The sequence below is a fragment of the Bacillus sp. LL01 genome (genome assembly GCF_001037965.1).
In genome coordinates this window covers 115,343-173,013 of record NZ_LFEL01000007.1, presented here as the reverse complement: position 1 = coordinate 173,013, position 57,671 = coordinate 115,343, and the positions used below count along the sequence as shown (strand labels likewise).

General features: G+C 41.5%; 47 protein-coding genes and 1 other annotated feature (2 of these 48 running past the window's edge). Of the genes, 33 read left to right on the top strand and 14 right to left on the bottom strand.

The window, feature by feature from the left end; translation table 11 throughout:
* On the bottom strand, window positions 1–118 hold the start of the coding sequence (locus AB685_RS29825; protein ID WP_053073889.1) for a methyl-accepting chemotaxis protein. The gene continues 2,030 nt to the left of window position 1, outside the view; the window shows 118 of its 2,148 coding nt (coding positions 1–118); its start codon is at window positions 116–118; its stop codon lies off the left edge, out of view.
* A 214-nt stretch (window positions 119–332) separates the two neighbouring features.
* Between AB685_RS29825 and AB685_RS18980 the strand changes: the two genes are divergently transcribed.
* A complete protein-coding gene (locus AB685_RS18980; protein WP_047972197.1) occupies window positions 333–1,346 on the top strand; it encodes a PTS sugar transporter subunit IIC in 1,014 nt (337 codons plus the stop codon).
* Window positions 1,347–1,351: 5 nt separating this feature from the next.
* Window positions 1,352–1,669 carry a thioredoxin family protein gene (locus AB685_RS18975; RefSeq protein WP_047972196.1) on the top strand — a complete coding sequence of 106 codons (318 nt, stop codon included), beginning with the start codon at window positions 1,352–1,354 and terminating at the stop codon, window positions 1,667–1,669.
* 483 nt (window positions 1,670–2,152) lie between these two features.
* Here AB685_RS18975 and AB685_RS18970 read toward each other — a convergent pair whose 3' ends face one another.
* On the bottom strand, window positions 2,153–6,556 hold the full coding sequence (locus AB685_RS18970; protein WP_047972177.1) for a S8 family peptidase: 4,404 nt from the start codon (window positions 6,554–6,556) through the stop codon (window positions 2,153–2,155).
* 667 nt (window positions 6,557–7,223) lie between these two features.
* Here AB685_RS18970 and AB685_RS18965 point away from each other — a divergent pair.
* The 4 genes from AB685_RS18965 to murC all read left to right on the top strand — a co-directional run bounded on the left by AB685_RS18965 (window position 7,224) and on the right by murC (window position 13,699).
* Window positions 7,224–8,036, top strand: coding sequence for a DUF1444 domain-containing protein (locus AB685_RS18965; protein ID WP_047972176.1), 813 nt, complete (start codon window positions 7,224–7,226; stop codon window positions 8,034–8,036).
* A 158-nt stretch (window positions 8,037–8,194) separates the two neighbouring features.
* Window positions 8,195–10,675 carry a DNA translocase FtsK gene (locus tag AB685_RS18960; protein WP_053073888.1) on the top strand — a complete coding sequence of 827 codons (2,481 nt, stop codon included), beginning with the start codon at window positions 8,195–8,197 and terminating at the stop codon, window positions 10,673–10,675.
* Between the two features lie 129 nt (window positions 10,676–10,804).
* A complete protein-coding gene (locus AB685_RS18955; protein ID WP_047972175.1) occupies window positions 10,805–11,890 on the top strand; it encodes a nicotinate phosphoribosyltransferase in 1,086 nt (361 codons plus the stop codon).
* Window positions 11,891–12,397: 507 nt separating this feature from the next.
* Entirely contained in the window at window positions 12,398–13,699 is a 1,302-nt protein-coding gene (gene murC, locus AB685_RS18950; RefSeq protein ID WP_047972174.1) for a UDP-N-acetylmuramate--L-alanine ligase, read from the top strand.
* A gap of 398 nt (window positions 13,700–14,097) precedes the next feature.
* Here the strand turns inward: murC and AB685_RS18945 are convergent, their stop codons facing one another.
* Window positions 14,098–15,213: an aminopeptidase gene (locus tag AB685_RS18945; protein WP_047972173.1), complete on the bottom strand. Its 1,116-nt coding sequence runs from the start codon at window positions 15,211–15,213 to the stop codon at window positions 14,098–14,100.
* Window positions 15,214–15,439: 226 nt separating this feature from the next.
* On the opposite strand from AB685_RS18945, the gene AB685_RS18940 reads away from it, so the two are divergent.
* The 3 genes from AB685_RS18940 (at window position 15,440) to ytxJ (ending at window position 16,812) form a co-directional block, all read left to right on the top strand.
* Complete coding sequence (locus tag AB685_RS18940) at window positions 15,440–15,874, top strand: DUF948 domain-containing protein (protein ID WP_047972172.1); 435 nt, start codon at window positions 15,440–15,442, stop codon at window positions 15,872–15,874.
* 13 nt (window positions 15,875–15,887) lie between these two features.
* Window positions 15,888–16,406, top strand: a complete 519-nt coding sequence (locus AB685_RS18935) for a YtxH domain-containing protein (RefSeq protein ID WP_241773344.1) — start codon at window positions 15,888–15,890, stop codon at window positions 16,404–16,406.
* 79 nt (window positions 16,407–16,485) lie between these two features.
* Window positions 16,486–16,812, top strand: a complete 327-nt coding sequence (ytxJ, locus tag AB685_RS18930; RefSeq protein WP_047972171.1) for a bacillithiol system redox-active protein YtxJ — start codon at window positions 16,486–16,488, stop codon at window positions 16,810–16,812.
* 40 nt (window positions 16,813–16,852) lie between these two features.
* Here ytxJ and AB685_RS18925 read toward each other — a convergent pair whose 3' ends face one another.
* Window positions 16,853–19,003, bottom strand: a complete 2,151-nt coding sequence (locus AB685_RS18925) for a cell division protein FtsA (RefSeq protein WP_047972170.1) — start codon at window positions 19,001–19,003, stop codon at window positions 16,853–16,855.
* A gap of 162 nt (window positions 19,004–19,165) precedes the next feature.
* Here AB685_RS18925 and AB685_RS18920 point away from each other — a divergent pair, with 162 nt between their 5' ends.
* The 4 genes from AB685_RS18920 to motS all read left to right on the top strand — a co-directional run bounded on the left by AB685_RS18920 (window position 19,166) and on the right by motS (window position 23,383).
* Window positions 19,166–20,242 carry a bifunctional 3-deoxy-7-phosphoheptulonate synthase/chorismate mutase gene (locus tag AB685_RS18920; protein ID WP_047972169.1) on the top strand — a complete coding sequence of 359 codons (1,077 nt, stop codon included), beginning with the start codon at window positions 19,166–19,168 and terminating at the stop codon, window positions 20,240–20,242.
* Window positions 20,243–20,470: 228 nt separating this feature from the next.
* A complete protein-coding gene (gene ccpA / locus AB685_RS18915; protein WP_047972168.1) occupies window positions 20,471–21,469 on the top strand; it encodes a catabolite control protein A in 999 nt (332 codons plus the stop codon).
* Window positions 21,470–21,785: 316 nt separating this feature from the next.
* Entirely contained in the window at window positions 21,786–22,601 is an 816-nt protein-coding gene (gene motP, locus AB685_RS18905; RefSeq protein WP_047972166.1) for a flagellar motor protein MotP, read from the top strand.
* The gene (motS, locus tag AB685_RS18900; protein ID WP_047972165.1) at window positions 22,598–23,383 is read left to right on the top strand and encodes a flagellar motor protein MotS; all 786 of its coding nucleotides are present in this window, start codon (window positions 22,598–22,600) and stop codon (window positions 23,381–23,383) included. The genes motP and motS overlap by 4 nt, the downstream gene beginning before the upstream one ends.
* 54 nt (window positions 23,384–23,437) lie before the next feature.
* Here the strand turns inward: motS and AB685_RS18895 are convergent, their stop codons facing one another.
* From AB685_RS18895 to AB685_RS18885, 3 genes are read right to left on the bottom strand one after another with little or no spacing between them, the layout of a single operon-like run.
* Entirely contained in the window at window positions 23,438–24,616 is a 1,179-nt protein-coding gene (locus tag AB685_RS18895; RefSeq protein WP_047972193.1) for an acetoin utilization protein AcuC, read from the bottom strand.
* Window positions 24,610–25,254, bottom strand: a complete 645-nt coding sequence (locus AB685_RS18890) for an acetoin utilization AcuB family protein (protein WP_047972164.1) — start codon at window positions 25,252–25,254, stop codon at window positions 24,610–24,612. The genes AB685_RS18895 and AB685_RS18890 overlap by 7 nt, the downstream gene beginning before the upstream one ends.
* Before the next feature lie 44 nt (window positions 25,255–25,298).
* Window positions 25,299–25,931: a GNAT family N-acetyltransferase gene (locus tag AB685_RS18885; protein ID WP_047972163.1), complete on the bottom strand. Its 633-nt coding sequence runs from the start codon at window positions 25,929–25,931 to the stop codon at window positions 25,299–25,301.
* 230 nt (window positions 25,932–26,161) lie between these two features.
* Here AB685_RS18885 and acsA point away from each other — a divergent pair, with 230 nt between their 5' ends.
* Window positions 26,162–27,880 (top strand): acetate--CoA ligase, encoded by a 1,719-nt coding sequence (acsA, locus tag AB685_RS18880; protein WP_047972162.1) that lies wholly within the window; start codon window positions 26,162–26,164, stop codon window positions 27,878–27,880.
* Window positions 27,881–28,013: 133 nt separating this feature from the next.
* Window positions 28,014–29,237, top strand: coding sequence for an MFS transporter (locus AB685_RS18875; protein WP_047972161.1), 1,224 nt, complete (start codon window positions 28,014–28,016; stop codon window positions 29,235–29,237).
* Between the two features lie 60 nt (window positions 29,238–29,297).
* Here AB685_RS18875 and AB685_RS18870 read toward each other — a convergent pair whose 3' ends face one another.
* Window positions 29,298–32,255, bottom strand: coding sequence for a transglycosylase domain-containing protein (locus AB685_RS18870; protein WP_047972160.1), 2,958 nt, complete (start codon window positions 32,253–32,255; stop codon window positions 29,298–29,300).
* A gap of 158 nt (window positions 32,256–32,413) precedes the next feature.
* Window positions 32,414–32,645 (top strand) — a binding site (T-box leader).
* A 229-nt stretch (window positions 32,646–32,874) separates the two neighbouring features.
* On the opposite strand from AB685_RS18870, the gene tyrS reads away from it, so the two are divergent.
* Window positions 32,875–34,134: a tyrosine--tRNA ligase gene (tyrS, locus tag AB685_RS18860; RefSeq protein ID WP_047972158.1), complete on the top strand. Its 1,260-nt coding sequence runs from the start codon at window positions 32,875–32,877 to the stop codon at window positions 34,132–34,134.
* Window positions 34,135–34,253: 119 nt separating this feature from the next.
* Window positions 34,254–34,922, top strand: a complete 669-nt coding sequence (locus tag AB685_RS18855; protein WP_047972157.1) for a GNAT family N-acetyltransferase — start codon at window positions 34,254–34,256, stop codon at window positions 34,920–34,922.
* On the opposite strand, the gene AB685_RS18850 is transcribed toward AB685_RS18855, so the two are convergent.
* Window positions 34,919–35,287: a hypothetical protein gene (locus tag AB685_RS18850; RefSeq protein WP_047972156.1), complete on the bottom strand. Its 369-nt coding sequence runs from the start codon at window positions 35,285–35,287 to the stop codon at window positions 34,919–34,921. The genes AB685_RS18855 and AB685_RS18850 overlap by 4 nt on opposite strands.
* Window positions 35,288–35,554: 267 nt before the next feature.
* Window positions 35,555–36,157 (bottom strand): 30S ribosomal protein S4, encoded by a 603-nt coding sequence (gene rpsD, locus AB685_RS18845; protein ID WP_047972155.1) that lies wholly within the window; start codon window positions 36,155–36,157, stop codon window positions 35,555–35,557.
* A gap of 226 nt (window positions 36,158–36,383) precedes the next feature.
* On the opposite strand from rpsD, the gene AB685_RS18840 reads away from it, so the two are divergent.
* The 3 genes from AB685_RS18840 to megL all read left to right on the top strand — a co-directional run bounded on the left by AB685_RS18840 (window position 36,384) and on the right by megL (window position 40,341).
* Window positions 36,384–37,133, top strand: a complete 750-nt coding sequence (locus tag AB685_RS18840) for a hypothetical protein (RefSeq protein ID WP_047972154.1) — start codon at window positions 36,384–36,386, stop codon at window positions 37,131–37,133.
* A gap of 70 nt (window positions 37,134–37,203) precedes the next feature.
* On the top strand, window positions 37,204–39,006 hold the full coding sequence (locus AB685_RS18835) for a diguanylate cyclase (RefSeq protein ID WP_053073886.1): 1,803 nt from the start codon (window positions 37,204–37,206) through the stop codon (window positions 39,004–39,006).
* 147 nt (window positions 39,007–39,153) lie between these two features.
* Window positions 39,154–40,341 (top strand): methionine gamma-lyase, encoded by a 1,188-nt coding sequence (megL, locus tag AB685_RS18830; RefSeq protein WP_047972153.1) that lies wholly within the window; start codon window positions 39,154–39,156, stop codon window positions 40,339–40,341.
* Window positions 40,342–40,567: 226 nt separating this feature from the next.
* Here megL and AB685_RS18825 read toward each other — a convergent pair whose 3' ends face one another.
* Window positions 40,568–41,056 (bottom strand): GAF domain-containing protein, encoded by a 489-nt coding sequence (locus AB685_RS18825; protein ID WP_047972152.1) that lies wholly within the window; start codon window positions 41,054–41,056, stop codon window positions 40,568–40,570.
* Between the two features lie 153 nt (window positions 41,057–41,209).
* On the opposite strand from AB685_RS18825, the gene refZ reads away from it, so the two are divergent.
* Window positions 41,210–41,836, top strand: coding sequence for a forespore capture DNA-binding protein RefZ (gene refZ / locus AB685_RS18820; protein ID WP_047972151.1), 627 nt, complete (start codon window positions 41,210–41,212; stop codon window positions 41,834–41,836).
* 20 nt (window positions 41,837–41,856) lie between these two features.
* On the opposite strand, the gene hisJ is transcribed toward refZ, so the two are convergent.
* The gene (gene hisJ / locus AB685_RS18815) at window positions 41,857–42,669 is read right to left on the bottom strand and encodes a histidinol-phosphatase HisJ (protein WP_047972150.1); all 813 of its coding nucleotides are present in this window, start codon (window positions 42,667–42,669) and stop codon (window positions 41,857–41,859) included.
* Between the two features lie 244 nt (window positions 42,670–42,913).
* On the opposite strand from hisJ, the gene ezrA reads away from it, so the two are divergent.
* Both ezrA and AB685_RS18805 read left to right on the top strand, forming a co-directional pair.
* Window positions 42,914–44,605, top strand: coding sequence for a septation ring formation regulator EzrA (gene ezrA, locus AB685_RS18810; RefSeq protein ID WP_047972149.1), 1,692 nt, complete (start codon window positions 42,914–42,916; stop codon window positions 44,603–44,605).
* Window positions 44,606–44,609: 4 nt separating this feature from the next.
* Window positions 44,610–44,900, top strand: a complete 291-nt coding sequence (locus tag AB685_RS18805; protein WP_047972148.1) for a hypothetical protein — start codon at window positions 44,610–44,612, stop codon at window positions 44,898–44,900.
* Window positions 44,901–45,044: 144 nt separating this feature from the next.
* Here the strand turns inward: AB685_RS18805 and brnQ are convergent, their stop codons facing one another.
* Window positions 45,045–46,385, bottom strand: a complete 1,341-nt coding sequence (brnQ, locus tag AB685_RS18800) for a branched-chain amino acid transport system II carrier protein (RefSeq protein ID WP_047972147.1) — start codon at window positions 46,383–46,385, stop codon at window positions 45,045–45,047.
* Between the two features lie 402 nt (window positions 46,386–46,787).
* On the opposite strand from brnQ, the gene AB685_RS18795 reads away from it, so the two are divergent.
* The 5 genes from AB685_RS18795 to AB685_RS18775 all read left to right on the top strand — a co-directional run bounded on the left by AB685_RS18795 (window position 46,788) and on the right by AB685_RS18775 (window position 53,104).
* Window positions 46,788–47,924 (top strand): cysteine desulfurase family protein, encoded by a 1,137-nt coding sequence (locus AB685_RS18795; protein ID WP_047972146.1) that lies wholly within the window; start codon window positions 46,788–46,790, stop codon window positions 47,922–47,924.
* Between the two features lie 5 nt (window positions 47,925–47,929).
* Entirely contained in the window at window positions 47,930–49,138 is a 1,209-nt protein-coding gene (thiI, locus tag AB685_RS18790) for a tRNA uracil 4-sulfurtransferase ThiI (RefSeq protein WP_047972145.1), read from the top strand.
* A 91-nt stretch (window positions 49,139–49,229) separates the two neighbouring features.
* Window positions 49,230–49,433, top strand: a complete 204-nt coding sequence (locus AB685_RS18785; RefSeq protein WP_047972144.1) for an alpha/beta-type small acid-soluble spore protein — start codon at window positions 49,230–49,232, stop codon at window positions 49,431–49,433.
* 342 nt (window positions 49,434–49,775) lie between these two features.
* The gene (locus AB685_RS18780; RefSeq protein ID WP_047972143.1) at window positions 49,776–51,359 is read left to right on the top strand and encodes an acyl--CoA ligase; all 1,584 of its coding nucleotides are present in this window, start codon (window positions 49,776–49,778) and stop codon (window positions 51,357–51,359) included.
* 143 nt (window positions 51,360–51,502) lie between these two features.
* The gene (locus tag AB685_RS18775; protein ID WP_047972142.1) at window positions 51,503–53,104 is read left to right on the top strand and encodes an amidohydrolase; all 1,602 of its coding nucleotides are present in this window, start codon (window positions 51,503–51,505) and stop codon (window positions 53,102–53,104) included.
* A gap of 86 nt (window positions 53,105–53,190) precedes the next feature.
* Here the strand turns inward: AB685_RS18775 and AB685_RS18770 are convergent, their stop codons facing one another.
* Window positions 53,191–53,991: an NAD kinase gene (locus AB685_RS18770; RefSeq protein WP_047972141.1), complete on the bottom strand. Its 801-nt coding sequence runs from the start codon at window positions 53,989–53,991 to the stop codon at window positions 53,191–53,193.
* A gap of 192 nt (window positions 53,992–54,183) precedes the next feature.
* Here AB685_RS18770 and sppA point away from each other — a divergent pair, with 192 nt between their 5' ends.
* The 5 genes from sppA to tpx form a co-directional block, all read left to right on the top strand.
* On the top strand, window positions 54,184–55,194 hold the full coding sequence (gene sppA / locus AB685_RS18765) for a signal peptide peptidase SppA (RefSeq protein ID WP_047972140.1): 1,011 nt from the start codon (window positions 54,184–54,186) through the stop codon (window positions 55,192–55,194).
* A gap of 9 nt (window positions 55,195–55,203) precedes the next feature.
* A complete protein-coding gene (locus AB685_RS18760; protein ID WP_241773342.1) occupies window positions 55,204–55,788 on the top strand; it encodes an RDD family protein in 585 nt (194 codons plus the stop codon).
* 87 nt (window positions 55,789–55,875) lie between these two features.
* A complete protein-coding gene (locus AB685_RS18755; protein ID WP_047972139.1) occupies window positions 55,876–56,577 on the top strand; it encodes a DUF2953 domain-containing protein in 702 nt (233 codons plus the stop codon).
* 20 nt (window positions 56,578–56,597) lie between these two features.
* The gene (gene ytfJ / locus AB685_RS18750) at window positions 56,598–57,083 is read left to right on the top strand and encodes a GerW family sporulation protein (RefSeq protein WP_047972138.1); all 486 of its coding nucleotides are present in this window, start codon (window positions 56,598–56,600) and stop codon (window positions 57,081–57,083) included.
* 329 nt (window positions 57,084–57,412) lie between these two features.
* On the top strand, window positions 57,413–57,671 hold the 5' portion of the coding sequence (gene tpx / locus AB685_RS18745) for a thiol peroxidase (protein ID WP_047972137.1). The gene runs 242 nt beyond the window's last position; only the first 259 of its 501 coding nucleotides appear in the window; the start codon lies at window positions 57,413–57,415; the stop codon falls past the right edge of the window.

Genomic DNA, 57,671 nt, shown 5'->3' with positions numbered 1-57,671 from the left:
CTTGCTCTTTTGCAGTGGATTGCGTAAAGTAGAAAAAGAAATTGAATAATAAAACAATGATCAGTCCTGTAATTGCCGCCAATAAAATAAACCTTACTCTACCTCTTATAGTTTTCATGGTACCCCCCTAAAACATAAAAGACTTTCGAATTTTATATGTTTTGTTAAAAATCTGATATTTTAAAGTAATTATAGACATATTTCTACAAAATCCACAATAAACTTTTAACAAAAGATTCTATTTATTAAAATATCTACTAGTATATATCGACAGTTATTCGTTATTATTAATGTAAATCGGATAGGAAAAATAAAAAGGAATGAGTGAGAATATGAAAGATTTTCTACATAAAAAAGGAGTAACACTTTCCCCAAGGGTGTATCTCATTGACGGTTTGAGCTATATGGCTCTCGGACTGTTCTCGTCATTGATCATTGGATTAATCATAAAAACGGTCGGGGATCAACTGGGGTGGACTTTCTTTACGGAGATGGGTGTATTGGCAATGGGCTTGATGGGGCCCGCCATTGGTGCAGCGGTAGCATATGGTCTGAAGGCACCACCATTGGTTTTATTTGCGACAGTGATAGCCGGAGCGGCGGGAGCACAACTAGGGGGACCAGCAGGCAGCTTTGTAGCGGCACTACTGGCAACGGAAGTGGGAAAGCTAGTTTCAAAAGAAACGAAAGTAGATATTCTTGTTACTCCTTTCGTGACCATTCTGACAGGATTTCTTGTTGCGAAATTTATAGGTCCACCAATTAATGCAGGGATGAACTCATTGGGATCATTAATAATGTGGGCTACCGATCAACAGCCTATTATAATGGGAATGCTGGTTGCTGTTCTGATGGGATGGGCCCTTACTGCACCGATTTCCAGTGCAGCAATTGCCATGATGCTTGGACTTGAAGGGATTGCTGCGGGAGCTGCCACAATAGGCTGTGCTGCCCAGATGGTTGGATTTGCTGTAAGCAGCTACCGAGAAAATAAAATGTCGGGGCTTTTGGCTTTGGGTATTGGAACTTCTATGCTCCAGGTGCCAAATGTTATTAAAAATCCGATGATCATTATACCGCCGACGGTTGCAGGTGTTCTTTTTGCCCCGTTAGGAACAACGATTTTTCAAATGACGAACGTGAAAGAAGGAGCCGGTATGGGGACGAGCGGATTGGTCGGTCAGATAATGACCTTTGCCGCAATGGGCTTTTCTGTATCTGTTTTATTAAAAGTCTTGTTGCTTCACATTGTTGGACCCGCTGTGGTAAGTTTAGTTGTATCAGAATGGATGAGAAAGAAAGCCTTCATTAAAGAAGGGGATATGAAAATTAATATTGGAGGGTAATGATGATGGAAAAACTACAATCCTTAGAGCAATTCAATCAATTGAAAAAAGAAACGGATGTCGTATTTATGTTTTCGGCGGATTGGTGCCCAGACTGCCGTGTCATTGAGCCGGTATTGCCAGCAATAATGGAGAAGTTTAGTCAATATACATTCGTTTATGTGGATAGAGACGAATTCATCGATTTATGTGCCGAGCTGAGTGTATTCGGAATTCCAAGCTTCGTTGCTTTCAAGAACGGGGAAGAGGCAGGTCGTTTTGTTAGCAAGGACCGGAAAACACAGGAAGAGATTGAAGCGTTTGTGGGATCTTTGGGTAAGTAAATGGGGAAATAGGAAGGGTGCAAGCGGGGAATTGGCTTGCACCTTTTTTGCGTTAAAATAAGAAAAACCAGGCATAACCCACCCGGTCCTTTTATCTAAAAACTTTAGTCGTTTGGTTAATCGCCGCTGTTCCTTTCCGCAAATGGCTGCGCTTTCCGCGGGGCGACCTTGAGCCTCCTCGGCAAGCCTGCGGGGTCTCAAGATTGTCGCTACTCCCCCGCAGGAGTCTTCGCCATTTGCTCCAATCCACAGCTAGGAATTTCAAGAACTTTTCGTTAATACTTTTTTCAGAAAGCTCAATTTAATGATATTTCTTTAACCTTTAGATGAATGAAGGTCACCTTGTTGATTGGAGTGGAAGGCGCGCAGACCCCCGCAAGCAAGCGAAGCGCCTGGAACGGAAATCAACAGAATTATATACTTACTTATTCTTTTACAAAAAAACCCCTCTCGTCCGAGAGGGGTTCTGTTCATTCTAAGTTATTAGTTGTTCTTTTTCCCAGGTTTCTCTGGCTTTGCAGGTTTCCCGGGCTTCCCAGGTTTTCCAGATCCGCCATCAACCGGCTCGTTGATGTACAGTTTACCGTCTGCAATAGCACGGGTCACATTGCCGAAGTCATCTGAAACTTTGACCTCGATTTCTGCGCCGCTAGCTACTACGCTTGAAGTAGCTGTCCAATAACCAACATAGTAGCCAGGAGATTGCTCCATCAATGGAAGTTCGACTGCGTTGCTTACGTCGTTACCTTCCATCATTGTTGCAGCGTTTGTTAATGGCATACGGATAGAGAATGTTGCACGAAGTCCTGGTTCACTGTTGAATTCAATCTTTACAGATTCCCCAGCTCTTAAGTGCTTGTCTTCCGTTGGCTTCAGGTTGGTAATTTCAGGAGCATCGTAGTTTGCAAAGACAGTAACATCTTGTCTTGTACGATTTCCAGCCAAGTCCTGAGCAACAACACGGATATTGTTTTCGCCATTCTCAAGCATTACTCTGTGAGAGTATGTTCCATCTGTCACAGTAGCTTTCTGCCCGTTCACTTTTACAAAATTCAAGTTCTCGTCCGCCACAGTACCTGTTACAGTTACTGTTTCACGGTTTGTTTTGGAACCATTTTCAGGACTTGTAATAGCAAGTTCAGGAGCTGTCTGATCAAGAATGACTGTTACAGGAGCAGATTCCTCCGTCTCGCCTGTTTCAGTAGATGACTTAGCAGTTAATACATTATCTCCTTCGGTCAAAGTAACATCAACAGCAAACGTTCCATCTTCAGTCGCCGTTGTAGTTGCCACTTCTTCCCCGTTGTTCAATACATGAACAGTTGTTGTAGGGGAAGCATTACCTTCTACTGTTACAGTTTCTTCATTTGTGAAGGAACCACCAGCAGGAGAAGTGATCGTTGGTGCAGTTACTTCAAAGTTAACCAATGCACGGATCATGTAGTTACCTTCTGCCTCAGGAGCAGGAGACCATGCTCCGCCTACATACTGCCAGCTGCGGGCAGCGTTTGGTCCATCTTCATCTGTTCCAAGTCCAGGTGCATTCGGGTTAGGTTGAGACTGGATGTAAACCATGTAGAAGTCTTGTTCTACGATGATTCCATGCTCTGCCAGGTCAACAGTTGTCCACTCACCAGTACGTAGGGCTGTACCGTCAAATGGTCCTGCAAGTTTGGATCCAGGAGCTCCATCTGTACCAGAAGCATCCCAAACCTCTACTTTAAAGTCAGTACCACCAGGTGTTGGCCATGTAGTATCCCAGAATCGGAATAATCCACCAGTTACAAGCGCACTGTTTTGACCTTCAGGTAGGGACATTTTTACTGCCCAACCGTTTCCGGCGTCATAGAATGCGCGGGCATTCTCAGCAGTGCCATCGTCATAGCCAATTTCACCAGGGTATCCGATGAATGGGCGTAATTCTAAATCAAGTTCAGTTGTTTCATCACCAATAATAGATACTTCTACCGTCTCACTATAGTAGGAAGGAGCCATAATACGTAATGTATAGTCGCCTTCTAAAGCGGTGATGGAGAAGTTACCGTTTTCATCTGTTGTTACAGGTGCAACGGCTGCATCTTCAAGAAGCATTAATGTTGCGTTCGTAATAGGTTCACCAGTGACACTGTTTGTTACAGTACCGCTAACTGTTCCACGTGCCATTTCTTCTAATACGAAGTTAGCGACGGCTTCACCGTCTGGAGCGATTTCAACTGTTTGCTGAGCTGGATGATATCCATATGCTTCAGCTTGCACAGTGAATGTGCCTGCTGCATGTAACAACTCGTATTGTCCGTTAGCAGGATTTGTGTTTACAGAACGGTTTGTTTCCAATACAGTAACTTGTGCCTGTAATGGAAGAACTTGAGGATTGATGTCCTCTTTCACAGTTTCTTCTTTTTTAGGAGTAGCAACCGGATGGATTTTATCTGGATTTACTTGCTCCTCTTTAGCTTCTACTTTCTCTTCCTTAGTCACTTCCAGCTGAGTGGAAGCTGATGCTGCATTAGATTCTGCAGCTAATGCTACATCATCAATATACCAACCTGTACGTACTACACTTCCATCAGTTGTTACATTGAAGCCGATGTAAATTCGTTGACCAGCATACTCAGAAAGGTCTACTTCTCTAGCAGTCCAGCTTTCGCTGATACCGTCAAAACGTAGAAGTTGAGTCCAGTTCTCTTGGTCTGTAGAAACAAATACGTGACCAAAATCGTAACGTGTTTCAAGGTTGAACCAGTTCATGAACTGAAGGTATGCACCACTATCTTCAGGCAGGTCGATAGGAGGCATCACAAGTGTCATGTTCGCGCTGTTGCCATAGTTACCGGAAAGGTTAGTACCATACACTTTCTCGCCAGAGTTGGCTGCAGGTGGTCCCGCAGTCGGAACTCCCCACTCCCATGAGTTAACAGCACCGAAAGAGTACCAGCCCACAGGTTCAGATTCGAAATCTGTGGAATAGCCAACCGTGATACCAGGCTGTACACTCACTTCATACGTATCAGATGTTACATCATTGCCGCCAAAGTCGACAATATGCCAACTATATGAAACGGAAGGCTCAGCAATGTCATCCCCAGGGATGGAAGCTGTGTACGTGGCATCGTTATAAGAACCAGAAGCACGCTCAGCAGCTACGCTCACCATTTCGCCTGCAGAATTTTCATATTGTAATGTTACAGAAGAAATACTCACGTTATCCTGAACATGAATGCTTAAAGGCAGGTTCATGCCAGCATATGTCTCAGCAGGAGCAGTATGTTCGAATGTTGGAGATTCGTCATCTTCTCCATCCTTTGCAACTTGCCCTTTCACTTTTCCTAGACCGGAAATGATGGAAGACACTGCATCAAATGCATTGACGATACCATGTCCATATCCGTTGTTTGGAGACTCAGGGAAATTGGAATCTGTTCTTTCAGTTGCAGTAGTCATCAAAATTTCCTCAATGTCAGCAACAGTCAAGTTAGAGTTAACCTGCTTTAGTAACGCAACAACACCAGCTACGTGCGGGCTTGCCATGGAAGTTCCACTAGCAGCGCCGTAGCTGTTACCAGGGAAGGAAGAACGAACTCCAACACCAGGTGCAGATACTTCAGGCTTAATTTCTTGATAAGGTGATGGACCTTGTAAAGAGAAGCTCGCAAGGTTCATGTTCACATCCGTTGCACCAGTGGCAAAAGATTCTGGATAGTTACCAGGAGTTGAAACAGATCCAGGACCACCAGGATTTCCAGCTCTTGTGTTACCTGCAGCGAATGCAGGGAAGATATCAGCTGCTACCCATGCTTGGACCATTGGACGATACCACTCATCTAAACCTGGTCCGCCGCCCCAAGAGTTGTTAACAACGTCCGGAGCCATCGCAGGGTTTGGAGTTCCGCTAGCATCTTTAGGAGCTAGAATCCACTCACCAGCTGCAAGTAACGCAACGTCCGTACCACCGGATGGAGTAAATGCTTTAACGCCGATCCATTTTGCTCCAGGAGCAACACCGACTTGGTTGGATCCGTTCGGCTCAGCACCAACCATTGTACCTGTTACGTGCGTACCGTGACCGTCATCATCGTAAGGAGTGGATTGGTTTGCAGGAGTAGCATCAAACCAGTTATATTCATGATTCGCACTACCACCATTGTAGCCACGATATTTTTCCATTAATGCCGGGTGATCCCACTGGACACCAGTATCAATGCTTGCAACGACAGTGCCTTGACCGTCAACACCCATTTCCCATGCTTGAGGTGCACCGATTTGAGCAACGCCCCACTCGATGTTCTCAAGTCCTGCAGCAGGCTTTTCTTCCACTGCAATTTCAGTTGTGGCAGCTGCTTCTGCTGCCGGGTCCAACTGGCGTACTTCGTTTGGTAGAAGCTTTTCGATTTCTGGGAATCTAGCAAGCTCTTCCATTACTTCTTTCGTAGCAGTAACGGCCATACCGTTTACTACATAGAAGGATTGGATGTCCTTTGCTCTTCCGTCTGCTACCGCTTTTTCAAGATACTCTTTTACATTTGCTTGGGTTTCGATAGATGTTGCTCTTAACTCAGAGACAACAGCATTACGTTTCATCAGTTTTTCTTGACCAGCAGAAGCTTTTTGAAGCTTTGCTGTTTTCATAGCTTTTTCAGCTACAGCCAATGTATCCACCTGTTCCTTAAATTTGATAAGGAACGTAACTTGTTCCCCGTCTTTAGAGAACTGTGTGGACAACCGATCCGGAATCTTGCTTGCCATCACTTCTTTTGATTCCCCTAAAGAAACAGAAGCTTTTTTCCCTTGTGCAGAAGCTGTACCCGGGACAAAGCTTGGGGCGATCAGTAATAAACACATAATAATACTGAATACTCTAGCAAAATTACGTTTTTTCTTCCTGCTCATTCAACATCCCCCTTTAAATTTAAATGCAAAAAACCGATGACTTTCCCCCTTTGCCAAAAGAATTTCCACCAATCATCGCTGTTCGGCAGAATCTTGCATTATGTAGGAATATCTCGGTGACATCTTTAGATTAATAAACTGTGTAGAAGAATAGTGTCGAAAAAGAAGGAAAACTATCAGAATATTCTAAAAATAGTCCGTAAGTTTCAGACAAGTTTTTCAAGCTAGTAAATTGGTAGAGGTTGGATAAAAGTGTTAAATGGAAGAATAAATGTAAAAAAATTCTATCACTACTAGAGTTTTGCATGCTCTTTCCTATAATACTAATGGTGTATAGAGAATAGGGAGAATAGCCTAATTAGAACTACTTGGTTGAAAATATGACAAAAACAAGAAAAACTTACTAGTGTTCGTATTCCTAAAAGAATAAAGGAAACCTGTATAAGCATTAAGTTTCAGGTGTTTCAGTGAATGGGAGGGTATTTTGTAGGAGGAAAAGGATAGGGATTGTAGAAAGAGGGTATTAAGACCACTGTGTATAGGTCAAGCGAACAAACTGTAAAATATTTGAATTACTGCTGTCAAAACAATATTCGACAATTACATTATCCTTCTGTTTTGTTGTACAATAAGGGTTGACCTAAAATGAGAGAAAGGATTGTTCCTTATGGAAAAAATGACAATACTGAAAATCAGACGCCTTTTTGAAGATAAATTGGCCCATCCCAATTGGGTTTTTACATACGATAGAGAAAAAGAATCCTTACGTGTGGAGGATAAGGAAACACAGAAGGGAATAACAATAGCCCTTCAAGGAGTGCTTTCTAAATATGAACAAACGAATGATCTCCAAGCTGTTGAAGAATACGTGTACTATGTAAGAGAAGCACTCACAAGTATGAAAATGCCTGTCCGGTTGAATGGGGCAGAACGCCATATCTATCCTGTCATCCGTTCCACTTCGTTTCCTACATCAAGCAATGACGTGCCTCTGGTGTATGACGACCATACAGCGGAAACAAGGATATACTATGCTGTTGACTTGGGTAAATCCTACAAATTAATAGATGAAAACATCCTTCAAAGAGAAAACCTATCCAAAAACACTATTAAAGAAATGGCTATGTTCAATGTCAGATCATTGCCTACAAGTGTGAAGGAAGATGTGGTAGCAGGGAACACCTTTTATTTTGTACGTTCCAATGATGGTTACGATGCAAGCAGGATCCTTAATGATTCCTTCTTGGATTCATTTAAAAGGAAAGTGACAGGAACTATGACAGTAGCTGTTCCCCATCAGGATGTACTGGTACTGGCGGATATTCAAAATGAGGTGGGATACGATATATTGGCAGAATTGACGATGAGCTTCTTTGCGAATGGGAAAATTCCTATAACCGCCTTATCTTTCTTATATGAAGAAGGGGAACTGGAACCTATATTTATCTTAGGAAAAGATAATAAAAAAAACAACAAGTGATATCGAATTAAAGAATTGAATGGTAGAAAAACACGGTGACGCTGCGAATATTATATATATTGAAACAAATCACAGTGATTTTTGAGCATCTTGTTTACCACTGGATTACTCTAGTGTTTTTTTGCCTACTGAACCTCCTAAGAAAGAGTGTGATATATGTGAACTGGTTTAAAAAGCTGTTTGCTCAGCTAAGTGATGAAGAAGAGGAATCTCTTGAGCAAGATTATGCTAAGAAACCGGAAAATAAACAAAAGCAGTCAACAGCAAAAGTGGCTTATCAATACCCAACCGGTAAATTTCGCTTTCCGCTTATTCCGGATGAAGGTGTAACGGAACAGTCAAGCAAGAGGAAAAAAAGAGAGAAGACAAAGAGTCCTAAGTCAAGTAAACCACCTGAACAAAAGAAATTTGACCACGTAAAAGAAAAGCCAAAAAGCGAGTTGGCAGAAACAACAAAGAAGAGTGAGCCTGAAAAGAGAAAAGCTGTTCACCCACAAAAGAAGTTCGAAAAAGTAACAAATACAAGTAAGAAGCCTTTTCATCCGACAGAGGTTGTATCTCCTATATACGGATATAAATCTCGTCCACCAGTTCAGAAAAATGAGGAATTTATACCGGAAATAGAATTAATGAGTAAAGAGTCTGATTTACAGGATATTGAAGAGCATAACCCGCTTGAAACCTATCCTAATGTTAATGAAAGCTATGCTCCTTTGGTAGAGTTAGAGAATGAGAAGGTACAAGCATTTAGTGACAGTCTGATAGAAGAGAACCATGAACCTCAGGTAGTGGAAGAGACTGTTTCTGTTATGGAAACCCAAGAAGATTTAAACAAACCATTAGATGTAGAACCTGTTATCGAAGTGGTCGACGCTGAAAAGAAATGGGAATTTGTTGAAAAAGAAGAAGTCCAAGAGCTATATTCCGAGGATGAAAGCTTACTTGATGAAATAGAAGAGCAGAAAAAGGTGGAAGAACAACCAGAACCGGTACCTGTTTTTGAGAAGAAAGAAGCAGAAACTGTAACATATGAGGAATCTGCGGCAGCCGTTGAGCATGTGCGACCTATTGAAGCGAAGAAAGAGCGTCAGAATCCAGAAGCCTCAGGACCGAAAGATTCGAATAATAAGCAGCATATTCCTTTCAATGTCATTATGCTTAAACAGGATAAACGATCCCTTGAAAGAAAACAACAAGTGGTGACAAGAGAAGAGAGTACACAGCCTTACTACAGAAAACCTTCTATCACCATGCTTTCAATTCCACCACAGCATTCCCTGGATGATCAGGAATGGGTAGAAGCTCAGAGGCAGTTGCTCGATGAGACGTTGCATCATTTCAGGGTCGGAGCGAAAGTGGTGAAGGCTACCCAAGGACCATCTGTCACACAGTTTGAAGTACAACCGGAGCCTGGGGTAAAGGTGAACAAAATTACCAATCTGAGTGATGATATCAAGCTAAGCCTGTCTGCACGAGATATCCGGATGGAGGCGCCTATTCCGGGGAAAAACACGATTGGAATCGAAGTGCCCAACCGTGTGAGTAAGCCTGTTTTCATAAGGGAGATTATTCGCCATCCATCCTTTATCCAGCATACTTCACCGTTGACAGTTGCATTAGGGTTGGACATCTCGGGTCAGCCGGTAGTATTGGATTTGCAGAAGATGCCCCACGGATTGATAGCGGGTGCAACTGGATCGGGGAAAAGCGTTTGTGTAAACTCTATCATTATGAGTTTGCTATATAAAAGCAGTCCTGATGAAGTAAAGATGCTCTTGATCGATCCTAAAATGGTGGAACTTACACCATATAACCACATTCCTCATTTAGTAAGTCCTGTTATCACCGATGTCAAAGCGGCCACCGCAGCTCTTAAATGGGCAGTAGAAGAGATGGAACGTCGGTATGAGCTGTTTGTTCATGCTGGAGTACGGGATATTGGTAAGTACAATGAAAATGCGAAGAAGCATAAACAAGAGACATTACCATATATGGTGATCATCATTGATGAGTTGGCAGATCTGATGATGGTTGCACCAAGTGACGTGGAGGAAGCAATATGCCGAATTGCACAAAAAGCGAGAGCTTGCGGAATGCATTTGCTCATTGCAACCCAGCGTCCTTCTGTTGACGTCATCACGGGATTGATAAAAGCGAACATCCCGACAAGAATCGCCTTTTCTGTTTCCTCTCAGGTCGATTCCAGAACCATCATTGATATTGGAGGTGCCGAACGTCTACTGGGCAGAGGGGACATGCTGCTATTGGAAAACGGTGCGCCAAAACCGATCAGGGTGCAGGGGAATTTCGTATCTGATGAAGAGATTGAAAAAACGGTGAATCACGTCCGTAAGGAGCAGAAGCCCAGTTATCTTTTTGAACAGAGTGAGCTGTTGAAGGAGAGTGCCAGTAAAGATGAGGACGAGCTGTTCTTGGAAGCATGTCAGTATGTAGTAGATCAGAACGGCGCTTCCACCTCCAGCCTGCAAAGAAGGTTCCGCATCGGCTATAACCGTGCGGCACGCTTGATGGAGCTAATGGAGGATCACGGTGTCATATCAGGACCAAAAGGCAGTAAAGCAAGGGATGTTCTTGTGTCGGATGAGGAACTTGTCAGTATGCAAGATTCTGACTATTAAAGCTCTGTAACAGGAAATGTTGTAAATGGATACAAACTTCTATTATTATAAATAATAGTAGACAATAGGAGTCGGCATATCCGGCAAGACAGTAACCCAAATATAGGGTCGTAAGGAGCTTTTAAGAGGATGAAAGAAATTGAGTTGAAGCTACAAGGTAAAATAAAAAGGCTGACCAATCGCACTTTCAAGTTTGATGAGCGTGTGAAAGAAGGATGGTTCTCAGCCGTATATTTTTTGAAAACCCGTGAAATCGTAAAAGAATTCAAGCCAGATAATATTGTTACCATGCAGTTTTTTCAAAAAGAACATGCAGTATTATGCGGAACAGACGAAGTGATAGCTTTAATCAAAACCTTCGCTGAAGACCCAGAATCGCTTGAAATCTACTCATTAAAAGACGGGGACAAAATCTCTCCGTTTGAAACAGTTCTGACCATTACAGGTCCTTATCAAAATTTCGGCTTTTTAGAAGGTGTGATTGACGGGATCCTGGCCAGAAGAACTTCTGTGTCCACGAATGTCTATAATGTGGTGAAAGCTGCAGGACAAAAGCCCGTCATCTTTATGGGTGACCGTGACGACCATTATACACAACAGGCAGGAGACGGTTATGCTGCACATATTGGTGGATCCACTGCCCAAGCAACTCATGCAATGAACGAATGGTGGGGCAAAAAAGGGATGGGCACCATGCCGCATGCTCTTATACAATTATTTAACGGGGATGTTGTGGAAGCTTCCAAAGCCTACCATGCGAAATTCCCGGAGGATGATCTGCTTGTACTGGTGGATTACAATAACGACGTGATTACAGATGCATTACGCGTAGCCAGAGAATTCGGAGACAAGCTGAAGGGTGTCCGGGTGGATACTTCAAGAACAATGATCGATCAGCATTTCATCCGCCATCAGGATGTATTGGGAACCTTTGATCCGCGAGGGGTAAATGCCCCATTGGTATTTGCTTTGCGTGAAGCGCTAGATGATGAAGGCTTCCACCATGTGAAAATAGTGGTGAGTGGCGGATTCAGCGAGCAACGCATCAAGGAATTTGAAGAACTGAACGTACCGGTCGATATTTATGGTGTCGGTGGTAGTCTGCTGAAGATCCATATCGGTTTTACGGGGGACAATGTTGTATTGAACGGGGAGCCCCAAGCAAAGGCCGGTAGAAAGTACCGCTTTAATGAACGTCTAGAAAAAGTGGACTGACGTATATCGTCCCATGTTTAATGGGAAAACTGGTAGAAAAAAGAGTCTATCAGTTTTTCTTCTGTCTTTTCAGAAGGCTCTTTTCTCAAAGATTGTTGCTATTCACTAGTAAAAAGTCGGCAATTGGACTTTTTACAGGATATCTACTCTAAAACAGGCATGTAGTTTATTCCGCACAGCCGGGAAAAGAGCACGACAGTAAGGAATATAACGGTTGGTTTAACATTTCGAAAAAGCAACAAAGTTTACGAAAACAGCCTTTCAGAAGATCGAACTGAACTAGAGGAATTTTTCAATTAGTGTTATAATAGGTGGCTGGTAGGCAAAGTACTTTTCTACATATGGTTTGAACCCTGCAATATAGGGGAATTAGCAATTTTAGACGCTTATCATATAATGGAATATCCATTCAGAGAAAGCGATGTCTTGAAAAAAAATAAACTATTAATCAGTTCGTTTGCAGAAAAGTAATCGAATTATATATAGATAAATGTTGGAGGTTTTTTCATGACCATTTATCATTTTGTTGGTATAAAAGGTTCAGGAATGAGTGCACTTGCGGGGATTCTCGACGATATGCACTTCAAAGTTCAAGGCTCAGATATTGAAAAAAGGTTCTTTACTCAAAAAGGACTTGAAGAAAAAGGCATCCCGATCCTTCCGTTCGATAAAGACAATATTAAGGAAGATATGACAGTAATTGCCGGTAATGCATTTCCTGACACACATGAGGAAATCGAGGCGGCGAAGCAACTGAATGTACCTGTCATCCGTTACCCACAATTTCTCGGACAGTTTATGGAGAAGTACACAAGTGTAGCTGTTACTGGAGCCCATGGAAAAACATCCACAACAGGATTGCTTTCCCATGTCATTCAAGGGGCAAAGCCGACATCTTATCTAATAGGGGACGGTACTGGCCGAGGTGTAGAAGACAGTGAGTACTTCGTCTTTGAAGCATGTGAATACAAAAGGCACTTCCTATCCTATTTTCCTGACTACACGATCATGACAAACATCGACTTTGATCATCCCGATTATTTCGGCAGTATCGATGATGTGTTTAATGCCTTCCAAGAGATGGCCTTGCAAGTGAAAAAAGGAATCATCGCCTGTGGAGACGACGAGTATCTGCAAAAAATTCAAGCCAAAGTCCCTGTTATCTATTACGGCTTCGGTGAAGAGAATGATTTCCAGGCCCGTCATGTGGAAAAGTCCACAGAAGGGACAACATTCGATGTGTTTGTCCGTAACAACCATTACGCAACCTTTAAAATAAAGGGCTATGGCGACCACAATATCATGAATTCATTAGCAGTAATCGCTCTTTGTCATTACGAAGAGATTCCGGTTGATGTAATCCAAAGCCAGTTGCTTACATTTGAAGGGGTAAAACGCAGATTCTCTGAGAAAGTGGTCGATTCACAAGTGTTGATTGATGACTATGCGCATCATCCAACGGAAATTCGTGCCACCATCGATGCTGCGAATCAAAAATACCCAGACCGAAACGTCATTGCTGTCTTCCAGCCACATACCTTTACTAGAACGCAAACCTTCTTGAACGAGTTTGCCGAAAGCTTAAGCGGAGCGGATCAAGTCTACCTATGTGATATTTTCGGCTCTGCGCGTGAGAACCAAGGGAAACTGACGATCAATGACCTGTTGGAAAAAATAGATCAGGCAGAGATACTGACGGAAGAAGGGACGGAATTATTGGCAAAGCATGAAAATAGCGTAATCATTTTCATGGGTGCCGGAGATGTTACAAAGTTCCAGGAAGCGTATGAAAAGTCGCTACAGCATTAATAGAAATTGATTGAAGAACCGGTTTTCCTTTGCGAGAAGGGAGGCCGGTTTTTTCTTAAAAAGTAAGACAAGTATAAAATCCGGTTGATTTCCGTTTTTCACCGATAGGATAACTAAAAACTATCTTAAAGAGACGACTGGTTTCTAGCTGTGGATTGGAGCAAATGGCGAAGTCTCCTACGGGGGAATAGCGACAATCTTGAGACCCCGCAGGCGAACGCCGAGGAGGCTCAAGGTCGTCCCGTGGAAAGCGCAGCCATTTGCGGAAAGGACCAGCGGTGATCAACCAAACAGCTAAAGATTTTTCGCTTTAAAAGGACCGGGCTTTTTCTGCACGGTTTTTCTTAAAGAAAAAACCATCCACATTTCGAAATGTGGATGGTTCTCAAAAAGTAAACCTATTTCAAGTTCTCCGGATTTAATCCTTCAAGCTCTGAAACAACAAACCTTCCATCTTTTCTGATCAATACATCGTCAAAATAGATTTCTCCCCCACCATATTCAGGGCGCTGAATCATTACCATATCCCAATGGATATCAGAATTGTTGCCGTTCCATGCATCTTCATACGCCTGACCAGGAGTGAAGTGGAAACTGCCATCGATCTTCTCATCAAATAGGATATCCTGCATCGGATGTTGGATATAAGGGTTTACTCCTATTGCAAACTCCCCGACAAAACGGGCACCTTCATCTGTATCGAAAATTTTGTTGATACGTTCGGAATCATTAGCAGTTGCTTCAACGATTTTACCATCGCGGAACGTCAACTTTACATTCTCATAAGTGAATCCTTGATAAGGAGATGGAGTGTTGTACGTAATAGTACCATTAACGGAATCCTTAACTGGTGCTGTGTAAACTTCTCCGTCCGGGATGTTCATTTCACCAGCACATTTAATGGCAGGGATATCTTTAATTGAGAAGGTCAAGTCTGTTCCTTCACCTGTAATACGAACTTTGTCCGTTTCGTTCATCAAATCTACCAATGCATCCATAGCATTGCTCATTTTTCCGTAATCCAAGTTACATACGTCGAAATAGAAGTTTTCGAACCCTTCTGTGCTCATCTTGGCAAGCTGTGCCATGCTGGCATTCGGATAACGAAGGACAACCCATTTTGTTTTAGGCACACGGATGTCACGGTGTACTTTCTTTCCTACTGTACTGCCTTGAATTTTTTGCTTGTCATCAGGCACATCTGATAGTTCTGAGATGTTGTCACCTGAACGAAGTCCGATATAGGCATCCATGTTCTTCATAACATCTGCTTCAAAATCCGCTTTCATGTTAAATTGTTCTTCCTGTGCACCCATTAAAAGCGCACGGTCGACCTGAACATCCTTCAATGATACGAAGGGGTAGCCTCCTGCTTTGTATGCTTCATCTACAAGTGCAACGACAAGCTCCCTTTGCAGTCCGAAGTTCTCGATTAATACCTTTTCCCCTTTTTGAAGACGGACGGAATAGTTGATCAGATTTTTTGCAAGTGTTTGAATCCGAGGATCTTTCATTGTTTTGCCCCCTAATGAAATTGGTTATGTACCTCCTATATTGTAACCGATTTCGCGAATATTGTTGAATTTTTTGTCTATAAAAAAAAGTAATATTTTCTACAAATCTTTTGTTTTTTGCAGGGATTTTCTTTTTGTCCTAGAATAAAAAGGGGTATAGGATGTTTAAACTGTAACATGTAGGGTAAATAGTAAGTATGTATATCAGCAGCCAGGAGGTGTCACTTTGAGTGAATTGCTTTACATTAGCGCAATTATTGTAGCTATTGCTTTTTTAATATTGGTTATTTTTGTTTCAAAAACCCTTCTATCAGTGCAAGGCACATTAAATCAAGTAGCCGGGACTTTAGGTAGCATTGAAAATCAGATGAAGGGGATCACATCCGAGACAGAGCAGATATTACATAAGACCAATGTATTAATGGACGACATTCAGGACAAGTCGCAGCAACTTAATACGGTTGTAACTGCTGTTAAGGATGTAGGTACTTCCATTCAAGGATTTAATCATTCCGTATCACGTTTATCTAATAATGTTGCCCAGCAGCTAGATCAAAATCAAGATAAAGTGTCCCAAGTTGTACAATGGTCCAATGTAGCAATGGAGCTTGTCGACAAATGGAATGAAAGAAAACAGAAAAACAAAATCAACAAATTATGAGGAGGAATCGGAAATGAGCAAAGAAGAGATGAATAATCAAGAGGTAAACAAAGACAGTATCAATGCAAAAGATTTATTGATTGGAACATTGATTGGTGGAATCGTGGGTGCTACAACAGCCCTTTTTCTAGCTCCTAAATCCGGTAGAGAACTTCGTGGTGATATTACAGACCAGGCAACGCAACTTAAAGAGAGAACTGACCTTTGGAAGCTTCAAGCTACTGAATATACTAGTGAACTTGCTGAAACTGCAAAAGATAAAACGAACCAATTATCAAAGGCAATCACTGACCAAACCCAACAGGTGATGGATAAAGTGAAGCAATTGAGAGAGAAAAATGGAGATGTGTCCTTGGAATTGCAGGAGCAGGTTCAGGATATTATTTCTGAAGCGGCTACAGCCATTGAAAATGGAACAGATGATATGTCCGATGAAGTTAAACAAAGACTTGAAGAGACAAAAGCTGCGTTGGAAGACGTGGAAAAAAAGTTATCTGAAAGTGATGAAGAGCAAAAGAACGTAAACGCATAACTTGAGAATAAAACGGCGAAGTGGTATGATAACTTCGCCGTTTTTAATTTCATTATTAAACAGAGAAGGGTGTAGTACTATGAGTAAAACCGTCATTCACACTGTAGAAGAATTTGATCAGCTCGTCCAGGAAAATGAGACTTTCCTATTCTTTAAAAACAGTACAACTTGTCCAATCAGTCATGCTGCATATGAAGAATTCGAGAATTTCGTAGCAGATCAGGATCAGGTCCCTTGCTTTTATTTAAATGTCCAAGAAGCGAGACAACTTTCCAATCATATTGCAGAAACTACTGAAGTAAAGCATGAATCTCCTCAAGCACTATTGTTCAAGGATGGAAAAGTGGTTTGGAATGCATCCCACTGGAAAATCACTTATTCTTCATTACAGGAGAATGTAAAATAAAACGAACGTGCGTGTATGCACGTTCGTTTTATTTTGTAGCTTAAACTCGGACGCTTCTGTTCTCCCACTGTATATCTAGTTCATCTCCATGATCAATTAGGTCATAAAAGGAGGACTCTGCTCCATTTTTCTTCAGAAGGAAGGAGCCTGCACCTTGTGGTCTTTCTATTTCCACGAACCGGAACATGTCTTGAAAGATAAAAGGTTCTTTTCGTCTGACCATGAGTTGCAGATGGTCTCCTCTTTTCAGAATATCCTCTTCTTCTAACAACTCCCCATTACGGTAAAATTCAAGTAAGATTTTAGAAAGTACAACTTTGTTTCCCTTATAGGTGACGGCAATTTCCTGCTTTGTTTCGTACTGTTGGAGAACGGACAGCATTTTGACTGTTGGGCTTGCGGCCTGTTCCCAGCATATTCTATCATCATTGGAAAAGGTGTCGCCTGCAGGAACCTTAATACCGTTCTTCTTAATCTGTACAGAAAAGGAAGGGAGGATGGTTTGTTCATCATTGATGTATATGGAAAACGGTTCAAGCTCATCCTCATGAAAATCAGTAGTGGAAACAAGCAAATCTTTTATGGTATCCGGATAGGTGAATGTTACCTTATCCCGATCTGAAAGGGATTTGTCCATTTCAGCAGGTTCCCCGTTCACTAGTAATGTTGGAATGAGGTCATGGGTCTCTTCATTGAGTTGAATGGTTAAAGTAGTGCTCTCCATATCGGTCACTTGTCCGACTGTAGCGCTGGCTGATTTTCCATCTGAACCTTTCTCTACGACAATAACATCTCCATTTTTTATCGGATCAAAGCTTTGGGCAGCAACTCCGTTTTTGTAGATTTTTGGTGCCTTTCCAAAACTGCCAGGTATGGTGATGTTTTTCCCATTCACTTCTGCCATTAATGCCAATCCCGGTTTACCGACAAGCTTATTGATGCTTATACCTGAAGCTAAAAGGCTGTCACCAATAGTCAGTTTTTTAACATCAAACAACCTTACAGGAAGCTCGTTTACGGTGACAGAAACATATTCAATCGGTTTTTCTTTCGCAGCAATGGCAATTCCTATAGGTGTGATGAATTCAGGTCCTTTCACTGGAAAGTCTGTAGGCTGCAGCTGTTGTATACCATCCACTCCACGAATCGCAACACGATTTTCTGGCAAATTCAGTTTCTCCGCAATCAGAGATGGAAGTTTTGGGGTCAAACTACCGCCGCCTACAAGCATGACGGCTTTCGGAGCCTTTTGGTTATTTTGCCTTTTTATTTCATTAATGATGGAAGTTGCCAGCTTTTCGATGGACGGGAAGATCTGTTCTACCATTTCCGATTTTGATAGTGTCTGCTCAAAGCCAAGTATATCGGTAAAAGTGATTTCTTCTTTCGTCAGCATATCTCTTTTAGCCTGTTCAGCCTGTGGGAAGTCGAGCAGAAAGGCATCACTCACAGCTTCTGTAATCTCATCTCCTGCAACTGGAACCATTCCGTAAGCGGTTACGGTTCCGTCCATAGAAATAGCTACATCGGATGTACCTGCTCCAATATCGACCAACGCAATATTAAGGCGTCGCATCGACTGTGGAATGAGAACATTGATGGCGGCAATCGGCTCGAGTGTCAGCGCTTCGAGTTGCAGATTGGAGCGCTGCAGGGCGGAAATCAGCGATTCCACGACAATTTTAGGTAAAAAGGTGGAGATGATTTCGACCGATGCCTTTTCTCCTCGCTGATCAAGTAAACTGCCAATTTCTTCTTCATCCAAATAATAGCGAAGCACTGAATAGCCGACACAGAAATACTGGTTGGTATGATTAATCTCATTCTCTTGCAATAGTTTCCGTTGAGCTTCCTGTACAGCAGCCAATTCAAGAAGGAAAATATCCTCTTCTTGAAATAAGGCTTTCCCTTTGATGTCCTGGGTGGAAAAGGCTGTCTGAGTCTTTAACGCCCTCCCTGCAGCGGCCACACAAACTTTTGTCAATGGGCCATGCTTTTCTTCCAATTGCTCTTTTACATATGTAATAACCTTTGACACAGCCAATATATCGTGGATTTGTCCATCGAGCATCGCGCGTTCCTCATGCTCTTGAACAACTAAATCCACAATGCGATATTTCTTCTCATCTTGTTCTAGCAACAGGCCTACAACCGACCTTGTTCCGATGTCCAATGCGAAAATCAAAAACATTCACCATCCCTATATAGCATCATATAATACTTTACCGCTTAAAAGCGTTTAATTAATAAAGAGAAAATCCGTGACATTCTGAAAGTCATCGTTTATAATAACTAATTAATAGAAATGTACCACAACTCGGTACTGTTATAAATACAGAAAGGATGAAATTATATGAGTCATAACGAACTAGATGCCTTGCGAAAACAAGTCGAAGAACTGAACTTACAACTATTAGAGGTAATCAACAAGCGCGGTGAGCTTGTCCAGGAAATTGGAAAGCTAAAAGAAGCGCAAGGTGTAAATCGATATGACCCAGTCCGTGAAAGAAAAATGCTGGACTTGATCACGGAGCATAACGATGGACCTTTCGAAACTTCAACCTTGCAACATCTATTCAAAGAGATATTCAAAGCAGGCTTGGAACTGCAAAAGGATGATCACAGAAAAGCACTGCTAGTTTCCCGTAAGAGAAAGCCGGAAGACACGGTTGTGGAAGTAAAAGGTGTAAAAATCGGCGATGGATCACAAAACTTCATCATCGGTCCTTGTGCAGTTGAAAGCTATGAACAGGTGGCACAAGTAGCTCAGGCAGCAAAAGCGCAAGGAATAAAACTTCTTCGCGGCGGTGCATTCAAACCTAGAACTTCCCCTTATGACTTCCAAGGCTTAGGTCTTGAAGGATTAAAAATATTAAAACGTGTTGGTGATGAATTCGATATGGCGATCATCAGTGAAATCATCAACCCTGCTGATATTGAAGTGGCATGCGATTATGTGGATGTCATCCAGATTGGTGCACGAAATATGCAAAACTTCGAATTACTGAAAGCTGCAGGAGCAGTGAGAAAGCCTGTCCTCCTCAAAAGAGGACTTGCTGCAACCATCGATGAATTCATAAACGCAGCAGAGTACATCATCTCCCAAGGAAATGATCAAATTATCCTTTGTGAACGAGGAATCAGAACGTACGAGAAGGCTACACGGAATACATTAGATATTTCTGCCGTACCAATCCTTAAAATGGAAACTCACTTACCTGTATTTGTGGATGTTACACACTCTACAGGTAGAAGAGACCTTCTATTACCAACAGCAAAAGCTGCTCTTGCAATTGGTGCAGATGGGGTTATGGCTGAAGTACATCCTGATCCCGCGGTTGCATTATCTGACTCGGCACAGCAAATGGACATTGATCAGTTCAATGAGTTCATCACCGAATTGCGTAGCCACTATGCGTACAAATTATAAGCAGATTTCACCAAGACGAGCGGGCAAAACGCTCGTCTTTGTCTGTTTTCATAAGTTTTCATAAAAAATTTACATTTAGTAAAAGATATAAGCAGGAGTATAGTAAATTCATTGCTTGTCTGCTTAGAATAACGTATGATTATTAGATAAATGCGTTATTTTGCCAAATTTATCTTATTAAATATTGCCTTACATAGATGCATGTATATAGAAGGAGAGTGTGTGTGAATGAACGTAACGATTTATGATGTTGCCAGAGAAGCGAATGTTTCCATGGCAACCGTTTCCCGAGTAGTAAACGGAAACCCGAATGTAAAACCGACAACAAGAAAAAAAGTATTGGAAGCAATTGAACGTCTTGGATATCGTCCTAATGCAGTAGCAAGAGGACTAGCAAGCAAAAAGACAACAACAGTAGGAGTTATCATCCCAGATATCTCGAATATCTTCTATGCAGAACTGGCACGGGGTATTGAAGATATTGCCACCATGTACAAATACAATATTATCTTAAGCAACTCCGACCAAAATGTGGACAAGGAGTTACACCTGTTAAACACAATGCTTGGCAAGCAAGTAGATGGAATTGTTTTCATGAGTGGTAATATTACAGAAGAACTTGCAGCTGAATTCGAAAGGTCACCTGTTCCAATTGTATTGGCAGCTTCCATTGAAAAAGACAATAAGGTGCCGTCTGTAACTATCGATTATGTCCAGGCTTCCTTTGATGCAGTAACAGCATTGATCGAAAAAGGCCATAAACGTGTTGGATATGTATCAGGTCTTTTCCATGAACCGATTAATGGAGAGAAGAAACTGACAGGATATAAACGAGCATTGGAAGAGGCTGGCATATCCTATGAAGAGGAAATTGTTCTGGAGGGTGACTATTCCTACGACTCAGGAATTGAAGCAGTTGAAAAACTGATTGGTCTTAAAGACCGCCCAACAGCAATTTTTGTAGGTACCGATGAGATGGCATTAGGGGTCATCCATGGGGCTCAGGATAATGGGCTGAATATCCCTGAAGACATCGAGGTTATCGGTTTTGATAACACGAAACTTGCAACAATGGTTCGTCCACAGCTTTCTACAGTTGTCCAACCGATGTACGATATCGGTGCAGTTGCAATGAGACTTTTGACGAAATTCATGAATAAAGAAAAAGTGGAAGACCAAACTGTCGTACTTCCTCATAGAATTGAATTTAGACGCTCAACAAAATAAAAATGCTGTCGATATAGATAGTAAAAGAAGAGGACAAAATCTCCAAACTTTGTCCTCTTTCTTTATTCAAGAAAATGATATATGTCATGTTAAATGGAGTCCCCCTGTTGATTGAAGAGCAAGGTGTGAGACTCCGGCGGGAGGTAGCGGTAGACTTGAGACCCCGCAGGCAAAGCCGAGGAGGCTCAAGCACCGCCCCGCGGAAAGCGAACACCTGGAACGGAAATCAACAGGAGTTAAACAGTACACACACTCTAAATACACACAGCTTTATCAAAAAACATAAACATGAGCGTTTAAGGTCAGGGGAGAAAGTATGAAAAAGTTTGATATGTTAACACCAATAGGTCTCGTTCTCGGATTAGCAATGATTTTGTTCGGTATCGTAAATAATTCAGGGTTCAACGGAGCAAGCAACTTCCTGCATCTTCCCTCTTTTCTAATAGTGATAGGGGGAACGCTTGGAGCTCTCTTAATCACATTCAACCTGAAAGAGATGAAGGTAATGCCAACTGTAGTGAAAGCGGCCTTTTCAAGACAGGAAAATGAATTGCCGAACTTGATTGAAACATTTGTGAGGCTATCAGACCGAGCTAGAAGAGAAGGGTTATTGGCTCTTGAGGCAGAGCTTGAAGAAGTGGAAGATGATTTCATCAAAAAAGGCGTGCTGCTAGCGGTGGATGGGGTCGAACCGGAAGTGATCCATGATATTATGAATGCAGAAATTTCAGCAATGGAAGAAAGGCATATAAAGGGAAGAAGCATTCTCGAAAAAGCGGGAGATTATGCACCGTCATGGGGGATGATCGGAACGCTCATCGGATTGGTACTGATGCTGAAAAACCTGAATGACCCGACTACGCTTGGACCTAATATGGCCATTGCCATTCTGACAACATTATATGGAACACTATTAGCGAATCTCGTTTTTCTCCCGATGGCTAGTAAACTAGCAAATAAAACAGAAAAAGAAGTATTCTTAAAACAAATTATCATAGAGGGTGTCATAGGCGTTCAATCTGGTCAAAACCCCAAGATACTGGAAGAAAAGCTTTCCGCTTTCCTTTCCAATCAAGATCGTGTAAAAAAAGATGAAGCAGTGGCTGAAACGCTCGAGGAGAACTTCCAATGAAGCGTCAAAAAAGGGCACCAGCTGAAAAAGGTGCACCAAAATGGATGGTTACGTTTTCCGATCTATTCATGCTTGTCCTTGTATTCTTCATTTTACTCTTTTCCATGTCACAGATAGATCTGGTGAAGTTTAAAGCGGTGGCAGAATCTTTTAAGCAAGTGAATATTCTTGATTACAATCCTTCGGCTGTCCCTTTTGAGAACCCGACAGATTTTTCCGTCAATACGGAATCGACCAATAACCAAGATGATGTTTCCAACGAACAGGACGAAACAGAAACGGAAACTGAAACAAAAACCGGGAGAGAATCTGATAGCCTTCAGGAACTCCTGGTCGAAGTAAAGGTATTCTTAGCGGAAAATGATTTGGAAGATGTGGTGGTTGCCAACCGGACTGAACGTGGCATAGTGCTTGTTCTGGAAGAAAAGGTGTTGTATGAGACGGCTGAAGCAAGGATACTTCCGATTGCTCATCCATTCTTGGACAAAGTGGGAATGCTTTTGACAAAAATCCCTAACTTGGTCAAGATAGAGGGTCATACCGATAATCGTCCAATCTCAACCGACAAATTTCCTTCCAACTGGGAATTGTCTGCAGCCAGGGCAAGTAGCGTCATCCGATATCTTGTGGATTCACACGACTTGGATCCTGAGCGCTTTGTTGCAGTAGGATATGGTGATACAAGGCCGATTGTGGAAAATATCTCAAGTGAAAATTACCAAAAAAACAGACGTGTCGAAATTGTCATCTCCGACCCACAGCAGGAAGAAAGAATCGACTGATAAACGAAAAACCAGCTCCACGCAAAAAGGCGTAGGGCTGGTTTTTATGTTTTTTTATCCAATCTGTGAGTTATCATTTCGCAGATGACTGATAGGGTATAATGCCTTCAGTAGAATTTGTTTATTTTTCTCGGTAATCTCCTGTTTACGCGGGATAGGTTTGTACATATTCGTTTTGTCTTCCCATGTATTAGGCAATTCCACAGGTGATTTACTTTTCCAAGCATTAATCCAATCTTCTGATAAAGAACCTTGCACGTCGTTCTTTTCGATCATTTCCAACCAGATATGGGACCATGCTCTTGGAACGACTCTCCATATATCATAGCCTCCGCCTCCTACTCCAATCCATTTCCCCTTGCAATATTGGTGGGCTATTTTATGGGCCAGCTTAGGTATCTCCCTGTACACTTTTATTGAAGTAGAAAGATGTGTAAGAGGGTCATAGTAATGAGCGTCCGCGCCATTTTGGGTAAGAATAACATCAGGTTTAAAGAATTCGGCGATTTCCGTTAATGCTTGTTCGTAAACTTCCAAAAAGGAGTCGTCTTCAGTAAAGGCATCGATTGGTACATTGAATGAATACCCATAGCCATCCCCTTGGCCACGCTCGTTAACATTTCCTGTACCAGGGAATAGGTAGCGGCCGGTTTCATGGATGGATAAGGTGCAGACATCCGGATCCTCGTAAAACGCCCACTGGACACCATCCCCATGGTGTGCATCAGTATCGACATAAAGAACTCGGGCTTTATATTTTTCCTGTAGATATTTAATGGCAACCGCGGTGTCATTGTAGATGCAAAAGCCGGATGCCTTGCCGCGGAAACCATGATGAAGGCCGCCACCAAGATTCAGCGCATGTTCGGATTTACCAGTCATGACCTGGTCGACTGCGGTTAACGTGCCGCCTACAAGCAGTGCGCTCGCCTCATGCATATCTGGAAAAATAGGGGTGTCTTCCGTCCCAAGCCCGTAGTTGTTTGCTTTTTCTGTAGGCAATTGCCCTTTTCCAGCCAATTTAACTGCTTCAATATAGCGCGGATCATGAACTAGCGCCAATTCTTCATCTGTAGCCATTCTTGGCGGAACAATATCCTGGAATGACAGATGATTGCTCTTTTGAAGCAGATCATATGTCAATTTGACTCTCAGTTGATTGAAAGGATGATTCTCGCTGAATTTATACGTTTGAAAATCATCCGAGTAAACAAAGACAGCTTTCTTCATGATGTCACACCCGGCAAGTTCGGCCATAGCACTTCATAGCCTTCCTCCTGTAAGTCATGGATGACTCCGGTAGGGTTCATCGTTTGAACACGGAAGACTAGAATCTTAGACTGCTCATCCTGATGAGGGTAGACAAGCACACTGAGAATATTCAATTTTCTTTTGCTTAAAATGGAAGTCACTTCAGCCAGTTTTCCGGCGATATTTTCCACCTTCACTTCAAACTGGGATGCCGGCTGGTTTGCCCCGGTCAATTGTACAAACGTGTACAGAAGGTCCGTCTCTGTAACAATTCCTACGAGTTTTGAGTCTTGGATAATTGGCAGGCAGCCAATCTTATATTCGAAAAAAGTGGCGGCAACCTCCTCTACAAAATCGAGGGGGTGACCTGTCAATAGATTTGTCTTCATCACTTTTGAAAGGGGCTGCTGCAGATCCTCTTGCGCACTGTTTTCATATAATGCTGCCTGTAATCCGTTGCGTACATCTCTGTCAGATATGATCCCGACCAATTGCTGATTGCCATTTACAATTGGAATGTGACGGATGCTCTTTTCTTCCATAAGATGAAGCGCATGCTCGACAGTATCTGTTGGCAGCAATGTAAAGACATTTTTCTTCATAATTCTTTCTACAATCATGGTCTTTCCTCCTTGTCAAACAAGTTCCCATAAGACATCATATGCTAGTACATAAAGCGGTTGTGAAAGCGAAGTTGATCAAATTTCTGAACGGATTCAGGATCGATATTCTTTCCGATTCTGGCCATCAGACAGTTGGCAGGATGAGAGCTTATCTCCGGGTCATCTGTTGCATAATATTCCAGTCCGCCTGCATTCATCATTTTCTCCATTATTTTTCGATATTCCCAGACATTTAGGCCAGTGCCCTTCAAATCCCAATGCCAGTAATATTCTGTTGTTATAACTATATAGTTTTCCATCATTTCATCCATCATGGATACCTGTAGCAATGATTTTCCTACAGAGCTGCCCCGAACTTCTGGTACGACTTCAATAGCCCCGAGCTCAATGAGGTTCTCCATCTTGCCTTCGGACCATCTCTCCATCGGATCGGGATATAGATACGTTACATATCCAACAATGGTATCCTGTGTTCTTGCGATGATGATTCTTCCCTCGGGAAGCCCTGCAATTTCAATCAAGGCTTTTCGCTGCTGTTCTGGAGGTCTAAATGCAACAAGATCCTTATGAAACTCATAGCTTGCCAGTTTCTCGGGAGTAACAGGCCCTTCTATGATCAAACGGCTGTTTCTTGTTCTAATCTCTTTGGCGTTATACGTTTTTCTATGTTCCATCTAAGTTCCCACCCACTTTTACTTACAAGAATAATAGTAAATCTCTAGCTATATTTTCTCATTTTACTAGAATAACACAAGATAAATAAAACGCTTTCATGGCATTCTATCTCTAGTCTACTAGAAAATACGAAATTATTCATGTAATAATATCAATTTTTAAAAAATTGAGAAAAAACCCTATCTGTACTATAATAGAATTGTAGATTATACATAAGGGGTGTTTGTGGATGAAAGTGGAAGCGTTACCAGTAACGAAGGGAAACTACAATCTAGAAGACTATGAACAAACCTATCGCAATTTTGATTGGTCAGAGGTGGAAAAGAATTTCAGCTTTGCAGAAACAGGAAGAGTCAATGTGGCTTATGAAGCAATCGACCGCCATGCAGAATCTGCACGAAAAAATAAAGTTGCATTGTATTACCGTGATCCGGAACGTGATGAAAAGTACACGTTTAAGGAAATGAAAGAGATGTCCAATAAAGCGGGAAACATTTTAAAACAGACTTGTGATGTGGAAAAGGGCGACCGTGTCTTTATCTTTATGCCACGTTCACCGGAATTATATTTTGCTGCCCTTGGAGCTATCAAGCTTGGTGCGATTGTCGGACCATTGTTCGAAGCGTTCATGGAAGGCGCTGTAAAGGACCGTCTGGAGGATAGTGAAGCGAAAGTGATCATCACCACACCGGAACTTTTTAAGCGCATCCCATTTGATGACCTGCCTGCATTGAAGCATGTTGTGCTTGTAGGAGAAGACGTGAAAGAGGAAGGTCCTTTTGTAGACTTTAATTCCCGTATGAAAGAAGCGAGTAAGAAACTTCAGGTGGAATGGGTGGAAAAGACGGATGGCTTGGTGCTTCACTATACTAGTGGATCCACCGGTAAGCCAAAAGGAGTGCTCCATGTCCACAATGCAATGGTCCAGCATTATCAGACGGCGAAATGGGTGCTTGATCTGAAGGAAGAAGATGTGTACTGGTGTACAGCTGACCCAGGTTGGGTAACAGGTACAGCCTACGGAATATTCGGTCCTTGGCTTGTCGGGGCATCCAATGTCATTGTTGGAGGTCGTTTCAGACCGGAAGCATGGTACGAGACAATCGAGGATTACGGAGTATCCGTATGGTACAGTGCGCCAACAGCATTCCGTATGCTGATGGGAGCAGGAGATGAAGTGGTGAAAAAGTACGACCTTTCTTCGCTTCGCCATATCCTGAGTGTCGGGGAGCCATTGAACCCGGAGGTTATTCGCTGGGGGGTAAAGGTATTCAACCTGCGTGTCCATGATACCTGGTGGATGACGGAAACAGGTGCGCAATTGATTTGTAACTATCCATCCATGGAGATTAAGCCTGGTTCCATGGGTAAACCGATCCCTGGTGTGGAAGCAGCAATCGTGGACGATCAAGGAAACGAACTGCCGCCATACCGCATGGGCAACCTTGCTATCAAAAAAGGCTGGCCATCCATGATGCACACCATCTGGAACAACAAAGAAAAATATGAGTCCTACTTCATGCCGGGCGACTGGTATGTATCAGGGGACTCCGCCTATATGGATGAAGAAGGATACTTCTGGTTCCAAGGGCGTATCGATGATGTGATCATGACATCAGGAGAGCGGGTTGGACCATTTGAAGTGGAAAGCAAGCTTGTCGAGCATCCAGCAGTAGCTGAGGCTGGAGTAATCGGTAAACCGGATCCGGTACGTGGTGAAATCATTAAGGCGTTCGTTGCCCTTCGTGATGGCTACACAGCAAGTGACGAGCTGAAAGAAGAAATTCGTCAATTCGTAAAACGTGGGCTTGCAGCTCATGCAGCACCACGTGAAATCGAATTCCGCGACAAGCTTCCGAAGACCCGTAGCGGTAAAATCATGCGTCGCGTGTTAAAAGCATGGGAGCTGGATCTACCGACTGGTGATTTGTCTACAATGGAAGATTAATAAGTTTGAAATAGAAACAACCTGCCGTAATTCCGGTGGGTTGTTTTTTTCGATATTTTAAAATTTCGTATTGCGAAATAAACCTCATAAAGAGTAATATATAAACAGAACATATGGAACAGGGGAAAACGCAATGGGAAAACATAAGTTATTTTTATACACAAAAGCTTTATCCGACTTTGGTTCATTCATGGACTTGATTGTGTTGAATGTGGTCGTCTATGCAGCTACAGGAAGTCCTGTTTGGTTGGCTGCAACGATGGCAGCAAGAACTATTGGGGGAGTATTGGCGAGTTTGGTGAGTGGGGTAGCGGCAGATAAATGGAACAGGAAAACTATCATGCTCGTGACAGATATTTTGAGGGCAGGGTTAATTCTCCTACTGATACCTTTTCCCGATCCAATGATGATTTTGGTGGTATCCGGTTTGATCGGTTTTATTAACAGTTTCTTTATGGTCAGTTTCAGCGCTGAGGTGCCGCAAATATTTGGCCAGGATAGAATTATTGAAACGAACTCACTAATTGCCAGATTGACGTCCATCAGCTTGGTTACAGGGTTCATTGGGGCTGGCGTCATTACTGAGATGCTCGGATATAAATACACTTTGATGATTGATGCGGGTACTTATCTGTTATCTGGACTTGTTTTATGGAGATTGAAGTGGAATGCGACATCAGTTAAGGAAAACAAGGAGATTGTGCGCGGATTCAGAAATAATGTTCTGTCTGTTTTCAAAGATACGAGAGAAGTGTACCGTTACTTGAAATTGGCACCAATGCTCTTGATGATAAACGTGGTATTTCTAGTTGGTGCTTTTGCAGGCAGTTCGCATAATCTGGGGATTCCTCTCTTGGCAGAACAGATTGATGGGGAACGCCAAAGCTTCTATTACGGAATGATCTGGGGTGTCTGGGGAATAGGTTCGGTACTTGCAACGTATTCCATACCTAAACTGAAAATCATTAGAAGTGATAAAATATACTCCGTATTTTTCATATCGGCCATGTTCATGTCACTAGGCTTCATTCTCTTCTTATCAAATACTATTGTAAGTATCATATTGTTTTTCGCATTTTTGACAGGGATATATGATGCGTGTTTTACCACTTTACATGCAAGTATCCTCCAGAAATCGGATAATTATATAAGAGGACGGGTTTTTGCGGTGGGAATGCTGCTGAAATCATTAGGCTTTGCCCTTGGGTTCATCATTGCTCCGATTTTGTTGAAAGGTCTTACCATGCCCCAGATGGTATTCGTCCTGCATGGAACGCTCATTACGACTTCACTTGTTGTCCTTATTGTTGCTAGCATATGGAGCAATAAGAGAAAGCAGGCAGCGGCTTTGATGTAATGTGAAAAGGCACTTGACCCATTTAGGGTCAAGTGCCTTTATTAGATTAATTGAGAGAAATCAATCTTCTCCGTCATCTCCGCTATCATCTGGTGGTGGGTCTGTGGAGTTGTCGTCGCCGTCATCGTCATCATCGTCGTCGTTTCCTCCATCATCGTTCCCACCGCCGCCGTTTCCATTACCGCCACCATTAGAAGGCGGTTTAGGGTCTGGCTTCGGTTTTGGTTTCGGTTTTTCTTTTTTATCCGGATCTCCAAGTTTAGCAGAGCTTGAAGCTGCGGATTCTTTTCCACTTGCATTAACTGCGGTGACGTAGAAGTACCCGGAACTTTGAGATATCTTTGTGCTCATGTTCTCACCAGCCTGCACAGAAGCAATCTTACGCGCGGAGCTGGAGCTGTTAGCTTTATAGTAGACGTAATATCCTATTACATCTTTTTCCGAGCTAGCCGACCACGTTAATGTGGACCCTGATGCGTTCACTCCACCAACCTGTTTCGGTGCTGAATTATTGGCAGGAAGTGGATCATCAGAAAGGACTGTTAATCCATCAAAAAGATTTTTATTTTTCATGTACTTAGCGAGTTCTTCCAAGCTCTCCACTTGAAGCTTCTTCAGGAAGTCCGGTTTTATCATTGGCCCTTCTTTTACAAATTCGGAAGGAGTTGAACTTAATGGTGCATAGGCAACGTCGCCAATTTGAACATATTTGCCTGTTGTTAAGCTATCGTCGGTTTTCGTAGGAGCATATTTTGCGTTAAAAATATCTTCTCCAACAAGTCCGGCTTTTTGACACAGGCTTGATGGAAGCAGTCCGGACAGCTTACAATAGCTGCGGCGAACGATTCCACCAGGCATTTGGAATTGTTCAGATGGGCCTACGAGTTCAGGGTTGATATCATAGGCACCATTTAATAGTTGTGCCCAGAGTATTTGACTCCTTTGAGTAGGGGTTCTGCCACTATTCCCTTTTAAGACGTGTCTTTCATCATACCCCATCCAAAGTCCGAAAGTGATATTTGGGTTGGATCCCATCATCCATATATCATGCGTATCCTGGGTGGTACCTGTTTTTCCGGCCCAGTCTGATCCGAATCGTATATGGTCTCTTGCTACATTCGCTGTACCTCTTCTGAAGGTATCACGCATCGTATCAATCATCAAATATGCGGTTTGAGGAGAGTAAATCTCAACAGGCTCCACTTTATGCTCATAGATGACATCCCCATCTTTTGTTGTGATGCTTTCGATGAGATAAGGTTCTACGTAATTACCTCCATTAGCAAAGGTAACGTAACCGGCTGTATTTTCTTCTACACTGACCCCAATTGAAGGTGAACCAAGTACAGCTGAGATATTTGCAGCATCTCCCTGGGTCAGCTTTTCAAAGTTTTGCTTGAATAAATATTCCATCGGTCTTTGTGGAAGTATTTCCATATAACCACGTATGGCAGCCAAGTTATGTGATAGCGCCACTGATTCACGGACGGTTTGCAGTCCATTGAATGTGTTGTTCCAGTTGTTTGGAGACCATGTAGGTTGACCTGGAATGTTTACTGTCAAAGGTGTATCAGCAAGTATGCTGCCCGGCTGCAAGGTGCCAAGCTCATAGGCTGGTGCATAACCTAATAATGGCTTCATTGTAGAACCATTATGACGCCATGTATTTGTAGAGAAGTTCAAATCTGATATCTTGAAGTCACGTCCTCCGACAAAGCTGATGATTGCTCCGGTTTTGTTGTCCATCATTAAGGCGCCAACTTGTTCGGCATTTTTAGCAACCAACTCACCAGTATCAGGATCTTTTTCTTCTTCATAAGAATAAACTTTGGTTTCGTTAAAATAAGGGAACTCCTGTGTAATTTCTCTCATCTTTGTATAGATATCTTTATCAATTGTTGTCTTAATGACATACCCTTTTTGCCTTAGCGCAGTATCTGCTAATCGTTTATATTCCTTGTACAGCTCGTCATTATTCAAAAGGTCTTCTTTTTCATATCCATCGTTAAGGGCTAGTTGCTCCGCGATGATTTCCTGTGCTCGCTCTTCAATCTCAAAAGCAACATATGGAAAATCGTCGATGGCACTGCTTGTCGGTTCTGCTAAATCTTTTGTAATGTCATACGCGAGTGCTTCCTCGTGTTGCTTAGCGTCGATATGTCCCATAGCATGCATTCGGTGTAGAACATAGCGCATCCTTTCAAGACCGGGCTCGAGTCCTTCCGGTGTTTTCACTTCTGCTGAACGTGTGAAAGGCGTGTAAGCAAAAGGACTTTGTGGCAAACCGGCAATGAAGGCAGCTTGTGGAATCGTCAATTCACTGATATCGACCCCGAAAATTCCTTCAGCTGCTGTTTGTGCTCCAGCAATATTTCTGCCGTTTGAATCTCTACCAAAAGGTGAAACATTGAGGTATGCTTCCAAAATCTCTTCTTTGGAGAAATAGTTCTCTAATCGTAGGGCAAGGAGAATCTCTTTTGCTTTCCGATCGAAGGATACTTCATTTGTTAACACTTGATTCTTGATTAATTGCTGTGTCAACGTACTTCCACCGGTCTGGTTGGCGGAGTTCGTCACTTCCTGAACAATGGCACGTACAATCGCTTTCGGTACGACGCCTTCATGCTCATAGAAGTACTCATCCTCAGTGGAGATAAGTGCGTTAATTAAATGCTCAGATACGTTATCCAGGGACACTTCTTCACGAAGTAGATCTGCACGATATTTTCCCAGATAGACGTCTCCTGCAAAATACATTTCTGTAGATTCTTCATAGTTGTAAATGTTTGTTCTCATATCTTCATAGGAACGGATAGGCTCTTCCTTTACCAGTGCGGCAAAATAACCGGCACCGGCACCACCGGCAAACGATGCTCCGATCAATCCGATAACGAGAAAAATCAAGATAAGATTCCACACTACCAAATATGTAATGTTGGCGCCTTTTTTCGTCGTATTATTTACGAAAAATCGAAAAAAGGTCTGCGACTTTTCTTTGAACTTGTCGTAGTTTGACATAATTTATCTACCCCCCGGCAAATCATACTAATTATAGCATATTGAGGTTTTATAGCGACAAACTTTTTGTTTTTTTCCAAAATTTTCTTGACCTTTCAGTTGACATGATAGTCTTTTTTATGGTAAAAAGACTTTATATAAATTTTTGATTAGTTATAGAATGTGCTAAGACAGGAATAAGTAGTACAAATAGGCATGCTTTAAGAGAGCTGATGGTTGGTGAGAATCAGTACACCTGTTTGGATGAATTACCTCCTCGAGCATCTTTTGGGAACGGCCAGGAATGGGCCTAGTAGTAGAAGACGGTGAGAACCGTTACATTTTTGAGTGGAAAAGTGGCTATGTCTGCTTTTCAATTAGGGTGGTACCGCGTATAAACTCGTCCCTTCTTTTATAGGAGGGATGGGTTTTTTTGTGTTTAGGAACTGCTAAGCACCGCGGATGCTCTCCGCAAACGGCTTCGCTTTCCGCGGGGCGACCTTGAGCCTCCTCGACAAGCCTGCGGGGTCTCAACAATGTCGCTACTCTCCCGCTGGAATCTGCGCCTTTTGCTACGAGCATCAGCTGCGAAATCCACTTAATTTTATTAACTAAAGTACCATAAAAAGGAGTGTCTAACATGAGTTTATTAGAGGATTTACAGTTCAGAGGGTTAGTGAATCAGGTGACAGATGAAGAGGGATTGACGAAGCTGTTGTCTGAGGAAAAGGTGAAGTTGTACTCTGGTTTTGATCCGACAGGTGACAGTTTGCATATCGGACATTTGCTACCGATTCTTACATTAAGAAGATTCCAGCAGGAAGGACACCATCCAATTGCTTTGGTAGGTGGAGCAACTGGATTAATCGGGGATCCTAGTGGAAAGAAAGCAGAACGTACATTGAACACTTCTGATATCGTAGTGGAGTGGTCCAATCGTATTAAAGGTCAACTATCTCAATTCTTGGATTTTAAAGCGACCGATAATCCAGCAGTGATTGCAAACAACCATGACTGGATTGGAGAAATGAATGTTATCTCTTTCCTTCGTGATGTTGGAAAAAACTTTGGTCTTAATTACATGCTTGCAAAAGATTCCGTTCAATCCCGTATTGATTCTGGAATCTCTTACACGGAATTTAGCTATATGATTTTGCAGTCTTTGGATTTCTTGCATTTATACAAAAACGTGAATTGTAAGCTGCAAATCGGTGGAAGCGACCAATGGGGAAATATCACGGCAGGAATGGAGCTAATCCGAAAATCCGAAGAGAATGCTAAAGCATTCGGTTTGACGATTCCGCTTGTTACAAAAGCGGACGGCACCAAATTTGGTAAAACAGAAGGTGGAGCAATCTGGTTAGATCGTGAAAAAACGTCTCCATACGAGTTCTACCAATTCTGGATCAATACAGATGACCGTGACGTTGTGAAATACTTGAAATTCTTTACGTTCTTGTCTCACGAAGAGATCTTAGAGCTCGAAAAAGAATTGCAAGAAGCACCGGAAAAACGTTCTGCGCACAAACGTCTTGCAGAGGAAGTTACGAAGTTGGTGCATGGTGAGGCTGCTTTAGAACAAGCAATCCGCATCTCTAAAGCATTGTTCAGTGGTTCCATCTCTGTACTTTCTGCTGATGAAATTAAACAGGGCTTTGCTGATGTTCCTTCTTTTACAGTGGAAAATAACGATCAGCTTGCATTAGTGGAATTGTTGGTTGCAAGTAAGATTGCACCTTCTAAGCGTCAAGCGCGTGAGGATATCACGAATGGTGCTATTTCTATTAATGGGGAGAAGGTTCAGGATCTTGCTTATGTGTTAGGTGAGGTTGACCGTATTGAGGGGCAATTTACTGTTGTAAGAAGAGGGAAGAAGAAATACTTCCTTATTAAATATTAATAATTTTATACTAAAACTTTGGGAGGGCTGTCCGTTTGGGCAGTCTTTTTTTCACACTCAAGATTAATAGGTGGTAGACTTAGTTGTATAGTGCATGAACTTTTAGGAGGGGATGGACATTGTATCGAAAAGAGGTTTATGTTTTTGATCAGGACAAGCCGGTAAAAGCAGTTATCCGAAACTATCAGGAGACGGACTTTGAGCATTTGATTCGTGTACAACAGGAATGTTTTCCACCACCTTTTCCATCAGACTTGTGGTGGAATGAGGAACAGTTAAAGAATCATGTGGACTTGTTTCCGGAAGGTGCACTGTGTGTTGAACTGGAAGGGGAGATTATTGGATCCATAACAGGGTTGCGTGTGGATTATGTTCCTGGTGAACCGGATCATTCATGGGAGCAAATCACGGATAACGGCTATATACGTAACCACCAGTCTGAAGGTAACACTTTGTATGTGGTGGATATCAGCGTCAGTCCGTGTTACCGGAAACTTGGTCTTGGGAAGTTGCTCATGCAATCTATGTATGAAGTAGTCATTCAACTTGGGATGGAACGTTTACTGGGTGGGGGAAGGATGCCACACTATCATAAGTATGAAGATAAAATGTCAGCAGATATCTATCTAGAAAAAGTGGTCAGCGGCGAGATTAAAGATCCCGTCATTACCTTCCTTTTACGTTGCGGACGTTCACCTGTAAAAGTGGTGAGAAACTATCTTGAAGACGAAGAATCACGAAACCATGCCATCTTGATGGAATGGAAGAATCCATTTGCAAGTAACTAGATTTCTTGTAGATATTTAATTTTGTTTTTGAGTACTAAATCTAGAGGGAATTTATAAATATCGATCCTAATATAATATTCTTCATTTGTTGAAAGAACCTTTAATAATTTTTTAGATGAAATATCATCATAAGTTGAATCTTTGTCTCTATATACTATTGTGTTTTTCTCATTTACTTTCACAGATTCTGTCCCAATATCTAAATTAGTTAACGTTACTTCTACTTTTCCATCCTGTAATTGATTAATATTTGTGATGGTAACATTTCCTACAAAAGTATAAGACTTTGAGAAAGAATGTAATAGTATTGGAAAGAATATAAAGATTGACATCCATATGTATAACTTTTTTCTTTTAGCTTCCAAATGATGTTACTCCTTTATTTAACAGTTGTCTAAATAATGGTATTTTATTTTTACAATAAAATCAATTTTACAATCTTGTAGTATATAAACGTATAAACTAGAAATTTTAACTCTCCATTAGCTAAGTAGCCTACATAACAATTTTTGATTTTTTATCATGTAGGAAAGTAAATGCAACATAAATCCAAAAGCGAGAAAATTAAAAATCCCTAGAAACCATTGAAGGTTTCTAGGGATTTTATCCATGCTATTTAAATAGCATTTCGCTTAACGAGAGTAGAACTCAACGATTAGTGCTTCATTGATTTCAGCAGCTAATTCAGAGCGCTCAGGTAGACGAGTGAACGTACCTTCTAAAGCGTCAGCATTGAAAGTTATGAATTCTGGTACGAAGTTGTTTACTTCTACAGATTCTTTAACAGAGCTTAGGTTGCGAGACTTTTCGCGAACGCCGATTACTTGACCAGGCTTCACGCGGTAAGATGGGATGTCTACGCGAGATCCATCAACCGTGATGTGACCGTGGTTAACTAATTGACGAGCTCCACGACGAGTGCGAGCAAGACCTAAACGGTAAACTAGGTTGTCTAAACGAGATTCTAAAAGAATCATGAAGTTTTCACCGTGCTTACCTTGTAATTTACCAGCAGCATCGAAAATGCTACGGAATTGACGCTCATTTACGCCGTACATGTGACGTAATTTTTGTTTTTCTTGTAATTGTAAGCCGTACTCAGAAAGCTTTCTACGTTGGTTAGGACCGTGTTGTCCTGGTGCGTAAGGACGCTTTTCTAATTCTTTACCTGTACCACTTAATGAAACGCCTAGACGGCGAGAGAGTTTCCAACTTGGACCTGTATAACGAGCCATGAATGACTCCTCCTTCGTGTTATTATTTGTTGTAAAATAATAACAGATGTGACTAATCTACGATGACCATTTTGTTTTCATGTATCCTCGCTCTGCAGCAAAGAGTTACACGATACACCTCCGTAAAAGCTTACGGGGAACAGAATGAATCAAAATAGCATACCACATAGGCTGCAATATTTTACACAAAGGCTATTATATCGGAAAAATAGATAATAAGTCAAGGATGGATAAGAAAAGTTTTAGGGACTGTGCAGAAAAATCACAGAACTATTTTGAAGTGGAACATATTAAAAGGGATAAAGCAACAGATGATTATGATATAATTTTCACAGAATTAAATCAAGGTGGAATGAAGATGTATAAGGAAACAAGCAAGGAAAAGGTCATTCGATTCTCCATTATTGCAGCAATTGCAACAGTAACACTCTATTTATTTGTAAACCAGTACACTCCCCAGGAAGAATCCGCGACATCTCCAGCCCAAGAAAAAGCGGTAAAACAAATGGCTGTGGTCTTACAGGAGCAAAATCAAGAACATGACGTCCCAAAGCTTACGATGGTTAAAGAACACGAGGGGGAACCGATTCTTGTTACTTATCAGGTGGATACAGAGAACAACTATCGTTTTGAAACTCTGCATGCCGTCAACCTGAAGAATACTCCCACCGATATGCAACAGGATAAAAATACGGATGGAATTTGGTTGAGGGAAGAAAACAATTGGACCTATTACAGTCCAGAGTTGCAGGTAGAAAAAAGATCAGAGGAATTCAGAAAAAAAGCCGAGAAGAATTTTACTACTAATATAGAAGAAATGGAAGCAGGCAAATACATCTTGCAGGTAGATAATGAACAAGGCCCTGTTCTCGAAAAGAAATTGGAAGGGAAACCAGTTTCGATTGTTCGACTTTCTGAGAATGACGATCTTTGGTTGGTTCTTTTTGAAAAAGAAACAATTTTGTTAGTGCCATAAAATAATGCTAGGAAAATGTTACCTGTTACCGTTATAATATAGGTAATAAGTAATGTAAAAGGTGAAAATAATGGAATCCAATAACAAGATGCTCGAAATTAAAAGCAGAATATTTGATTTTTTCCTTTCGTCTTCGGATCTTACACAATCTACTTTTCTGGCTCAACTGCAACTTCTATTGAAAGAGGAGCTTCGTGCCGAAAAGGCAATCGTCACCTTGGAAGGAAACCCTGGAGTACAAAGCAGATCCACTATTTACGAGCAGGCTGTTTCCTATACCATACCTGCGAATAAAGGTAGCAACATGGAAAATGTGGTCGTTCCTCTTTTCACTGAGGAAGATACGATTGGTAAGATAGATTTGCATTTCCTTTCTCCGTTACCTCTTCCAATAGATAGCTTCAATCATATTTCAAAAGAAATTTCAATCATTTTTCAACATTACAATCAATACATACATAAAAGGTACATAGAGAAGCAATATGAAGAATTGTATAAAATCACATCCAGTTTTCATTCTGAGATGAAAGTGGACAGCATTTTATCAGAAGTTATCAAGTTATTGCAAAAAATGTATGAGGACTTTTCTTACCTTCTGCTGCTTACTTCTGATAATGATGATCTACAGCATTTACCTATCAAAAAATTGGACTTTGATGATACAAACCTATGCGCCATGAATGCTTATGTGACAGGTGAGGTCCAATATGAAAATTCTATTAAAGATAGACGGGCATATATCTATGTTCCCATAAAAGGTGAGCAGGGTGTGTACGGGGTTCTCCAAATTATATCCCTTGATGCCGCTACACTACCTAAAACAGAGATAGATTTCATCAAGCTTATAGCCGATGCGACTGGTTCTGCACTGGAAAATACTCATCTCTATGAACAATCCAAACAAGTCATTTCGGATTTACAATTGATAAATGAAACCTCCCATCAATTGAATACCAATCTTAGGCTGTCTGAAGTGACCACTTTCATGGTCAAGAAAATCCTACACTCTTTTGAGGCGAAGGAAGCCGCATTTATCTTATTTAAAGAAAAAGGGGCGGAAGTGTTGCCCGGTTCCACGGAATTCTTCCAACAAACGGACATCAAAAAATACCTGATTCATATGGAGGAGTATCTATATTCAGATGGAGAACCACTTTTTATAGGTGACCTCCGAGTACATAAGCGCTTATCCGATCTTCCTTTCTGTTCTTGTATGATCATTCCGATGCTCGCGCCAAATGGGGTCAAAGGTGCTTGTGTCGTCACGCATCCATTACCCTACTATTTTAGCTTTGAACAGTTTAAGCTGCTACAATCACTGATTCACCATTCAACATTGGCCTTCAATAATTCGATGCTACGGGAAGAATTGGAGCGATATGTAATTACTGATTATCTGACAAAGCTCTACTCCCGAAAATATTTGGACGTTAAAATAGAAAAGTCGATGAAGCATGATTCATATGGGACGTTCATTCTGTTGGATATTGACGACTTCAAAATTGTTAATGACACTTACGGACATCAGGTTGGGGATAAAATTTTGATACAAGTGGCCAATATTATTAAAGCTAATATAAGAGAGTCGGATATTGGTGCAAGATGGGGTGGAGAAGAACTTGCCCTCTATTTACCGAAAGTCGACCTTACTTTAGGAGAAGGCATAGTTGCTAGAATAATAGAAAAGATAAGGGAAGAGACAAGTCCAGGGGTCACTGTATCCTGTGGGATATCATTCTGGAGCAAGGATACACAGGATAGTCCAAGAGATCTTTTTCACAGAGCGGACTTTGCCTTGTATAAAGCAAAAGATCGAGGCAAGAACCAACTGTGCATAGAATCCGCAAAGATGTGTAAGAAAATTAAGAGTTAATTATCTGAAAAGTCAGACCCGCCCCCTCCTTAAAGTAAGTAAGGTGGGGGTTTTATGTAAGGAGGATTTTTAAAAGAAAACGCTTTCAATTTTCTCTTTTTTGCCATATGCTAGTAATGGATGGGAAATTGGAAGGGAGAATTTTTTATGGATGAGCAGAATAAACAGCAGTTTGAGACGGAAGTTATTCACCATGGATATGATAGTTCCATTTATCAGGGAAGTTTGGCGCCGCCAATTTTTCAAACTTCTACCTTTTCCTTTCAAACGGCACAACAAGGGGAAAACAGGTTTGCTGGAGAAGAAGAGGGTTATATATATTCCAGGTTGGGAAATCCGACGGTCAAAATGCTGGAGGAGCGTATTGCAGCCCTTGAAAACGGGGAAGCGGGTCTTGCATTCGGTTCCGGGATGGCAGCAGTGTCCGCCGTATTGATAGCTTTAACTAGAAGCAATGACCATATTCTCTGTTCACAGGGGATTTATGGCTGTACGTTTGGTTTATTGCAGTTATTGAAAAATAAATATGATGTGTCACATAGTTTTTGTACTATGCAAACCGAGGCGGAAATCAGAGAAGCAATTCTGCCGAATACGACCTGCATTTATGTGGAAACGCCAATCAACCCTACGATGGCGCTGATTGATCTTGAACTTGTCGTATCTATTGCGAAGGAGAAAAATATCAAAGTCGTGGTAGATAATACTTTCTGCTCTCCTTATTTGCAGAAGCCGCTAAATATCGGCTGTGACATTGTGATTCATAGTGCAACTAAATATATTGGCGGACACGGGGATGTTATTGCTGGATTGATTGCCGGTTCAAAAGAAATGATATCGGAGATCTCCATGACCACATTGAAGGATATCGGAGGAGTTATGTCTCCGTTTGACGCGTGGCTTCTGATCCGTGGATTGAAGACATTGCATGTCCGTCTGGATCGCCATTGTGACAATGCAGAATACATCTTCGAGCAATTGGAAGCACATCCGATGGTCGAAAAGGTATATTACCCTGGTGATAAGAAAAGTGAAGCTTATTACATTATGCAAAAGCAGATGAAGAAGGGTGGAGGTCTAATCTCCTTTACTGTCAAAGGCGGAAAAGAAGAGGCGCAAACATTATTGAATCAGTTGAAACTGATCAAAATTGCTGTAAGCTTGGGAGATGCTGAAACATTGATCCAGCATCCTGCCACTATGACACATGCTGTTGTGCCGAAGGAAAACCGTGAGCAGATGGGAATAACAGAGGGACTATTGCGTCTTTCTATCGGGCTTGAAGGCAAGGAAGATATTTGGCAGGATTTGAAGCAGGCATTGGATAGTCTATAAGTAACAAAGAAAAAGCGCCAAACCCTAAAACTTAGGGAGTTGGCGCTTTGTTTATTTTAAAAATTAAATGAAACTGTTGATTTCCGTTCCAGGCGCTTCGCTTTCCGCGGGCGGTCCGGGAGCCTCCTCACTTCGTTGCGGGGTCTCCCTTGTCCCTTCCTCCCGCAGGAGTCTGCGCGCCTTCCACTTCAATCAACTTAAACCTGCATTCTTCATAGAAGCATTCTTATGCTTCAGCAAGCAGGATGGAAACGAATTTCTCGAGATATACTTTATCAAGCTCATCAAATCGATCCTTGTTTGGACTGTCAATATCCAAGACGCCGATCACTTTACCGTCTACCACCATTGGTACGACAATTTCGGATTGGGAAGCGGCATCGCAAGCGATATGTCCAGGGAAAGCATGCACATCAGCTATAAGCTGTGTTTCCTGGGTGGAAGCGGCAGTTCCGCATACTCCACGACCGAACGGAATTCTTACACAAGCAGGCAGACCTTGGAATGGACCTAACACCAGCATGTCTTGTTTGAATTCATCAGTCAGGTAGAAACCAACCCAGTTTATATTGTTTAAAAAAACATTTAATAAAGCGGACGCGTTGGAAAGGTTGGCAATGAAATTAGGTTCATCTGAAATTAAAGCTTGCAGCTGTTTTAGAACAAGCTCGTAGTTTTCTTCTCGCGTTCCTTTGTAGTTTTCGACTTGGAACATCATAATCCCCTCGCATTTTCAGAACAAATTGTGGAAAAACAACTTTTTAAGCAGAATACCATTTGAAGTTGTCGACATTTAATAAAAGGATATACGTTCGTCTTCTCGAAATCAATAATTAAGATTTAAAATCACCAGAAAGGGTGAATGAGTATGGAAACGACGAAGCAAAGAATCATTGACGCTGCAATCATTCTTTTTAATACAAAAGGCTATGATGGGACCTCCATTAGAGAATTGGCAAAAAAAGCTAAGGTGAATATAGGGCACATCTCCTATTATTTTAAAAATAAGTCTGGCCTACAAGAACATCTATTATCCAGCTTCTTTGACCAATACGTAAGCATTTTGGAAAACGTCTATAAAAAAATGCCTTCCATTTCAGCGAGAGAGTGCCTATTGGAAAGTGTGGAAAAAACGATGAAGTTTCATCGGGAGAATCGTCAACTCGCAAGGTATGTCTATCGGGAAGTCACGTTGGACACGATGCTTGTCAGAGAGATTATGTCTACTTACCTCACAAAGGAAAAATATTATTATAAAGCCATTTTGGAAAAAGGACATAAATCGAAGGAGTTTATTGTACCTTCTGTATTGCTTGCTGTTATGCAATTGAAGAGCATGATCAGTACCCCTTTTCTGCAATCTCAGTATCTTGCGGAAGTTTGGCATATCATGCCTTATGAGACTTCAGCGGTTGATCAATATGAGAAGGTGATTGTGCAATGGCTGGAGCAATCAGTATTCGTTAAGCAACAGCTTAAGATGATTGCCCTTTAGCTATTCTTTCACCACTTCAATTAACTCTCCTTAAAGAATAAAGCTTTTTCCATATATTCATATCCTTGCGCCAATCCCTTTGCCGTATGGGCATCTGACCCATAGACTAATGGGATTTTTCTTTTGTATGCTTCTTTTGCAACGGACGCTGGCGGGTAAGAATCTTGGCAGAACGGCTTAACAAAGCCCGCTCCATTGTAATCCAGCTCGTATCCTTTTAAGGCGATGGCATCAAGAATTGGAGTAGTATATTCAAGGATTGGCGTGGTGTGTGGAAATCTCTTCTTGAACTTCTCCACCAGAGTGATATGCCCGATCCGGCGGGGTTTGTATGGGCCCAGATTACTTTCAATAGATTTTAAAAGGGTGGAATAGTAACTATCATAGATGGAGGAAAGCCCTCCAAAGATTCCAATCATACGTTCAAACTCATCCTCACTGAAGTCCATGCAGTAATACTTCTCCTCTCTCTTCAGAAAGTGTACAGACAAGATGCTGTCGTCCAGAGAAGGGCCAACCTCATTTAAAAACTCACGGGTTTCTTTTTCATACCCCTCAATATAATCTACTTCCAGTCCGATATTGATTTTAATAGCGGATGCATAGTAGGATTTTATTTTCTGCAATTCCTCCAAATAGAAGGGAAGCTTGGACCAGTCCATAGCACTATCTTTATCCGGTGCCGGATCGTGGAAGCTTTTAGGAAGTGGTGCGTGTTCTGAAAAAGAAATTTCTTTGTATTGTAGGTCTAAGGCATGTTTAATATACTTTTCTATCTTGTCTGTGCTACCATGCGGACAATAGGGTGTATGGACATGTTTGTCGATTATCAAGAAAAACCCTCCGATACTAGAAGAAATATGTAAAAAAATTAAAAATATTGGTCAAAAAATGTCGTTTACATGGTATCATAAATACATTCAAATATAAATAAAATGGGCCAGATGTACATATCGACCCAATTACCCAATTTTATACATAATTTCTTTAACGGAAGAATAACCATTTTTTTATTCGAATTTATGAATATAAACATAGAAGACAGGAAAACACCATCCGGGTAGAAGGGGACTAGGCATGGAAATAATCATTGGGATTTTAGCACTAGTAGTTTTATTTATCAGCGTCAGCTTTTTAAGAAGAAAGAAGATTTACGAGGAAGTAGATCGACTGGAAACGTGGAAGGTTTCGATTATGAACAAGCCCGTATCGGAAGAGCTTTCCAAGGTGAAAGATTTGAATATGACCGGTCAGACTGAGCAGCTATTCGAAAACTGGCGTTATCAATGGGATAATATTTTGTCTACTGAGCTTGTTAACATCGAGGAATATCTCTTTGATGCAGAAGATTATGTAGATAAGTACCGTTTCAAAAAAGCCAAAGAAGTATTGTCGATAGCAGAGGATAAGTTACGGGATATCGAAATGAAAATCAAATCTATTTATGATGAATTGGATGACCTGATAGGTAGCCAGGCAAAGAGCGTAGAGCAAAATGAAAAGCTGGAAGGGAAGTATTCCGGTTTAAAAAAGCAGCTTTTAAATCAACGTCATCAATACGGAAGTACAACTCCTTTATTGGAAAAGGAGCTGGAGCAGATCCAGGAGCTTTTCGTAGAGTTCAATGAGGCAATTTCCAATGGTAACTATTTGGTTGCAAGAGAGATGATTACTAAAATTGAAACGGAACTGTCAGGATTTGAAGTGAAAATAGAGCACATACCAGGGCTTTTGATAGACTGTCAGTCCGTTATTCCTAGTCAGCTTGCAGAAGTGGAAACTGGCTACAAGGAAATGCTGGAAGAAGGATATATCCTTGACCACGTCAACCTGGAAAAAAGTATTTTGGACTTGCAGGATAAAATGAAGCAGTCATCCAAGCTCCTCATGGAAACAAAGGTATTGGAAGCAAAAGAAGGTATTGAAGTTATTAAAGCCGAAATGGATGAATTATACGATCAAATTGAGAAAGAAGTCCTTGCCAAGCATTTTGTCGTAAAAGAGCTTCCGGCTGTTGAAGCAATTCTTTCCGCCTTATCTTCTGCAAGTGAAAAGACAAGGCAAGAAACATATGTGGTACAGGAAAGCTATCAGCTTCAGGAAGAGGACATTCAAACTCAACGCAAAATAGAAGAATCGATGCTAGCGCTTAATGATCGATATGAAAAATTAAGTGGACATCTGGAAGACCAGACCATTGCTTTTACTGTGCTGAAAGAGGAGTTGGAGGATATCTGTGAGCAGATAAATTCCCTCCAGGAAATTCATCAGCAGTACATGGATATCCTGATGGCATTACGAAAAGACGAAATGGCTGCAAGAGAGCAGCTCAACTCATTAAGGAAAATGTTGTTTGAAGTTAAACGCTCTATTGAAAAAAGTAATATTCCAGGGTTACCAAAAACCGTCTATCAAGATTTGTCCTTGGCAAATGATCAACTGAAAGCCGTAATGGAAAAGCTAGAAGAGAAGCCATTGAACATTGTGGATGTCAATGCGATTCTTCATCAAGCCGTGACTAGCGTGGAGAAGTGCCACGAAGAAGCTTTGGAGATCCTTGACCATGCCTATCTGGCAGAGAGTGTAATCCAATATGGAAATAGATATCGCAGCAAGCATCCAGCTATTCATGAAAGCCTGGTGGAAGCGGAGCAACTTTTCAGAAATTATGAATATAAAAATGCCTTGGAAGAAGCTGCAACCTCATTGGAAAAGGTTGAATCTGGCGTTCTGAAGAAAATTGAAAAAATCCTTGAAAAGGAGAGTTGAGCAGGTGAAATTTGTACAGTATGCACTTGTATCGCTCCTCCTCATCAGCGGAATAGTTACATGGTTCACTGTTTACACATCCTTTCAAGAAAAAGAGACCGCCCGTGCAATGACTGATCTGCCAGTAATTGATGAACAGTCTATTTCTAGGGAAGAATTAGAAGTGGAACAGCTCCCTGTAAAACAGAATGTCCATGAAGGACTTACAGAACAGATGGCAAAGGATTGGAACATCGGAAAAGATGGCATTAGTATTGATCGCCTGCTAACGCTTATAAAAGAGCAAGAAAGATAAATAAGTGAAAAAACTGCCCGGAAAGTAAACAACACTTTCCGGGCAGTTTTTTATTTTATGCACTAAAGCTATAAAGGAGCTACATGAAAAAAGGAAACAAAGGAGATGTCACTCTCCAATGTTTCCTTTTATTCAGAAGTTGTATCAAGCAATGCTTTCTTTTTTTGATTGTTTTGCTGTCAGTGCGCCAACAATCATTCCGATCAGCGCTCCGACAATTGCAGGGACCAGCCAACCTACACCTTCACTATAAAAAGGGAGGATGTTTAGGAAGATATCTTGCAGGAATGTAATATTAATTTCTGCGATAGCCAATCCGTCCACTAAACTTACAATCCCGGTGAAAAGAAGAGCGAATCCATAAACGTAGGATTCATTTCTCCAACGATAAAAGGATAAAAGAATCAACACAATTGCTAATGGGTAAATCATGATTAATACAGGTAATGAGAACGCAATCAACTGCTCCAACCCGACATTTGATACGGTTAGACTAAAGACACTTAAAATTGCAACAAATACCTTATACGAAACGGAAGGCATAATCTTAGAAAAGAACTTACTTGTTGCAGAAACCAATCCGACAGAGGTTGTCAAGCATGCAAAAGTAATGGCAAGTCCAAGAATGACCGCCCCGATGGATCCGAAAAGATAATTGGCGGAACCTGAAAGGATCTGTCCACCGTTTCCTGCTGCACCTACTGCATCAAGACTTGTCGCACCAAGGTAAGACAGCCCCGCATAGACAATAGTAAGACCGATTGCAGCAATAAACCCTGCTTTTAAACAAAGGGATGTAATCGTCTTACTGTCCGTAACCCCTTTATCTTTTATTGCAGAAATTACAACAATTCCGAAAACTAAAGCTGCAATGGTGTCCATTGTCAGATAGCCTTCAAGGAACCCTTTAAAGAATGGTGAGCTTTGATAGCTTTCTGTTGGAGCGCCGATTGTGCCCATTGGAGTGACGATACTTTTAATAACTAGAATACCGATGACTGCCAATAAGATTGGTGTAAGTACTTTTCCAATCCTGTCCACAAGTTTTGTGGGATTTAATGCCAGATAATAGGTGATGGCAAAGAATACGACTGTAAAAAGGAAGAGTGCCCATCCGTTTGGGTTAACGCTTTCCGGTAGGAAAGGTGTAGCTCCGATTTCAAAAGCAACAGTACCGGTCCTAGGTATCCCGAAGAACGGTCCGATTGCCAAATACATAATGATAGTAAAAATAATTCCGAAAATTGGGTTTACACGATTGGCAAGCGTTTGGAGATCGCCTCCTGTATAGGCTATTGCCATTACCCCTAGAAGTGGCAGGCCAACTCCAGTGATCAAGAATCCGATGACGGAAATTCCGACGTTATCTCCGGCAGCTTGACCAAGTAATGGAGGGAAAATCATATTTCCTGCACCTAAAAATAAGGCAAAAAGCATTAATCCTAATACCAATATATCCTTATTTGTATATAACTTTTTTTGCATTAAAAGTCCTCCTGATGAGAAATTGAGATGAATACGTTTTCATCCTATCATAATTTTGGTGAAATTTGTCGAATAACTTAAAAGTTCAACAATTCAATATATTAGAAAAACATTTACTAGTTTAACATGTCTATACAAGTAAAAAAAGAGGGAAGAACTGATTTCCTATAATTTCTTTCTTGAGACGACCGCGGAAAGCGAAGCGCGTAGAACGAAGATCAACAGTTAAGTGCAAACTTATAGCTTATAATAGATTTGACTACAGTCTACAGCGTAAAAGGATGATGCTTATCTTTTCCAAGGATATAAAGTATGCTAACATTAATATTCGCTTAGAATAAAAATTTATCTATCCTAAATTAGCTACGAATATAATTCCTCATGGAAAAACGGAGGATGACCATGATCTACCTAGACAATAGTGCAACAACAAAACCATATAAAGAAGCGCTAGATTCATTTCTGACTGTTTCTTCGGATTATTACGGCAATCCCTCTTCGATTCATTCCTTGGGAGGGGAAGCTGAAATGCTCTTGCATCGATCTCGTGAAACGATTGCTTCCCTATTAAATGTACACCATAAGGAAGTTATCTTCACATCAGGAGGAACAGAAAGCAACAACCTTGCCATAAAGGGTTGCGCAATGAGTAAAAAACATATAGGTAAACACATAATTACCACGGCAATAGAACATCCCTCTGTAACCAATGCTATAAAAGATCTGGAAGTGGAAGGGTTTGAAGTGACAGTTCTTCCTGTCAATAAGGAAGGGAGAATTACAACCCAGCAAGTGGTGGATGCCATAAGGAAAGAAACTGTTCTAGTTTCCATTATCCATGTCAATAATGAAACTGGAATCATTCAACCTGTGGAAGAAATAGGTGAAATAATCGCAAACTACCCACAAATAAGCTTCCACGTCGATCACATCCAGGGTGTTGGTAAAGTTCCCTTGAATTTGAAAGCGATTGACCTTTGCTCCCTTTCAGCACATAAGTTCCATGGGTTGAAAGGAAACGGGATACTTATCGTTAAAAACGGGATGAAACTCCATCCGATTTTAAGTGGAGGAAATCAGGAATGGACGCTGCGTTCAGGAACAGAAAATGTTGCTGGAATTGTGGCAATGACCAAAGCACTGAGGATGACACTGGAAAAAAGTGAAAAGGGTATTGCTGATATGTGTGAGTTGAAAAATTTCTGCATCCATGAGTTGAAGAAAATAGAAGGGCTGTTTCTTAACACGCCAGATTTAAATTCAGCGCCACATATCATGAACTTTTCTGTGCCGGGGGTAAAGTCAGAAGTGCTAGTACATGCACTTGGAACGAAAAAAGTATTCGTTTCAACCACCTCCGCCTGTTCATCCAAAAGGAAAGCACCGAGTAAAACATTGATGGCAATGGGGGCATCAAGGTCGAAAGCGGAAAGTGCGATAAGGGTTAGCATGACCTATCATACGACCATGCACGAAATACAAACATTTCTGAACGAACTGGAAACTGCAATTATTACTATAAAAGAAGTAACGAGGTAGAGAACATGAATTATGATCATATATTAATCCGCTTTGGTGAACTATCCACCAAAGGAAGGAACAGAAAACAATTTGTCCAACGACTCAGCTATAATATTTTGGAAAAGATAAAAGAATTCCCTCAGATAAGCATTGAAAAAAGCAGGGACAGGATGTTCATAAAATTAAATGGTGAGCCACACGAACCGATAATTGAACGTCTTCAAAGCATCTTCGGCATTCACTCTTTCAGTTTGGCTGTCAAAACAAAAACGGAAATCGAAGACATCAAAGAAGGGGCGCTTTTCGCGCTTAAAGCACTTTCCTACAAAGGGAAAACCTTCAAGATTACTGCAAAACGTGCCTATAAGAATTTTGAACTTGATACGAATGGACTCAACCATGCAATCGGTTCTCACCTTTTGCGTAACACAGAAGACTTAACGGTCAATGTGAAACAACCTGATATTAATGTAAGAGTGGAAGTAAGAGAGGAAGCGACCTATATTACGTGTAAAGATATTATGGGGGCAGGTGGACTACCAGTAGGAACAAGTGGCACTGGGGTGCTCATGCTTTCTGGAGGAATAGACAGCCCTGTAGCCGGTTATTTGGCAATGAAACGCGGAATCAGACTGGAGGTTGTCCATTTCTTCAGCCCGCCCTATACTAGTGAACGTGCTAAACAGAAAGTGGTTGAGCTGACAGAAAGACTTACAGACTTTGGCCACTCCATCAATCTGCATATTGTCCCATTCACTGACATTCAAGTTGCCATACAAAAACAGGTACCTGAAAACTACACGATGACATCAACAAGAAGGTTCATGTTGAAAATTGCAGATAAGATACGTGAAAAAGAGCAGGGACTGGCTATCATTACAGGTGAGAGCCTGGGGCAGGTGGCAAGCCAAACGTTGCAAAGCATGTCTACAATCAATGAAGTCACTGCAACTCCCATCATTCGTCCTCTGATTACCATGGACAAAATTGAAATCATGGATATTGCAAGAAAGATCGATACCCTTGAAATATCAAACAGGCCGTATGAGGACTGCTGTACGATCTTTACGCCATCATCCCCTAAAACAAAGCCTAAAAAGGAAAAAATCAATTTTTATGAAAGCTTTTTTGATGTCGAGAAAATGGTGAACGATGCAGTTGAACGTACAGAGAAACAGTTAATAACCGGTAAAAAGAAAGAGGATGACAGTATTATTAACGATTTATTTTAACGGTTGGTTACTGTGAAGAATTACCATATTTAAAACATGAATGATGCCATGTGTTTTAACACATTCTATACTCACAAGGAGGTGAAAACACATGGCAAACAACAGTTCAAATCAACTAGTTGTACCTGGTGTACAACAAGCTCTTGACCAAATGAAATACGAAATCGCTTCTGAATTCGGAGTTCAACTTGGTCCTGATGCAACTGCTCGCGCTAACGGATCCGTTGGTGGAGAAATCACTAAACGCTTAGTTCAAATGGCTGAACAAAGCTTCGGTGGCGGTTACCAAAAATAATATATAAAATGGCTACGAGGTGGGGGAAACCCCACCTTTCTTATATTCTCGAATCTTGGAGGTGCTTTTTGGATGAAGGAGCAAAATCAAGTGGAAAAGCAACAGAAGAAGCAAGGCAGAAAACGCCGTAACGAACCGAAGCATGCAGTAAAATCAAATGAGCAATAATTAGACCGTAGGCACCTTCTTTTTAGGAAGGTGCTTTTGCATTTGGGAATAACATAATTAACTTCCACCCCCAGCTTGATTCATTAAAATAAATAAAAATTCCGCAAATTAATTCAATTTATTTAAAAAATTCTGTAATATGGAGGTAGTACTATACAAAGGGGATGACTTCATATGAATAGAGAAGAACTTTTAGCACCGCAAAAGTACAATCTGGTTGAAGAAGTTGAAAAGTACACGAATGATAGTGAAAAGCTTGCATTGATTTGGGAGAGCGAGCAAGGGGAGAAAGAACAAGTAACATATCAAAAGCTAATGAAAGCTGCAAATAAAATAGGAAACGCTTTACTATCAGAAGGGTTGCAAAAAGGGGATGTCATCCTTGTCATGATGCCAAGGCTCATTGATTCCTATCAGGTGTACCTGGGAGCATTAAAAGCAGGAATTGTTGTGATTCCATGCTCTGAAATGCTAAGGGAAAAAGACCTTGCTTATCGAATAGAGCACGGGGATGTTAAGGGGATTATCACTTATCAGCCGTTTGTAGAACAGGCTGATAAACTCGAGGAAGTAGGTAATCTCGTTAGATTCAGTGTTGGAGGACTAGCAGAAAAAGGCTGGTTAAATCTTCATGAAGCCATGGAAAAACAATCGGATGAATTGGAATTTGCTTCAACATCCAAAGATGACATGGCATTCCTATCCTATACATCCGGGACAACAGGTAATCCGAAAGGGGTGGTCCACACGCATGGCTGGGCTTACGCACACCTTCGTACCACCTCAAAGAACTGGCTTGGAATCGAAGACAATGATGTGGTCTGGGCAACAGCAAGCCCTGGCTGGCAAAAATGGATTTGGAGTCCTTTCTTATCAACGCTTGGTTCCGGAGCAACCGGCTTTGTCTATCATGGGAAATTCGATCCGAACACGTATCTGAAGCTTTTGGAGAAATACGAAGTGAATGTCCTATGCTGTACTCCGACCGAATACCGTCTGATGGCGAAGGTGGATAATTTGAATGCCTATCAGTTGCCACATCTTCACAGTGCGGTTTCAGCTGGGGAACCATTGAACCGTGAGGTGATTGAGACATTCCGTAAGCATTTCCAGGTAGATGTACGGGACGGGTATGGACAAACTGAAAATACGCTTTTACTAGGTGTGTTAAAAGGGATGGAAATCAAATCCGGCTCCATGGGAAAACCGACACCTGGCAACCGGGTGACTGTCATTAATGAGGACGCGGAGGAATGTGCCATCGGGGAAGTCGGGGATATTGCAGTTCATTTAGAGACCCCAGCACTGTTCAAGCATTACTACAAAGATCCTGAACGTACCTCAAGACAATTCAGAGGCGACTATTACATTACAGGCGATAAGGCCAAAAAAGATGAGGACGGATATTTCTGGTTTGAAGGCAGAAGCGATGATATCATCATCAGCTCCGGTTACACAATTGGTCCGTTTGAAGTGGAAGATGCATTGGTAAAGCATCCACTTGTAAGAGAATGTGCAGTTGTGGCAAGCCCGGATGAGATAAGAGGGAATATCGTCAAGGCATTTGTCGTTCTGCAAGAAGGTGTGGACCAAGAGGAGTCCAAACTGACAAAGTTGCTACAAGCGCATGTCAAAGAACTGACTGCACCATATAAATATCCACGTAAAATCGAGTACGTGGCAGATCTTCCGAAGACTACTTCTGGAAAAATCAGAAGGATTGAATTAAGGCAACAGGAATTGGCACAATCTAAATAAATCAACAAAGGCAGGCTGGTGGGGAAGTGGAATGAATTTCTTGACCCCCACCAATCTGCCTTTTTCTGATGCGATTTTTTTGTGCCCAACTGATTCATTTGTTAATCTATTAGTAATTTATATAAAGAAGGAGACAGATCAGCATGGGAGAAATTTGGTATGGTGGAACAATCTATACAATGAGAGCGGAATTGGAAAAAGTTGAAGCCATCTACACAAAAGATGGCATCATTCAGGATATCGGTGCAAAAGAAGAACTATTTGCTACATACCCGGATGCTATTAAACAAGATATAAACGGCGCTGTCATGTACCCTGGTTTTACAGACAGTCACATGCATCTGATAGGTCATGGAGAAAAATTACTGCGCCTGGATTTATCAAACTACACCTCTTCGCAAGATGTTAAAAAGGAATTGCTTAAAAAGGTCCAAGAAACCCCAGAAGGTGAATGGATTTTCGGTGAGGGCTGGAACGAGAATAACTTTGTCGACCGTAAAATATTTCATCGAGCAGAACTCGATGAAATCACCGCTTCTCATCCTATGATTTTATCCAGAGTTTGCAGACATGCTGTTTTAGTAAACACAAAGGCATTGGAATATGCAGGCATCACAAAAGATACAGAGAACCCTCCAGGAGGAGTAATTGTAAAGGATCTGAACGGGGAGCCAACCGGCTTTCTGCTTGATCAGGCTCAGGAATTAGTGAAAAAAACGATACCAAAAGCGAGTGAAAGTTATCTATATACAGCTTTGAAGACCTCTATCGAGGATTGTGTACGCATGGGACTCGTTGGAAGCCACAGTGAGGATTTAAGCTATTATGGCAGTTTTACAAGAACATATGGAGCTTTTAGGAACCTAATTGAGCGCGATGGCTTCAAGTACCGCGCCCATTTACTAGTCCATCATGAAGTGGTGGAAGATATGCATGAAGAAGGTCATAGATATAAGGATTCAACGGGGTTTATTACCCTTGGCTCCATGAAGATTTTTGCTGATGGTGCACTAGGTGGCAGAACTGCACTTTTGAGCCGTCCGTATAATGACGCCCCGGAAACTTCCGGTGTGGCTATCCATACCCCAGCCCAACTCGAGGACCTTGTTAAAAAAGCAAGGGAATATGGTATGACAGTTGCCGTACACACAATTGGAGATCTTGCATTCGAATATATGTTGGATGCAATAGAAAAGCATCCTGCGCCAATAGGAGAACGAGATAGATTGATTCACGCCCAAATATTAACAAATGACTTGATAGAAAGAGCAAAACGGCTTCCTTTAATACTGGATATCCAGCCTCGTTTTGTGGCTACAGACTTTCCGTGGATTATCGAACGACTGGGAGAGGAGAGGTTAAACTACTCCTATGCCTGGAAAACGCTATTGGATGAGGGGTTGATTTGTGCTGGAGGATCTGACGCTCCTATCGAGCCGGTGAACCCGCTACTTGGCATCCACGCTGCTGTCACAAGACAAACACCTGGTGATCTGGAGAAGACGGTCTACCAGCCGGAACAGTGTCTATCCATGTACGAGGCAATCGGACTATTCACAAAAGGAAGCGCTCAAGCAATATCAGAGGAACATAAACAGGGCATCATCGAAAAAGGCTATTTCGCCGACTTCACTGTCCTTGACACAGATCTGTTTCATGCAACCTCAGATGATATCTTGAAAACCAATGTCACCATGACAATCATTGATGGAACGGTGATGTACAAAGAGCAAATCGAAAAGTAAAAAAGGTAATCGGGGGACACTGTATTATAAGTGCCCTTCGATTACCATAAATTTTATTTCTAGAATCTAACTTCCTAAGCACCTACCTACAAAAACGTCCTCTTAACCTTTTCCCAGAACGAGTTATCCTTCAACTTCACCGTCTTGATTTTTCTATCTGTCAACTGAATATCCAAACGCTCCACATGCTTTATGCTTAGAGCCTCATTATCAATTCCGATTGTAGGATAGTCGTTTCCATCCTGGATCACTTTCAATGTCAGCTTTCTTGCACCAGCCAAGATGAATGGCGATCCAAGTGTACGGTAGTCGTTATTGTTGATAGATGCCAACTCACTCACCTGGAAACAAGGGAGCATTGGGTCAACGACGGCACCTTGCACAGATTTATTATAGGCCGTGCTACCGGTTGGAGTAGACATGATCATTCCATCACCACGGAACGTTTCGAAATGCAAGTCATCTATGTACACATCTATTGCAAACGTTTTGATGATGGCAGAGCGAATCGAACATTCATTCAAGCATTGGAACTTGGACACGCCATCAATGGATACTTCGATAGTGGGATATTTTCTTACCTCAATTTGTTCAAATGTCATAGCCTCAACCATTTTTTCCGTATCATCAATATGAAAGTCGCAATAGAAGCTGGAAGTATCACCGGTATTAATGCCGGCATACAGACAATCCTCTTTAAAGCCGGTCTTTTGCACCGCCTGAAGAAAAGTTCCATCTCCTCCGACTGCTACAATGATGTTGGCCTCATGATAATCATTTAATATCTCGAAGTTATTTTGTTCAGCCAACTGCTCGAGCTTTTCTACCTTTGCCACTAGCTCTTCTTCCCTTTTATAAAAGAAAAACATTTTACGTCGTTCTGTCATGACTTTTCCTCCTTCAATAATCAACTCTGTAGTAATAAAAAATGTCATTTTAACAAAAAATATCCAAAAATAATTACCCTTTTGGAAAAAATTCTAGTACAATTCTATATTGTGATAAGTTTACCATTTTGATGAAACTTTTTGAAACGATTTAACGTATAGGTACTGTACGAACAACTAGGAGGTTTAAATATGAACGGAAAGCGTTGGGCCGCACTTGGAATAGCGGCATTGTTATTTTTTGTATCAATCATCACAAGCATAGCGACTAGGCCTACTGAGAGCTCTACATCCAATTCATTCTCAAGTTTGTTGGGGGAAGAAGAGGAATTTATTGAAGAAGTGATTCAAGATGGAAGTCCGAACCGGAAGATACTGGTTTTGGAAGTGAACGGTGTTATTCAGGATACTGGCAGTGATGTTACTTCCATATTTCAATCACCTGGCTACAACCATCGTCAGTTTTTGAGAATGCTGGACCAAGCGAAGGAAGATAACTCTGTCCAGGGGATAATCGTCCGTGTGAATACACCAGGTGGCGGGGTTTCAGAGAGTGCAGAGATACATAAAAGATTGGTGGAAATCAAGGAAGAGACGGAAAAGCCGATCTATATCTCGATGGGGACGATGGCAGCTTCAGGAGGGTATTATATAGCTGCTCCAGCCGACAAAATTTATGCATCACCTGAAACGATTACAGGTTCCATCGGAGTTATTATGCAGGGAATCAACTATAAAGAGCTTGCTGAAAAGTATGGAGTAAAATTTGAAACCATCAAGAGTGGTCCTTATAAGGATATCATGTCCCCTACGAAGGATATGTCGGAAGAAGAACGCCAAATCCTTCAATCTATGGTAGATAATATGTATGACCAGTTTGTGGAGGTTATTGCGGAAGGAAGAGGTATGAGCGAAGCGGAAGTGCGCAATATAGCGGATGGAAGAATCTATGATGGGCAACAGGCAAAAGAAATCAATATTGTGGATGAGCTTGGCTACTTTGAAGATGTTATTGATGGCATGAAGGAAGATCATGACATGGGTAATGTAAAAGTGGTTCAATATACCGAAAACCTGGGTTGGGGCTCCCTGTTCAGCATGAATGTCCAATCTCTGTTGAAGCCGGAGTCGGAAATGCAGATGTTGGCAAGGCTGATCAATCAACCTAATTCTCCAAGACTGATGTACTTGTATGCAGAGTAGGAGGGGAAAATGATGAGAGATGAGTCAAAAAGAGAAAATGATCATGAAGCAGTTGAACACGAGAATTCTTATCTTACAAGGGAACAGTCAATGGTGGATGAAAACGGAGGATCACTTGGGACAGAAAGGGAGCAAATCCTTCTATCCTCTGGAAAATTGACTACCCCCACTTATCGATATGCAGGGTTCTGGATGAGGTTATGGGCATTCCTATTGGACTTGCTGATTATTTGGAGCATTGGAGCCATTATTGTATTTCCGCTATTTAGGATGCTGGGGATTTCCACAAGCCAAAGCTTCATACTCTCACCGGCAACTATTGCCACAACGATAATATTGTATGGTTACTTTATTTTAATGACAAAGTATTTTAAGCAAACACTTGGTAAAATGGTGTTTGGCTTGAAAGTGGTGGATTTGAAACATAATCGGCTGTCATGGAAGACAATTCTGTTCAGAGAAGGGGTAGGGCGTTATATTGCTTTGTTCTATTTCCCGCTAACGTATATTGTATTTCTTGTAGTTGCATTTACGAGCAAAAAGCAAGGTGTACACGATTTTATCGCAGAAACCACTGTTGTTCATGAAAATTAGTAATAAACCTGTTGGCCTTAAAGGTCAGCAGGTTTATTTTTTTTCTGCACGGAGATAATGGAAGGGTGAAAGAAAGGGTGTGAAAGTGTGATTTGGACCAGTATTATAGTTGGCCTTATTATAATCCTCCTAATCGTGGTTCTTCTCACTAGGATTACCATCCATTTTTATTACCATCATCAACAGGATAATGACCAGATGACAGTGAAGCTCAGTGCGTGGTTTGGGTTATTGCGGTACACCATCGATGTGCCACTGATTAGTGTGGACATGGACACTGCTTCCATTCATGTCGAGGAGAAAACCAAGGTTGGAGGCGGAGATCCGTCCCAAGGAAAACAAAAAGAAAAAGATTTTTCGCCAAAAGAGATATGGCAAAGCTTCCAGGATACATATGAACTTGTGCGTCATGTTGTTGGAATGCATAAAATAGTTCGAAGGATGCTGGCAAGAGTGGAAGTAAAACAGCTGGAATGGCATAGCAACATCGGGGTAGGAGATGCTGCACATACGGGTATGATAGTGGGAGCGGGCTGGTCCATCAAGGGAGGGATAGCTGGCTTTATCAGCAACTATACTAACTTCCAGACTCATCCGGTTCTCTCCATCACACCTTTTTTCCAACAAGCTGTTTCACAAACGATGATAAAGTGTATGATTCGTTTCCGAATCGGGCATGCTATGTTGGCAGGAATAAGAATCGTTAAATATTGGAAAGGCGGAAGACCGAAATTCAAAACCCGTCCTTTATCCGTGGTGTCCAAAGAACAGGGGCAGAAATCTATGTAATGTTATGAAGGAGGATCTTTATGTCTGAACATCCTATTAAGAGTTTGATGACGACTGCGATGGAAAATTTGAAAGATATGATTGATGTAAATACGATCATCGGAGATCCGGTAGAAACACCGGACGGAAGTGTCATCCTTACTGTTTCCAAAGTCGGGTTTGGATTTGCCGCAGGCGGAAGTGAGTTCCAAGGCGGCAGTTCATCAGGTTCTGAGAGACATGATGGAGGTGGCGGGGGCAATCAACAGAACCAAGGCCAAAAGCTTCCATTTGGGGGAGGTAGTGGTGGCGGTGTCTCCATTACACCAATCGCGTTCTTAATTGTAAGTTCCCATGGAGTAAAAATGCTACACCTTGATGAGAGCACACATATTTATGAAAGACTGTTGGATCTTGCTCCACAGGCGGTAGAAAAGGTGCAGCATATGTTGAATAACAATAAACGCAATAAAGGGAGTCACACGGATCATTCCTATAGTGACCAAAAGCAGGATTTGGATTTCTAATAAAGCTGGCTGCGCTGCAGTTGGCTTTTTTTATTTGATCGCAATGGGATATGATATATCAAGAAAACAAAGGTGGATATCAAGAAATTTTGCAATATATCAAGAAAACTAAGGCAGATATCAAGAAATTTTGCATTATATCGAGAAAACTAAGACAGATATCAAGAAAAATTAAAATATATCAAGAAATCTACACATTTCGACAAACTTCTACCTCCGAAAATATTCACTGATTCCTTCGCCACACCAATAAAGTTTGATTAATTGCAAAACTTCCAGAACATAGCTATTATTACAAGTGTACATACAATATGAGGAGGGAAATTATCATGGCAAACGTTACATTTAAAGGGAACCAAATGACTCTAATTGGCAGTGAAGTGAAAGTTGGGGACAAAGCTCCAAACTTCTCCGTTCTTGCAAATGATTTATCGCCAGTAACTTTGGAGAACTATAAAGGATCCAAGAAATTAATTAGTGTAGTTCCTTCTATCGATACAGGAGTATGTGATGCACAAACTCGTAAATTTAACGAAGAGGCTTCCAAGCTTGATAACGTAAAAATAATTACTGTCAGCATGGACTTGC

Bases quoted from the DNA above. Each gene is read 5' to 3' on its own strand.
- ytxJ (WP_047972171.1), top strand. From the start codon at position 16,486: ATGAGTAAAACCGTCATTCACACTGTAGAAGAATTTGATCAGCTCGTC.
- AB685_RS18935 (WP_241773344.1), top strand. From the start codon at position 15,888: ATGAGCAAAGAAGAGATGAATAATCAAGAGGTAAACAAAGACAGTATC.
- AB685_RS18760 (WP_241773342.1), top strand. From the start codon at position 55,204: ATGATGAGAGATGAGTCAAAAAGAGAAAATGATCATGAAGCAGTTGAA.
- AB685_RS18975 (WP_047972196.1), top strand. From the start codon at position 1,352: ATGGAAAAACTACAATCCTTAGAGCAATTCAATCAATTGAAAAAAGAA.
- thiI (WP_047972145.1), top strand. From the start codon at position 47,930: ATGAATTATGATCATATATTAATCCGCTTTGGTGAACTATCCACCAAA.
- AB685_RS18825 (WP_047972152.1), bottom strand. From the start codon at position 41,056: ATGTTCCAAGTCGAAAACTACAAAGGAACGCGAGAAGAAAACTACGAG.
- AB685_RS18955 (WP_047972175.1), top strand. From the start codon at position 10,805: ATGAAAGAAATTGAGTTGAAGCTACAAGGTAAAATAAAAAGGCTGACC.
- motS (WP_047972165.1), top strand. From the start codon at position 22,598: ATGAAGCGTCAAAAAAGGGCACCAGCTGAAAAAGGTGCACCAAAATGG.
- ccpA (WP_047972168.1), top strand. From the start codon at position 20,471: ATGAACGTAACGATTTATGATGTTGCCAGAGAAGCGAATGTTTCCATG.
- AB685_RS18775 (WP_047972142.1), top strand. From the start codon at position 51,503: ATGGGAGAAATTTGGTATGGTGGAACAATCTATACAATGAGAGCGGAA.
- AB685_RS18920 (WP_047972169.1), top strand. From the start codon at position 19,166: ATGAGTCATAACGAACTAGATGCCTTGCGAAAACAAGTCGAAGAACTG.
- AB685_RS18840 (WP_047972154.1), top strand. From the start codon at position 36,384: ATGGATAAGAAAAGTTTTAGGGACTGTGCAGAAAAATCACAGAACTAT.
- AB685_RS18795 (WP_047972146.1), top strand. From the start codon at position 46,788: ATGATCTACCTAGACAATAGTGCAACAACAAAACCATATAAAGAAGCG.
- AB685_RS18870 (WP_047972160.1), bottom strand. From the start codon at position 32,255: ATGTCAAACTACGACAAGTTCAAAGAAAAGTCGCAGACCTTTTTTCGA.
- megL (WP_047972153.1), top strand. From the start codon at position 39,154: ATGGATGAGCAGAATAAACAGCAGTTTGAGACGGAAGTTATTCACCAT.
- AB685_RS18945 (WP_047972173.1), bottom strand. From the start codon at position 15,213: ATGAAAGATCCTCGGATTCAAACACTTGCAAAAAATCTGATCAACTAT.
- AB685_RS18875 (WP_047972161.1), top strand. From the start codon at position 28,014: ATGGGAAAACATAAGTTATTTTTATACACAAAAGCTTTATCCGACTTT.
- AB685_RS18970 (WP_047972177.1), bottom strand. From the start codon at position 6,556: ATGAGCAGGAAGAAAAAACGTAATTTTGCTAGAGTATTCAGTATTATT.
- AB685_RS18835 (WP_053073886.1), top strand. From the start codon at position 37,204: ATGGAATCCAATAACAAGATGCTCGAAATTAAAAGCAGAATATTTGAT.
- AB685_RS18965 (WP_047972176.1), top strand. From the start codon at position 7,224: ATGGAAAAAATGACAATACTGAAAATCAGACGCCTTTTTGAAGATAAA.
- AB685_RS18780 (WP_047972143.1), top strand. From the start codon at position 49,776: ATGAATAGAGAAGAACTTTTAGCACCGCAAAAGTACAATCTGGTTGAA.
- acsA (WP_047972162.1), top strand. From the start codon at position 26,162: ATGAAAGTGGAAGCGTTACCAGTAACGAAGGGAAACTACAATCTAGAA.
- brnQ (WP_047972147.1), bottom strand. From the start codon at position 46,385: ATGCAAAAAAAGTTATATACAAATAAGGATATATTGGTATTAGGATTA.
- refZ (WP_047972151.1), top strand. From the start codon at position 41,210: ATGGAAACGACGAAGCAAAGAATCATTGACGCTGCAATCATTCTTTTT.
- ezrA (WP_047972149.1), top strand. From the start codon at position 42,914: ATGGAAATAATCATTGGGATTTTAGCACTAGTAGTTTTATTTATCAGC.
- motP (WP_047972166.1), top strand. From the start codon at position 21,786: ATGAAAAAGTTTGATATGTTAACACCAATAGGTCTCGTTCTCGGATTA.
- murC (WP_047972174.1), top strand. From the start codon at position 12,398: ATGACCATTTATCATTTTGTTGGTATAAAAGGTTCAGGAATGAGTGCA.
- sppA (WP_047972140.1), top strand. From the start codon at position 54,184: ATGAACGGAAAGCGTTGGGCCGCACTTGGAATAGCGGCATTGTTATTT.
- rpsD (WP_047972155.1), bottom strand. From the start codon at position 36,157: ATGGCTCGTTATACAGGTCCAAGTTGGAAACTCTCTCGCCGTCTAGGC.
- AB685_RS18980 (WP_047972197.1), top strand. From the start codon at position 333: ATGAAAGATTTTCTACATAAAAAAGGAGTAACACTTTCCCCAAGGGTG.
- AB685_RS18770 (WP_047972141.1), bottom strand. From the start codon at position 53,991: ATGACAGAACGACGTAAAATGTTTTTCTTTTATAAAAGGGAAGAAGAG.
- AB685_RS18890 (WP_047972164.1), bottom strand. From the start codon at position 25,254: ATGATTGTAGAAAGAATTATGAAGAAAAATGTCTTTACATTGCTGCCA.
- ytfJ (WP_047972138.1), top strand. From the start codon at position 56,598: ATGTCTGAACATCCTATTAAGAGTTTGATGACGACTGCGATGGAAAAT.
- AB685_RS18925 (WP_047972170.1), bottom strand. From the start codon at position 19,003: ATGTTTTTGATTTTCGCATTGGACATCGGAACAAGGTCGGTTGTAGGC.
- AB685_RS18785 (WP_047972144.1), top strand. From the start codon at position 49,230: ATGGCAAACAACAGTTCAAATCAACTAGTTGTACCTGGTGTACAACAA.
- AB685_RS18885 (WP_047972163.1), bottom strand. From the start codon at position 25,931: ATGGAACATAGAAAAACGTATAACGCCAAAGAGATTAGAACAAGAAAC.
- tyrS (WP_047972158.1), top strand. From the start codon at position 32,875: ATGAGTTTATTAGAGGATTTACAGTTCAGAGGGTTAGTGAATCAGGTG.